61 protein-coding genes, 1 other RNA gene and 1 riboswitch (2 of these 63 cut by a window edge) are annotated in these 57671 nt (G+C 35.4%); of the genes, 25 read left to right on the top strand and 37 right to left on the bottom strand.

Annotated elements, in window-relative coordinates:
• Nucleotides 1-23, top strand: partial view of a pyridoxal phosphate-dependent aminotransferase gene (locus MMF97_RS11305; protein ID WP_243362437.1) — the final stretch only. The gene continues 1174 nt to the left of window position 1, outside the view; only the last 23 of its 1197 coding nucleotides appear in the window; its start codon lies off the left edge, out of view; its stop codon occupies nt 21-23.
• A 132-nt stretch (nt 24-155) separates the two neighbouring features.
• Here MMF97_RS11305 and MMF97_RS11300 read toward each other — a convergent pair whose 3' ends face one another.
• A complete protein-coding gene (locus MMF97_RS11300; RefSeq protein WP_113635034.1) occupies nt 156-335 on the bottom strand; it encodes a histone H1 in 180 nt (59 codons plus the stop codon).
• Nucleotides 336-552: 217 nt separating this feature from the next.
• On the opposite strand from MMF97_RS11300, the gene MMF97_RS11295 reads away from it, so the two are divergent.
• Entirely contained in the window at nt 553-1317 is a 765-nt protein-coding gene (locus MMF97_RS11295) for an MBL fold metallo-hydrolase (RefSeq protein ID WP_243362436.1), read from the top strand.
• Here the strand turns inward: MMF97_RS11295 and MMF97_RS11290 are convergent.
• A complete protein-coding gene (locus MMF97_RS11290) occupies nt 1314-2345 on the bottom strand; it encodes a S66 peptidase family protein (protein WP_243362434.1) in 1032 nt (343 codons plus the stop codon). The genes MMF97_RS11295 and MMF97_RS11290 overlap by 4 nt on opposite strands.
• A gap of 120 nt (nt 2346-2465) precedes the next feature.
• On the opposite strand from MMF97_RS11290, the gene purB reads away from it, so the two are divergent.
• Both purB and MMF97_RS11280 read left to right on the top strand, forming a co-directional pair.
• The gene (purB, locus tag MMF97_RS11285) at nt 2466-3812 is read left to right on the top strand and encodes an adenylosuccinate lyase (protein ID WP_243362433.1); all 1347 of its coding nucleotides are present in this window, start codon (nt 2466-2468) and stop codon (nt 3810-3812) included.
• A 78-nt stretch (nt 3813-3890) separates the two neighbouring features.
• A complete protein-coding gene (locus tag MMF97_RS11280; protein WP_243362430.1) occupies nt 3891-4439 on the top strand; it encodes a NifU family protein in 549 nt (182 codons plus the stop codon).
• A gap of 57 nt (nt 4440-4496) precedes the next feature.
• Here MMF97_RS11280 and MMF97_RS11275 read toward each other — a convergent pair whose 3' ends face one another.
• Nucleotides 4497-5291, bottom strand: a complete 795-nt coding sequence (locus tag MMF97_RS11275; RefSeq protein ID WP_243362429.1) for an inositol monophosphatase family protein — start codon at nt 5289-5291, stop codon at nt 4497-4499.
• A gap of 2 nt (nt 5292-5293) precedes the next feature.
• On the bottom strand, nt 5294-6448 hold the full coding sequence (locus MMF97_RS11270) for a prolipoprotein diacylglyceryl transferase (RefSeq protein WP_243362428.1): 1155 nt from the start codon (nt 6446-6448) through the stop codon (nt 5294-5296).
• 156 nt (nt 6449-6604) lie between these two features.
• Between MMF97_RS11270 and rnpB the strand changes: the two genes are divergently transcribed.
• Both rnpB and MMF97_RS11260 read left to right on the top strand, forming a co-directional pair.
• Nucleotides 6605-6978, top strand: an RNA gene (rnpB, locus tag MMF97_RS11265) — RNase P RNA component class A.
• A 106-nt stretch (nt 6979-7084) separates the two neighbouring features.
• The gene (locus MMF97_RS11260) at nt 7085-8488 is read left to right on the top strand and encodes a sigma-54-dependent transcriptional regulator (protein ID WP_243362427.1); all 1404 of its coding nucleotides are present in this window, start codon (nt 7085-7087) and stop codon (nt 8486-8488) included.
• A 64-nt stretch (nt 8489-8552) separates the two neighbouring features.
• Here MMF97_RS11260 and MMF97_RS11255 read toward each other — a convergent pair whose 3' ends face one another.
• The 13 genes from MMF97_RS11255 to MMF97_RS11195 all read right to left on the bottom strand — a co-directional run bounded on the left by MMF97_RS11255 (nt 8553) and on the right by MMF97_RS11195 (nt 19320).
• The gene (locus MMF97_RS11255) at nt 8553-10352 is read right to left on the bottom strand and encodes a chloride channel protein (protein WP_243362426.1); all 1800 of its coding nucleotides are present in this window, start codon (nt 10350-10352) and stop codon (nt 8553-8555) included.
• 25 nt (nt 10353-10377) lie between these two features.
• Nucleotides 10378-11103: an RluA family pseudouridine synthase gene (locus MMF97_RS11250; RefSeq protein ID WP_243362425.1), complete on the bottom strand. Its 726-nt coding sequence runs from the start codon at nt 11101-11103 to the stop codon at nt 10378-10380.
• 49 nt (nt 11104-11152) lie between these two features.
• On the bottom strand, nt 11153-11575 hold the full coding sequence (locus MMF97_RS11245; protein ID WP_243362424.1) for a c-type cytochrome: 423 nt from the start codon (nt 11573-11575) through the stop codon (nt 11153-11155).
• Between the two features lie 2 nt (nt 11576-11577).
• Nucleotides 11578-12219 carry an SCO family protein gene (locus MMF97_RS11240; RefSeq protein WP_243362423.1) on the bottom strand — a complete coding sequence of 214 codons (642 nt, stop codon included), beginning with the start codon at nt 12217-12219 and terminating at the stop codon, nt 11578-11580.
• A gap of 249 nt (nt 12220-12468) precedes the next feature.
• Nucleotides 12469-13182, bottom strand: a complete 714-nt coding sequence (locus MMF97_RS11235) for a DUF4377 domain-containing protein (protein WP_243362422.1) — start codon at nt 13180-13182, stop codon at nt 12469-12471.
• Between the two features lie 70 nt (nt 13183-13252).
• Nucleotides 13253-13915, bottom strand: coding sequence for a 3-oxoacid CoA-transferase subunit B (locus MMF97_RS11230; RefSeq protein ID WP_243362420.1), 663 nt, complete (start codon nt 13913-13915; stop codon nt 13253-13255).
• 2 nt (nt 13916-13917) lie between these two features.
• Nucleotides 13918-14274, bottom strand: coding sequence for a DUF4260 domain-containing protein (locus MMF97_RS11225; protein ID WP_243362418.1), 357 nt, complete (start codon nt 14272-14274; stop codon nt 13918-13920).
• Complete coding sequence (locus MMF97_RS11220) at nt 14274-14975, bottom strand: CoA transferase subunit A (RefSeq protein WP_243362417.1); 702 nt, start codon at nt 14973-14975, stop codon at nt 14274-14276. The genes MMF97_RS11225 and MMF97_RS11220 overlap by 1 nt, the downstream gene beginning before the upstream one ends.
• A gap of 168 nt (nt 14976-15143) precedes the next feature.
• On the bottom strand, nt 15144-16046 hold the full coding sequence (locus tag MMF97_RS11215; RefSeq protein WP_243362414.1) for a histone deacetylase family protein: 903 nt from the start codon (nt 16044-16046) through the stop codon (nt 15144-15146).
• Entirely contained in the window at nt 16043-16906 is an 864-nt protein-coding gene (locus MMF97_RS11210) for a bestrophin family protein (protein ID WP_243362413.1), read from the bottom strand. Before MMF97_RS11210 ends, MMF97_RS11215 begins: the two co-directional genes overlap by 4 nt.
• A 1-nt stretch (nt 16907) precedes the next feature.
• Nucleotides 16908-18191, bottom strand: a complete 1284-nt coding sequence (gene kynU / locus MMF97_RS11205) for a kynureninase (protein WP_243362411.1) — start codon at nt 18189-18191, stop codon at nt 16908-16910.
• 51 nt (nt 18192-18242) lie between these two features.
• The gene (locus MMF97_RS11200) at nt 18243-18851 is read right to left on the bottom strand and encodes a DNA-3-methyladenine glycosylase (protein ID WP_243362410.1); all 609 of its coding nucleotides are present in this window, start codon (nt 18849-18851) and stop codon (nt 18243-18245) included.
• Complete coding sequence (locus tag MMF97_RS11195; protein ID WP_243362409.1) at nt 18844-19320, bottom strand: GAF domain-containing protein; 477 nt, start codon at nt 19318-19320, stop codon at nt 18844-18846. Before MMF97_RS11195 ends, MMF97_RS11200 begins: the two co-directional genes overlap by 8 nt.
• A 142-nt stretch (nt 19321-19462) precedes the next feature.
• Here MMF97_RS11195 and MMF97_RS11190 point away from each other — a divergent pair, with 142 nt between their 5' ends.
• The gene (locus MMF97_RS11190) at nt 19463-21631 is read left to right on the top strand and encodes a S46 family peptidase (protein ID WP_243362408.1); all 2169 of its coding nucleotides are present in this window, start codon (nt 19463-19465) and stop codon (nt 21629-21631) included.
• Between the two features lie 54 nt (nt 21632-21685).
• Complete coding sequence (locus MMF97_RS11185) at nt 21686-21931, top strand: hypothetical protein (RefSeq protein WP_243362407.1); 246 nt, start codon at nt 21686-21688, stop codon at nt 21929-21931.
• Nucleotides 21932-22184: 253 nt separating this feature from the next.
• Here the strand turns inward: MMF97_RS11185 and MMF97_RS11180 are convergent, their stop codons facing one another.
• The 4 genes from MMF97_RS11180 to MMF97_RS11165 form a co-directional block, all read right to left on the bottom strand.
• Nucleotides 22185-22649: an RES family NAD+ phosphorylase gene (locus tag MMF97_RS11180; RefSeq protein WP_243362406.1), complete on the bottom strand. Its 465-nt coding sequence runs from the start codon at nt 22647-22649 to the stop codon at nt 22185-22187.
• Nucleotides 22646-23074 (bottom strand): hypothetical protein, encoded by a 429-nt coding sequence (locus MMF97_RS11175; RefSeq protein WP_243362405.1) that lies wholly within the window; start codon nt 23072-23074, stop codon nt 22646-22648. The genes MMF97_RS11180 and MMF97_RS11175 overlap by 4 nt, the downstream gene beginning before the upstream one ends.
• 71 nt (nt 23075-23145) lie before the next feature.
• On the bottom strand, nt 23146-23838 hold the full coding sequence (locus MMF97_RS11170) for an SIR2 family NAD-dependent protein deacylase (RefSeq protein WP_243362404.1): 693 nt from the start codon (nt 23836-23838) through the stop codon (nt 23146-23148).
• A 71-nt stretch (nt 23839-23909) separates the two neighbouring features.
• Entirely contained in the window at nt 23910-24494 is a 585-nt protein-coding gene (locus tag MMF97_RS11165) for a DUF6580 family putative transport protein (RefSeq protein WP_243362402.1), read from the bottom strand.
• A gap of 129 nt (nt 24495-24623) precedes the next feature.
• Between MMF97_RS11165 and MMF97_RS11160 the strand changes: the two genes are divergently transcribed.
• The gene (locus tag MMF97_RS11160; RefSeq protein WP_243362400.1) at nt 24624-25874 is read left to right on the top strand and encodes a serine hydrolase; all 1251 of its coding nucleotides are present in this window, start codon (nt 24624-24626) and stop codon (nt 25872-25874) included.
• Between the two features lie 58 nt (nt 25875-25932).
• Here the strand turns inward: MMF97_RS11160 and MMF97_RS11155 are convergent, their stop codons facing one another.
• The 5 genes from MMF97_RS11155 to MMF97_RS11135 form a co-directional block, all read right to left on the bottom strand.
• Nucleotides 25933-27804: a TonB-dependent receptor plug domain-containing protein gene (locus MMF97_RS11155; protein ID WP_243362399.1), complete on the bottom strand. Its 1872-nt coding sequence runs from the start codon at nt 27802-27804 to the stop codon at nt 25933-25935.
• Nucleotides 27805-27903: 99 nt separating this feature from the next.
• A riboswitch (cobalamin riboswitch) is annotated at nt 27904-28087 on the bottom strand.
• Nucleotides 28088-28130: 43 nt separating this feature from the next.
• Nucleotides 28131-29012 (bottom strand): polyphosphate kinase 2 family protein, encoded by an 882-nt coding sequence (locus tag MMF97_RS11150; protein WP_243362398.1) that lies wholly within the window; start codon nt 29010-29012, stop codon nt 28131-28133.
• A 53-nt stretch (nt 29013-29065) separates the two neighbouring features.
• Nucleotides 29066-29953: a Ppx/GppA phosphatase family protein gene (locus MMF97_RS11145; RefSeq protein ID WP_243362397.1), complete on the bottom strand. Its 888-nt coding sequence runs from the start codon at nt 29951-29953 to the stop codon at nt 29066-29068.
• Nucleotides 29953-32013 carry a polyphosphate kinase 1 gene (gene ppk1 / locus MMF97_RS11140; protein WP_243362396.1) on the bottom strand — a complete coding sequence of 687 codons (2061 nt, stop codon included), beginning with the start codon at nt 32011-32013 and terminating at the stop codon, nt 29953-29955. Before ppk1 ends, MMF97_RS11145 begins: the two co-directional genes overlap by 1 nt.
• 94 nt (nt 32014-32107) lie before the next feature.
• Nucleotides 32108-32791 (bottom strand): hypothetical protein, encoded by a 684-nt coding sequence (locus MMF97_RS11135; protein WP_243362395.1) that lies wholly within the window; start codon nt 32789-32791, stop codon nt 32108-32110.
• A 65-nt stretch (nt 32792-32856) separates the two neighbouring features.
• On the opposite strand from MMF97_RS11135, the gene MMF97_RS11130 reads away from it, so the two are divergent.
• On the top strand, nt 32857-33348 hold the full coding sequence (locus MMF97_RS11130) for a YajQ family cyclic di-GMP-binding protein (protein WP_243362394.1): 492 nt from the start codon (nt 32857-32859) through the stop codon (nt 33346-33348).
• A 35-nt stretch (nt 33349-33383) separates the two neighbouring features.
• Nucleotides 33384-33830 (top strand): GNAT family N-acetyltransferase, encoded by a 447-nt coding sequence (locus MMF97_RS11125; protein ID WP_243362393.1) that lies wholly within the window; start codon nt 33384-33386, stop codon nt 33828-33830.
• 46 nt (nt 33831-33876) lie between these two features.
• On the opposite strand, the gene MMF97_RS11120 is transcribed toward MMF97_RS11125, so the two are convergent.
• Nucleotides 33877-35190 carry a nicotinamide mononucleotide adenylyltransferase gene (locus MMF97_RS11120; RefSeq protein ID WP_243362392.1) on the bottom strand — a complete coding sequence of 438 codons (1314 nt, stop codon included), beginning with the start codon at nt 35188-35190 and terminating at the stop codon, nt 33877-33879.
• Nucleotides 35191-35324: 134 nt separating this feature from the next.
• Nucleotides 35325-35759 carry an Hsp20/alpha crystallin family protein gene (locus tag MMF97_RS11115; protein WP_243362390.1) on the bottom strand — a complete coding sequence of 145 codons (435 nt, stop codon included), beginning with the start codon at nt 35757-35759 and terminating at the stop codon, nt 35325-35327.
• 139 nt (nt 35760-35898) lie between these two features.
• Between MMF97_RS11115 and MMF97_RS11110 the strand changes: the two genes are divergently transcribed.
• The gene (locus MMF97_RS11110; RefSeq protein WP_243362389.1) at nt 35899-36318 is read left to right on the top strand and encodes an acyl-CoA thioesterase; all 420 of its coding nucleotides are present in this window, start codon (nt 35899-35901) and stop codon (nt 36316-36318) included.
• Here MMF97_RS11110 and folB read toward each other — a convergent pair.
• Nucleotides 36315-36701 (bottom strand): dihydroneopterin aldolase, encoded by a 387-nt coding sequence (gene folB, locus MMF97_RS11105; protein WP_243362388.1) that lies wholly within the window; start codon nt 36699-36701, stop codon nt 36315-36317. The genes MMF97_RS11110 and folB overlap by 4 nt on opposite strands.
• A 98-nt stretch (nt 36702-36799) precedes the next feature.
• Between folB and MMF97_RS11100 the strand changes: the two genes are divergently transcribed.
• From MMF97_RS11100 to MMF97_RS11090, 3 genes are read left to right on the top strand one after another with little or no spacing between them, the layout of a single operon-like run.
• Nucleotides 36800-37990, top strand: a complete 1191-nt coding sequence (locus MMF97_RS11100; protein WP_243362387.1) for an acyl-CoA dehydrogenase family protein — start codon at nt 36800-36802, stop codon at nt 37988-37990.
• A gap of 34 nt (nt 37991-38024) precedes the next feature.
• Nucleotides 38025-40700 carry a DUF3857 domain-containing protein gene (locus tag MMF97_RS11095; RefSeq protein WP_243362386.1) on the top strand — a complete coding sequence of 892 codons (2676 nt, stop codon included), beginning with the start codon at nt 38025-38027 and terminating at the stop codon, nt 40698-40700.
• Nucleotides 40687-41073, top strand: a complete 387-nt coding sequence (locus tag MMF97_RS11090; RefSeq protein WP_243362385.1) for an SRPBCC domain-containing protein — start codon at nt 40687-40689, stop codon at nt 41071-41073. Before MMF97_RS11095 ends, MMF97_RS11090 begins: the two co-directional genes overlap by 14 nt.
• A 212-nt stretch (nt 41074-41285) precedes the next feature.
• Here the strand turns inward: MMF97_RS11090 and MMF97_RS11085 are convergent, their stop codons facing one another.
• Together MMF97_RS11085 and MMF97_RS11080 are read right to left on the bottom strand one after the other, a co-directional pair.
• Nucleotides 41286-42623 (bottom strand): TldD/PmbA family protein, encoded by a 1338-nt coding sequence (locus tag MMF97_RS11085; RefSeq protein WP_243362384.1) that lies wholly within the window; start codon nt 42621-42623, stop codon nt 41286-41288.
• Between the two features lie 5 nt (nt 42624-42628).
• Entirely contained in the window at nt 42629-44269 is a 1641-nt protein-coding gene (locus tag MMF97_RS11080; protein WP_243362382.1) for a TldD/PmbA family protein, read from the bottom strand.
• A 222-nt stretch (nt 44270-44491) separates the two neighbouring features.
• Here MMF97_RS11080 and MMF97_RS11075 point away from each other — a divergent pair, with 222 nt between their 5' ends.
• A complete protein-coding gene (locus MMF97_RS11075; RefSeq protein ID WP_243362380.1) occupies nt 44492-44710 on the top strand; it encodes a DUF3185 family protein in 219 nt (72 codons plus the stop codon).
• A 58-nt stretch (nt 44711-44768) separates the two neighbouring features.
• Here MMF97_RS11075 and MMF97_RS11070 read toward each other — a convergent pair whose 3' ends face one another.
• Nucleotides 44769-45932 (bottom strand): redoxin family protein, encoded by a 1164-nt coding sequence (locus tag MMF97_RS11070; RefSeq protein ID WP_243362378.1) that lies wholly within the window; start codon nt 45930-45932, stop codon nt 44769-44771.
• Between the two features lie 120 nt (nt 45933-46052).
• On the opposite strand from MMF97_RS11070, the gene MMF97_RS11065 reads away from it, so the two are divergent.
• The gene (locus MMF97_RS11065) at nt 46053-47528 is read left to right on the top strand and encodes a sensor histidine kinase (protein ID WP_243362376.1); all 1476 of its coding nucleotides are present in this window, start codon (nt 46053-46055) and stop codon (nt 47526-47528) included.
• Complete coding sequence (locus MMF97_RS11060; RefSeq protein ID WP_243362375.1) at nt 47528-48214, top strand: response regulator transcription factor; 687 nt, start codon at nt 47528-47530, stop codon at nt 48212-48214. The genes MMF97_RS11065 and MMF97_RS11060 overlap by 1 nt, the downstream gene beginning before the upstream one ends.
• A gap of 2 nt (nt 48215-48216) precedes the next feature.
• On the opposite strand, the gene corA is transcribed toward MMF97_RS11060, so the two are convergent.
• Both corA and MMF97_RS11050 read right to left on the bottom strand, forming a co-directional pair.
• Nucleotides 48217-49335 (bottom strand): magnesium/cobalt transporter CorA, encoded by a 1119-nt coding sequence (corA, locus tag MMF97_RS11055; RefSeq protein WP_243362374.1) that lies wholly within the window; start codon nt 49333-49335, stop codon nt 48217-48219.
• Between the two features lie 9 nt (nt 49336-49344).
• A complete protein-coding gene (locus tag MMF97_RS11050; RefSeq protein WP_243362373.1) occupies nt 49345-49953 on the bottom strand; it encodes a WbqC family protein in 609 nt (202 codons plus the stop codon).
• Nucleotides 49954-49989: 36 nt separating this feature from the next.
• On the opposite strand from MMF97_RS11050, the gene MMF97_RS11045 reads away from it, so the two are divergent.
• Nucleotides 49990-50859, top strand: a complete 870-nt coding sequence (locus tag MMF97_RS11045) for a lysophospholipid acyltransferase family protein (protein ID WP_243362372.1) — start codon at nt 49990-49992, stop codon at nt 50857-50859.
• Nucleotide 50860: 1 nt separating this feature from the next.
• A complete protein-coding gene (locus MMF97_RS11040; protein ID WP_243362371.1) occupies nt 50861-51874 on the top strand; it encodes a glycosyltransferase family 2 protein in 1014 nt (337 codons plus the stop codon).
• A 2-nt stretch (nt 51875-51876) separates the two neighbouring features.
• Here MMF97_RS11040 and MMF97_RS11035 read toward each other — a convergent pair whose 3' ends face one another.
• Together MMF97_RS11035 and aroQ are read right to left on the bottom strand one after the other, a co-directional pair.
• The gene (locus tag MMF97_RS11035) at nt 51877-52608 is read right to left on the bottom strand and encodes a TlpA disulfide reductase family protein (RefSeq protein ID WP_243362370.1); all 732 of its coding nucleotides are present in this window, start codon (nt 52606-52608) and stop codon (nt 51877-51879) included.
• 4 nt (nt 52609-52612) lie between these two features.
• Entirely contained in the window at nt 52613-53035 is a 423-nt protein-coding gene (aroQ, locus tag MMF97_RS11030; RefSeq protein WP_243362369.1) for a type II 3-dehydroquinate dehydratase, read from the bottom strand.
• 80 nt (nt 53036-53115) lie between these two features.
• On the opposite strand from aroQ, the gene xerD reads away from it, so the two are divergent.
• Nucleotides 53116-54015, top strand: a complete 900-nt coding sequence (gene xerD / locus MMF97_RS11025) for a site-specific tyrosine recombinase XerD (protein WP_243362367.1) — start codon at nt 53116-53118, stop codon at nt 54013-54015.
• On the opposite strand, the gene prmC is transcribed toward xerD, so the two are convergent.
• A complete protein-coding gene (gene prmC, locus MMF97_RS11020) occupies nt 54012-54881 on the bottom strand; it encodes a peptide chain release factor N(5)-glutamine methyltransferase (protein ID WP_243362365.1) in 870 nt (289 codons plus the stop codon). The two genes, xerD and prmC, sit on opposite strands and share 4 nt — an antisense overlap.
• Nucleotides 54882-54983: 102 nt before the next feature.
• On the opposite strand from prmC, the gene ribD reads away from it, so the two are divergent.
• The 4 genes in view from ribD to MMF97_RS11000 are tightly spaced (at most 40 nt apart) and all read left to right on the top strand, a layout consistent with a single transcriptional unit that may run on beyond the window.
• Nucleotides 54984-56036, top strand: a complete 1053-nt coding sequence (ribD, locus tag MMF97_RS11015) for a bifunctional diaminohydroxyphosphoribosylaminopyrimidine deaminase/5-amino-6-(5-phosphoribosylamino)uracil reductase RibD (RefSeq protein ID WP_243362363.1) — start codon at nt 54984-54986, stop codon at nt 56034-56036.
• Nucleotides 56033-56899, top strand: coding sequence for an EamA family transporter (locus tag MMF97_RS11010; RefSeq protein ID WP_243362361.1), 867 nt, complete (start codon nt 56033-56035; stop codon nt 56897-56899). The genes ribD and MMF97_RS11010 overlap by 4 nt, the downstream gene beginning before the upstream one ends.
• Nucleotides 56889-57503 carry an IMPACT family protein gene (locus MMF97_RS11005; RefSeq protein ID WP_243362359.1) on the top strand — a complete coding sequence of 205 codons (615 nt, stop codon included), beginning with the start codon at nt 56889-56891 and terminating at the stop codon, nt 57501-57503. The genes MMF97_RS11010 and MMF97_RS11005 overlap by 11 nt, the downstream gene beginning before the upstream one ends.
• Before the next feature lie 40 nt (nt 57504-57543).
• On the top strand, nt 57544-57671 hold the 5' end (the start) of the coding sequence (locus MMF97_RS11000) for a nucleoside phosphorylase (RefSeq protein ID WP_243362358.1). The gene runs 736 nt beyond the window's last position; only the first 128 of its 864 coding nucleotides appear in the window; the start codon lies at nt 57544-57546; its stop codon lies beyond the right edge, outside the window.

Below are 57671 nucleotides of genomic sequence, written 5' to 3'. Positions count from 1 at the left end.
AAGCTTTATCCAAACTAAAATAATTAACCCTAAGAGGTACAAAATCCGGAAGTTTGAACTTCCGGATTTTTTTATTTATAAAATTTTCAACAATAAAAAACCCACTTTAACAAACATTAAAGTGGGTTTTTATTAAATTACTTTGAGCGTCTTTCTTATTTTGCGCTATTTTTCTTTTCTGTAACTTCAGTACGGATTTCTTGAGCTAAGCCTTTTAAATCTTGCATAGCTTTACGTACTCTTGTTCCTGCAGCTGAATTACCTGCGTTATAAAATTTCTCAACGTCTGCCTCAATTGCAGCTACTACTTCTTTAACTTTTGCAAATTTTTCCATTGTTTTAATTTTTTTGTTAGTCAAATATATCATTTAAACGGAAAAAACAAGCACTTCTTTCGATTAAATGCACTTTTTTTATTTTTTTTTTATCAACAATCAACATTTTATCAATTCTTAAAACAAAATATGCTCTTCAAAAACAGCAAAGAAAAGTATAGGTGTTTTTATGCACATTCATAAAAAAGAGATTTTAAATCAGCATTTTTGCATTAATATGGCTTTATACTTTGCATCTTTAAATACGGGCAGCAATGGCAATTGTTTTTACATTGGAAATGAAGAACATGCTGTATTAATTGATGCCGGATTAAGCTGTAAAGAAACGCTGATTAGGTTAAACAGATTGGGTCTGGCTATAGAAAAGGTTAGAGCCATATTTATAAGCCATGAACACAGCGACCACATAAAAGGACTGAGTGTAATCTCAAAAAAATACCAGATACCCGTATATATTACTTTAAAAACTCTGTTAAATAGTGGTTTAAACCTATCTGAACATTTGGTTAATTTCTTTGAGACCGATGAAGTTATCAGTATAGCAGACCTGAACGTAAAAGCCTTTGCCAAATTTCATGATGCTGCAGAACCCCATAGCTTTGTAATTGATAACGCACAAAAGAAAATTGGTGTTTTTACCGATATAGGAAATGTATGTGAAAACGTAAGCCTGCATTTTAAAGATTGTGATGCCGTATTTTTAGAAGCTAATTACGATGAAGAGATGCTTGAAAAAGGCAGATACCCTTATTACCTTAAACACAGGATCAGCAGCGGCAGAGGTCACTTATCCAATACAAAAGCATTGGAATTATTTAAAAACCATCAGTCTGAAAAATTACGCTACCTGTTTCTTTCTCATTTGAGCAAGGATAACAATTGCCCAGATTTGGTTTACAATCTTTTTAAAACACATGCTTTACAAACAGAAGTATTTGTAGCTTCAAGACATGAAGAAACTCCAGTTTTTAGCTTAGACTAGATTTCTTGCAAAACCGTGCCCGTTTCAGTGACTTCCAACGTATGCTTTACCCCACATTTTAATGCATAATTTGCTTTTTGATGGCCAACCGGAAAATCAAAACATACGGGATAATCATATCCGGCAACTTTTTCCATTACAATTTCTACAATCGTTTTGCCAAATTCGTCGCCCTCATCATCTTTCTTCAACTTAAATCCACCTATAATCAAGCCTTTTAGTTTATCTAATTTTCCACTTCTCTTTAAATTGTAGAACATCCTATCAATAGAATAAAGGTATTCTCCGGTATCTTCTACAAACAATATCTTGTTACGGGTTTCTATTTCAGATTTACTACCAGCCAAATTCTCTATACAACGTAAATTTCCACCAATCAATTCTCCTTTTGCCATACCTATTCTGTTATTCGCATTATATACAGCGGTATATTTCATTTTTTCGCCGGTTAAAGCCTGTCGTATAGAGTTAATGGTATCAACCTGTATAGGCTCTGCCAGATCCCAGTTAGAAGGAAAACTGTTGCACATTTTAGAATGTATAGAAGCCACGTGGTAATTACTGTTGATATGGCAATGCAAAACTGTTATATCGCTAAAACCTATCAGCCATTTGGGTTGTGCTTTAAAACGTGAAAAATCAAGCTGATCTACAATTCTGATGGCTCCATAACCTCCTCTTGCGCACATAATGGCATTCACGCTCGGATCATCAAGCATAGCCTGTAGATCTTCTAAACGTTCCTGATCTGTACCGCCAAAAGTAAAATCTCTTGCACCTACCGTCTTCCCAATTCTGATATTAAAACCCCAGCTTTCCATCTGCTTAACCGCTGGTTCAATTTCTTCTTTTGTAATATAACCTGCCGGACAGGTAATACCAATTGTATCGCCTTTTAACAAAGACGGAGGTACACGTGGTACAAAATGCTGAGCAGTATTTTCTGTACTTGAGGCATAACTCTTTAAGTTAAATGCACTTAAAAAAACACCTGCAGGAATAATAGATAAGAAATGTTTGCGGTTCATGGATTTGTACAAGGCTTAAAATTGTAGCCTCTAAAATATTGCAATTATGTTTTAAAACAAACCATTGCAAAAAGAAAAGATATGTTAACTTTGCGTTTTTGGTAAAAAAACAAATACAATATGTCATTATCTCCGCTTCAGGCTATTTCTCCTATTGATGGCCGTTACCGTAAAACAACCGAATCTTTAGCAAATTACTTTTCTGAATATGCTTTAATCAAATACCGCGTTTTTGTAGAAATAGAATATTTTATTGCATTGGTGGAGGCCAAAATTACAGGACTTGAAAATTTTGATAAACAGACATACGCTCAGTTAAGAGCCATTTACCAAAACTTTAACGATGCCGATGCGCAACAGGTAAAAGAAACCGAAAGTGTAACCAATCACGATGTAAAAGCTGTAGAATACTTTATAAAAGCCAAATTTGATGAGCTAAACCTGCAAGCCTATAAAGAATTTATCCACTTTGGTTTAACCTCGCAGGATATCAACAACACGGCTATACCTTATACCTTTAAATTAGCTTTAAATGAAAGTTATTTACCTGCTGTTACACAGCTGATTGATAAATTAACTGAACTGGCTAACGAGTGGAAAAATGTTCCTTTGCTTGCCCATACACACGGACAGCCTGCATCTCCAACCAAATTAGGTAAAGAGTTCATGGTTTTTGTAGAACGTTTAAGCATTCAGGTAAATCAATTGAAATCTATACCTAACGGCGCCAAATTTGGAGGTGCTACAGGTAATTTCAATGCACACCATATTGCTTACCCACAGGTAAACTGGGTAGATTTTTCAAACAACTTTGTAAACAATACTTTAGGCCTAAGCAGAGCACAGTACACCACACAAATTGAACATTACGATCAGTTTGCTGCGCAGTGCGATGCCTTAAAACGCATCAATAACATTATCATAGACTTAGATCGCGATATCTGGAGCTATATTTCTAAAAACTACTTTAAGCAAAGAATTAAAGCAGGCGAAGTAGGTTCATCTGCCATGCCACATAAAGTTAACCCCATCGATTTTGAAAATGCAGAAGGTAATGCAGGAATGGCCAATGCCGTATTCGAATTTTTAGCGGCTAAACTACCTATATCTCGTTTACAACGCGATTTAACTGATTCTACCGTATTGCGTAACATCGGTGTTCCATTTGCCCATACCCTAATTGCCATCAATTCTACCTTAAGAGGATTGAACAAGATTATTTTAAATGAAGAAGCCATTGAGGCTGATCTTGAAAACAATTGGGCGGTAGTTGCAGAAGCCATTCAAACTGTATTGCGCAGAGAAGCTTACCCAAATCCTTATGAAGCTTTGAAAGCGCTTACCCGTACCAATCAAAAAATAACTGCACAAACCATGGCCAGCTTTATTGATGAGCTTGATGTGAATGAAAACGTTAAAAATGAACTGAAACAAATCACGCCTTTTAATTATACGGGTATTTTTTAATTAATGACCTTATACAGACAAGATAACCTGCAATTTGCGTTATTAATACATAAATTTGTATCATTAATTTTTTAAGAAATGACTATAAACGTATATACAGAACAAACGCCTAACCCTGCAACCATGAAGTTTATGGTAAATAAACTTTTAATTAATGGAAGCGAGGATTTTGCTACAAAAGAAAGTGCAGAAAAATCACCTTTTGCTAAAGAGTTGTTCAAATTTAACTTTGTTAACGGTGTATTCTTTGCGAGCAATTTTGTAACCATTACTAAAACCGATGATGCAGATTGGAGCGATATAGAAGCAATTTTAAAGGAATTTGTTAAAGGTGCTGTAGAAAGCGAATTAAAGATCAAAGAAGTTTCTGAAGAAGCTCCTGCTTTTGAAGGAACAGAAACAGAAATTAAGATACAGCAAATCTTACACGATTATGTACGTCCGGCAGTTGAGCAGGACGGCGGAGCCATTACATATAAATCTTTTGACGAAGGTGTAGTTACTGTAGAACTGAGAGGTTCATGTAGCGGATGCCCGTCAAGTACAATTACCTTAAAATCGGGCATACAAAATCTTTTACAACGTATGATTCCTGAAGTTAAGGAAGTTGTTTCTGAAGCAATGTAATTTATTAGGTTAATTTTCAATAAGAAAGCTATTTGAATAAGTTTCAGGTAGCTTTTTTTATGACCCGAAATGTTTCTTTATGGTTTCTAATATTTCGGCGGTTACCAATCCGTTTGAAGCGAGAACTTCTCTGGCATTAAATATTTCATTTCCGCCCGAAAAATTGGTCACCACCCCGCCTGCCTGCTGCACAATAAAAGCACCTGCAGCCACATCATAAGCATTTAGATTATACTCAAAATAGCCGTCAAACCTACCACAAGCTACATAAACCAAATCAACTGCTGCAGAGCCAATTCGTCTTAATCCATGGCATTTCTGCATCATTTCTGTAAACAAACGAATGTATTCTGGCTGCTTATCAAACTGGTAATAAGGAAAACCGGTAGCCAGTAAAGATTGCGACAATAAGGCATTTTTAGAAACACTAATTTCCTTGTTATTTAGGTAAGCCGGAGCGCCTTTATAAGAGTAGAACATTTCTCCCCGGTTAATTTCATACACAACCCCTACTACAGGCCTGTCTTCTTCATACAAAGCAATACTGATAGAATAAGTAGGTATGCCATGTATAAAATTAGTGGTACCATCTAAAGGATCTATTATCCAGGTGTAACTTTTATTATATATGTTTTCTGTATCTTCTTCTGTAATAAAACCTGCGCCCGGTAAAATCTTTTTCAGGTTTTTAACCAGTTGCTTCTCAGCATTTTTATCTACATACGAAACCAGATCGTTTAAACCCTTATATTCTATAGCAGCCATATCAAAAGACATGGCTTCCTTTCTAATGAAATTTCCGGTTAAACGGGCTATAGCTATAACCTTATTGCAAATCAGTTCGTAATCCATGCTTAGTATTTAGCCAGTTTTTCTTTGTTTCTTACCGAGAAATAAACCATCAATAAACCGGCAATAAATAAAATAACCGAAATCAATTCTGCCTGTGTAAATGAAAGATCGCCTATTCTGTATTTAGAGTTTACCCTGATCAGTTCTATGAAAAAACGTTCTACTCCGGCAAACATCAGGTAAATACCAAACATGATACCCGGTATCTGAATACGTTTTCTTAATTTCCAAAGAATTAAAAAGATGATAAAAGCTGCAATAATCTCATATAAAGGTGTAGGGTAAACAGGATTAGGCAATACATTACAGTATCTGCCTATACAGCCCTCTATAGGAACACCCTCGCCAGCAACGTTATTTGGATAAGTATAAGCCCATGCCCAATCTGGTAACCACGAAAAAGGTTTAGGATGTAAATTGACAATACCCCAATCGCCATCACCAGATAAATGACAACCTATACGCCCTACGCTATAAGCCAACATCATTCCCGGTGCACCCACATCTAACATATGTAAAGGCTTTATACCATACTTATTGGCAATATATAATACGGCAGCACCCCCACAAATCAAACCTCCATAAAAGGTCAAACCGCTAAAAGAAAGTAATCCGCCTATAGGATCTTGTACAAAACTGTCCCAATGTTCCAGATTATCAAATACTTTAGCGCCTAAAAAACCAAAAACAGCAGCCCATACCACCATACTGCTCATTACTTCATAAGGATGTACGGTAACTTCTGTGGTTTTGGGTTTGGTTAATTTTGTTTTTTCCTTTTCTTTATAAGCCCAGTACACAAAAAGAGCTGCTAAAGCAATCCCGCCTAAAAGATTTCCCCTGCCCGATAAAATAAAGGATTGCGTATCTGCAACAAACAGTTTATAATTAAGCAGGGCATCAATAAGTTTATAACCTATAATAAAACCAAAGAAACCATTAGAAACCATTTCCATAGTTGAAACAGGTGTACCAATAGTTACTGTTTTTTTGAGTGGTTTTAATATACCCAGTGCTTCTTTACGTTTTAACTCTTGTGTAAAAGCCCAATAGGCAGCAACAAAAGCCAAAGCTACAAATACACCGAAAGTATTGAATGGCAAAGGAATATTTATACCAAACAGATAGGAAATAAAGTGCGATACGGTTGGAAACATGCTTAATTAAGTTTTAGCGAATATAGGAAACTCTATGCAGTTTTTATCACTTATTTGCCTGTTTTTATTAACAGAGGGAGGCTTTCAGAATGATAAATTATGAGCATGATCAATTCAAAATCGTAGGGTTTTAAATTATAAACCTTAACTTTGTACAATGCAAGCCGTTCTATCGCTGTTCCGTTTTTACGGAAAAGAGGAAAGTCCGGGCAATACAGAGCATCTCGCTTCCTAACGGGAAGAGGTTCAGGAATGAAAACCTGGATTATGGAAAGTGCCACAGAAATGATACCGCCACGGTTTACCGAGGTAAGGGTGAAAACGTGAGGTAAGAGCTCACGATCTCGTTAAGTGATTAACGTTTTGGTAAACCCCGGGAATTGAAAGACCAAATAGGCTAACGCATGTAGGGCTGCTCGTTCGATGTTAGTGGGTAGGTCGTTTGATGTAAATGGCAACATTTATACTAGATTAATGATAGAAATTTCAATACTGAAATACAGAACCCGGCTTACAGGCTTGCATTTTTCTTTTGATTATCCCAACCCTTCTCTTGAAGCAAGTTAAAATTGTATAAAAAAATATACATTTTAACAAAAAGTAATATATTCGCAATAGAACTAAAGTTTAATACATATGGCGAAACTGCTTATAATTGACGATGAAAGAGCTATTAGAAGCACGCTGAGAGAGATCTTAGAATACGAAGACTACGAGGTAGATGACATCGATAACGGCATAGACGGCCTGGAAATGATTAAAAAGAATGACTATGACCTCGTTCTTTGCGACATCAAAATGAACAAAATGGATGGTATTGAGGTACTGGAAACAGCCTTGGCCATTAAACCTGATCTGCCGTTTATTATGATCTCCGGACATGGAACGGTTGAAACTGCTGTTGAAGCCAGTAAAAAAGGTGCATTTGATTTCATTTCTAAACCGCCTGATCTTAACCGTCTTTTAATTACAGTTAGAAATGGTTTAGACAGAGGCTCTTTAGTTACAGAAACCAAAGTTTTAAAGCGTAAGGTTAGCAAAACCAGAGAAATTTTGGGTGGTTCTGATGCCATAAGCCGTATCAAAGAAACCATTGAACGCGTAGCCCCTACTGATGCCCGTGTTTTAATTACAGGTGCTAATGGTAGCGGAAAAGAACTGGTAGCTCGCTGGTTGCATGAAAAATCAAACCGGGCCGATGGACAGTTGATTGAAGTGAATTGTGCGGCCATCCCTTCTGAACTAATTGAAAGTGAATTGTTTGGACATGAAAAAGGTTCATTTACTTCTGCGGTTAAACAACGTATCGGTAAGTTTGAACTGGCTAACGGTGGTACGCTCTTTTTAGATGAAATTGGCGACATGAGCTTATCTGCCCAAGCTAAGGTATTAAGAGCATTACAGGAAAATAAAATTACCCGTGTAGGTGGCGAAAAAGAGATAGAAGTTAAAGTGAGAGTATTGGCAGCTACCAATAAAGATTTGCTTAAAGAAATAGAAGCTGGCAATTTTAGGATGGATCTTTACCATCGCTTAAACGTAATTAATATCCATGTACCTAATTTAACCGAACGTGTAGATGATATTCCTGTAATTGCACAAAGTTTCTTGGACGAAATCTGTGCAGATTACGGCATGCCGGTTAAGAAAATTAGCGAAGGCGGTATGAATGCCTTAAAAGCATTACCATGGACAGGTAACATCAGAGAATTGCATAACATGATCGAAAGACTGATCATTTTAAGCGATAAAGTAATTACCGAACATGACGTAGTTGCTTTTGCCAACCCATCTTCTACAACATATTCTAGTAATTCTGATGCTTCGGCTACATCAAGCAACAATACTGCAACGGTTGGTTTAAACTATGATAGTTTTGCCAATTTTCAGGACTATAAAGACCATGCAGAAAAAGAGTTCATCAAATTTAAGTTGGAAAAGAACAACTGGAATGTATCTAAAACAGCTGATGAGATTGATATTCAAAGAAGTCACCTTTACAGTAAAATAGAAAAATTTGGACTGAAAAGAAACGATTAATCAATTAATGAAAAAAGCCTTACTAAGTCGATTCTATCTTAAGGATTGTAAAAGTAGGGCTTTTTTAACTCATATAATCGGCCATACGAGCAAGTAAAGCTCTGTATTTATTGAAAATCTGCGATTTAGCTACAAAGCCCATAAATTTATTGCCTTCGTCCACCACAGGCAGGTTATTGTAACCTGAGATGTCCATTTGATTTAACACCTTTTTCAAATCGGTTTCTGCATTCAATACTACTTCGGGCTTATTCAGTAATTTTTTAACACTGATCTGTTTTTCATTTTCTTTTCCGTCTGCACTGAACATGGCATTGAGCGCATCATTTAAAAAAACCAGTCCCATTAATTCATCTTCGGCATTTAGTACAGCAAACACACTTTGTTTAGCAGCAACCATATCCGAGATTTTATCGGTTATAGACTCATCAATATTTAAAGTAAGACCTTCTCTTTGCACCAGATACTTAAGTTTGATCATATTGAGCACTGTAGTATCTTTATCTTCATAGTGAGATAATTCGCCTTTCTCTGCAAGAGGTTTGGTGTAAATTGAATATTTGTTTACACTACGATTAATAAGGTAAGCCAAAGCAGTGGTGATCATTAAGGGCACCATTAATATATAACCGCCGGTTATTTCAGCTATCAGGAATATACCTGTTAAAGGCGCATGCATTATAGATCCTAAAGCAGCAGCCATACCTGCTACGATAAAGTTGGCAGTATTCACTTGGGCCAAACCAGACAGATTAATTGTATAAGCCATTATAAAGCCTATTAAACCTCCTATAATTAAACTAGGGGCAAATATTCCACCATTTCCTCCTGCGCCAAGCGTAAACAGGGTAGCAAAAGATTTAGCAAAAATGGTAGCTACTGTAAAAAGGATAATCACAATAGGAAAATTGCCATAATCAGCAAAAATACTGTTAGATACCACTGTATTGTAATTACCCATTAATAGTTCTTTAATGGTTAGGTAGCCTTCGCCATATAAAGTAGGAAACAAAAATACCAGAACACCTAAACCAATACCCCCTACCATAACTTTCCGGTAAGGGTTTTTAATCTTATAAAAAAGACCTTTAACCAGATGATTGGCCTTACCAAAATAAATAGAGTACAAACCTATAAGCACTGCAAGTAAGACATAGAAAAGCAGCGCTTTCATTTCCCAACCCTGTGTTACCAGATAAAACAATTGTTCTTTATAAAAAACCTGGGCTACTACAGATGCTGTAGCTGCCGAAAGCAATAAAGGAATAAAGGCCGGAATAGTAAACTCAGGTAAAAGGATTTCTATGGCAAAAACTATTCCTGCTACAGGGCTGTTAAATGCTCCGGCAATACCGGCAGCGGCACCGCAGGCCAGTAACATGGTAATTTCACGGTAACTTAAGCCCAGATAACGGCCAAGAGTTGAGCCAATAGAAGCACCGCTGGTAACAATAGGAGCTTCCAATCCGGTTGAGCCACCAAAACCCACGGTTAATGCAGCCGTTATAATCTGCGAATAACTATTATGCGGTTCTACATTACTTGATTTCTTTGAAATCGTATATAACAAAGGCGTTAGGCCTGTTTCAAATTTTCCTTTGCGTATAAATTTACGCACGTACAATACCGATAAGAAAATACCAATACCGGGAAACAGGAAGTATAAATAGTATTTATATTGCCAATGCAAATCGTTCTGCAGAAAATGTTCTATATGATGGGTAAGGGTTTTGAGCAATGCAGCCGCCAAACCCGCCATAATACCAACCAGAATAGAGACAACGACAAGAAAATTGCGGTTAGAGATCTTTGATTTCCTATAATTATTTAAATGATCTAAAAAAGTTACTAACCTGGTCTGCATATGTTCTCCTTTTTATTTCAGCCGATTACGCATCGAATTTGTCTAACAATTTTAAGAGCGTGGCAAAGTCTTTAGGGTAAGGTGCTTCTATTTCAATATCGTTTCCATCCAAGCCTTTAAAGACTATTCTTCTTGCATGTAAAGCAAATCTCTTCATAATAGGTTGTTCTTCCTCATCTGTAAGCTTATAACCTCTTTTGATGTTAGATAAATATACAGGTTTACCTCTATACATGCTATCGCCACAAATGGCAGCTCTTTGTGTAGCGAGGTGGATACGGATCTGGTGCATACGACCCGTTATAGGTTTGCACTCAACCAATGTATAGTGTTTATAGTATTTAAGCGAATTGAAATAAGTTTCGGCTCGTTTACCTTCCGCCCTGTCAATGGTTACATTTTTATTACCTTCATTTAAAATAGGCAGATCTACCAGCAGATTATCAAATTGGAACTGACCATCTACAATAGCGTGATAGGTCTTATTTACCCTACGTTTTTCAAATTGTATAGATAAAGAGCGATAAGCCTCAGGATTTTTGGCGATGACCATAGCGCCCGAAGTTTCTTTATCTAAACGGTGACAGATCTGTGCATCTGCTATATATTGCTTGGCTAAACGTAAAATATTTACTTCTCCAGCTCCCGAAGCCCCTCTTTCATCTAAAGAAGCTACAAAAGGTGGTTTATTTACAACAATATAATCTTGATTTTCAAATAAAATTAAGTCTTTAAAATGCGGATATTTCAATGTTTAAGAAAATTAGAATGCAAAAATATTAATTTTTAGCCGGTAATCATCATTTGCAGTTCTGTAGATCGGCTGCTACCTGCTCATATTTGTACATGCCCTGCTTATGGCCAAATGAATTGGTAATATAAACAATGAGCTTAGCTATATCTATATCATTCAATTGTTTAAACCCGGGCATTTTGCCATCATACTTTACGTCATTAACAGTTATGGTGTCACTTAAGCCGTTTTTAATATAGCAGGCCAGTTTTTGTTTATGTTCAGCCAGAAAAACGCTATCGGTAAGTGGCGGAGCAAGCTCTCCTAAACCTTCCCCGTTTTCGCCATGACAATTCTGGCAATGCAGCTTGTAAAGGTCCTTTCCCCCCGTTAAATACTTGGCTTGTTCAATCTGTCCTTCATCCTGACAGGATAAAATAATGCTGCCTATCAGTAAGGAAAAAACAATTGCTAAAATGTATTTACGCATTTTTATTCTTTTTCTGCCAATAAGATAGCGATATCTTTCTCTAATTTAGCTACTTCTTCGCTTTTTGTTCCGTCGTAGGCACCTCTTAAACGTCTATGTTTATCCACCAGAACCAACCAACCTTGATGTATATAGCCATCAGTTGCAGAACTATCTTCTTTTACGGCAACCAGATAATCTTTTTCTGCCAGCGTGTAAACGCTTTCTTTATCGCCATAAACAAATTCCCATTTCTTGGTATCTACACCTAGCTTTTGAGCATATTTTTTCAGTACCGAAGGTTTATCGTATTTAAAATCAATTGTATGTGATAAGAACATAACCTCTGGATTGCTTTTAAATTTTTCATAAACCTCTTTCAAGTTACGGTGCATTACTGGGCAAATAGTTGAACATGAAGTAAAAAAGAAATCAGTTACATAGATCTTCCCTTTAAAATCATCCTGTGTAATGTAAACACTGTCTTGGTTAAGAAATTTAAAATCAGGAACGGTCTTGTAAACCGTATCTATCCTATCAATTCCATCAGTTCCTTTTACAATTTTAACACTGCGCTCGCCAAAGATTGGCAGTTTTTTTTCATTACTGCACGAAAAAAGGAACAAAAAGCACAAAGCCCATAATGAGATTACAGTTCTTTTCATATGAATTTCTTTTGATAGAGCAAAGCTACGAGAAATACTGTGCTTTAATCTATTTAATGCTACAAAATTACCCTAAAATGTAATTCTTTGAGATTTATATTCGAGCCTCTAATCATAAAATAAGAAGCATAAAAAAACTGCCTATATAGGCAGTATTCTATCTCAAGCAAAGCCTATCGAAACTCTTTTTATAATTTATGCCTATTTCGATGAGCTCAATTAACATTACTACCTTTAGGCAGCTTGGGTTTATTTCTTTTGCTTTTCTGTCTTTGCAAACATCATCACCAATTTATTATCCTTATAAAAATTGAGTGTCTGGTCTGCAACATCAAACTTGTATGGTCCTTTTTCCAGTGAATGTAAAAACTCGCCTTCAACTTTACTTTTCTCACCTTCACAGTACATTAACGTGCTTCCTATCCTGCTAAAAGTCAGTTCATCTTTTTTAAGTTCAAGGCTACCAAAAAATCCGTTACAACCCCCATGCCCTGAAATTCCTTTTTTATCAAAATCGAAATTAATAGTGGGTTGTACTTCTTTAAGATCACGTCCATCCAGTCTAATCAATTTCCAGGTGTGATCAGTTATATAGGTAAGCATGCTGTTTCCTTTGGCAGGATTAGCATTCATTTTTACTTTTTTAACAACTCTTACCAATTTGTAATTATAAGAAGAAGCATCGGCAGGAACATTTTGCAAACGTGTTTTTCTTACTTTTAACGTATAACGATACCCCTCCTCATATTTAAAACCTGAAATCTGGCTATAAAATGCTTCCCAATCTTTACTGTTACTATATTTTACCTGATAGCATTTTTGAGGCGCTACACCTACACAATCCATCAGATCTTCTTTAACGATCAGGTTAAAAACATTAGATTGAGCGTTTAGATTAGTAATAGCAAACAGAGCGAATAATGCTCCTAATAACAGGCTTCTTTTAATTAAATTTTTTCTCATTTAGTATGTATTTTTTTCATTACAAGATGCCTTATAAACGTAAATCCATAAAAAATTGTTTGAAAAATATTTAATCAATCACCATTTCAGGCACATTATCATCTGCGTATAACTTACCTGCTGTAGCATTTCTAATAAAATCTACACTTACTCCAGGTGCACGCTCCACAAGCTTAAATCCACCCTCAGGCAGAACCTCTAAAACAGCCAGTTCAGTTACAATTTTTTTGATGCATTTTACGCCCGTTAAAGGCAAGCTACATTCTGGTAATAGTTTACTTTCGCCTGCTTTATTTACATGCTGCATGGCAACGATAATGTTTTTTGCAGATGCTACCAGATCCATAGCCCCGCCCATGCCTTTCACCATTTTGCCCGGAATTTTCCAATTGGCAATATCACCGTTTTCAGAAACCTCCATAGCACCTAAAATGGTCAGGTCTATTTTCTGTGCTCTGATCATACCAAAGCTCATAGCCGAATCAAAGATTACCGAGCCCGGTAAAGTTGTAATGGTCTGTTTTCCGGCATTGATCAGATCTGCATCTTCCTCTCCTTCATATGGAAAAGGCCCCATGCCCAATAAACCATTTTCTGATTGCAATACTACGTTAATACCACTAGGGATATAATTGGCTACCAGCGTAGGAATACCTATTCCTAAGTTTACATAATAACCGTCTTTTATTTCTTTGGCAATGCGTTGTGCAATGCCTTCTTTTGATAATGCCATAATTAATTTCTTTTACCAATTTTACCCAAATGGGTATCATTAAAGCCTGTAAAATATTTCAATCCGTAACCCAATGCCCTATCCATACTGGAATGGGCAAACAATATAATACCTGTAAGCTGAACCATTGGCCATGAAAAATAAAGACCAAGGATAAACAATAGCACTGCCAATGCCTTATGATGAAAAATATTATACAATATTGCTCCAATTTTAGCATTAAATGCGTAACCCAACATACTTAAATCGGGTAATAGTAACAGTGCCGGAAAAACCCACCAGCTATAATTTAAATAAGAAAAAGCAAAAACAGCAAGCAGAAACATTGCCACTTCTTCTAAACTTATCAACTGTTTCATCAGGCTTTGCTTCTTACAGTTCGTTGTTCAATACGTTTTTCGTAATCTTTACCCTGAAAAATACGATGTACGTAAATTCCGGGAGTATGAATATGATCTGGGTCTAACTCACCAACCTCAACCAATTCTTCAACTTCGGCAATGGTAATCTTTCCTGCCATAGCCATTATCGGATTGAAGTTTCTGCTGGTTGAACGAAAGATCAGGTTTCCTGCTGTATCGCCTTTCCAGGCTTTTACAATAGCGAAATCTGCATCAAAAGCATATTCCATCAAATAATCTTTTCCCTTAAAGTTACGTACTTCTTTGCCTTCGGCTACTTCTGTACCCACACCTGCCGGCGTGAAAATAGCAGGCATGCCATAGCCTGCGGCTAAACAACGGGTAGCAAGCGTTCCTTGCGGTATCAACTCCACTTCTAGCTCTCCGCTTAACAATTGTCTTTCAAATTCTGCATTTTCGCCTACATAAGAAGCAACCATTTTTTTAACCTGTTTACCTTGCAGCATCAGGCCAATGCCAAAATCATCAACTCCGGCATTATTAGATATACATGTAAGCTCTTTAACTCCTTTTTTTACGAGCGATTTGATACAATTTTCAGGGATTCCACAAAGGCCAAATCCGCCTAACATTAAGGTTTTACCATCTGTAATATCGGCAATGGCTACATCTGCATCTGCAACAACTTTATTTATCATTATTGTATGTTTTGCGCCTAAATTACCAAAAAAAAAAGCGCCATACAAGCTCCAAAACGCTTATAGAAATTGTATAAAATACACTATATAGGCACCATTTCAGCCGAAAATCATTTATAAACAGAGCAGATACGAAACTATTAGTGGAAGATTTGCAGCAGGTAATTTTTAAGTAAACAAATCAAAGGCCGTTCTGAAAGTATTGCAATGTGCATTTACAATTACTTTAATATCTTCAGAGTAGCCTCCTCCCATACTTACCTGTACCGGAAGATGGTGTTTTTGACAATTTTCAAATACAACCCGGTCACGTTCTTTACAAGCATCAATACTCAAGGCCAGCTTACCCAGTTTATCACTCGCTAAAACATCTACACCAGAAAGGTAAAAGACAAAATCAGGCTGATGTGCCTGAATAAGTTCAGGCAGGGTTTTCTTCAAGATTTGAAGGTATTCTTGATCGCTTACACCATCGGCCAAAGCAATATCTAAGCTTGATTTTTCTTTTCTGAAAGGAAAATTCTTTTCTCCGTGCATAGAAAATGTAAACACACGGTCTTCATTTTCAAATATCTGTGCAGTACCGTTACCTTGATGCACATCCAGATCAACAATAAGAATACGTTTTGCTATGCCATGATCGAGTAAATATTGAGCCGCAATTGCCTGATCGTTCAACAAACAAAAGCCTTCGCCCCAATAGCTGCCTGCATGGTGTGTACCTCCTGCAACATTAAAAGCTATTTTATGTTTTTTAGCCCACAAAGCACCTGCTATAGTACCCTGTGCTATCCTAATTTCGCGTTCAACAAGACGGGCGTTCAATGGAAAACCTATACGACGTTGCTCTTTAGCTGGTAATTGGAGATCTTTGAGCTGTAACCAATATGCAGCATCGTGTACAGCTAGTATATTTTCTTTAGATGTAGGTTCAGGTTCAAATAAATTCTCTTTTGTAATGGTTCCTTCATGCAAAAGCTGTTGCGGAATCAATTCATATTTAAGCATTGGAAAACGATGGCCTTCTGGCAGAGGATGCGCATAAATAGGATGATAAGCAATCTTTATCATGAGCTGATAATTTCTTCTACATGTTTTTCTATGTTATTGCAGATTTCGTCAACAGGAAGATCATTGGCATCGGTACCAAATGGATTTTCAATTTCCTCTGCAATCAGTTCCAAACTTGCCAATACATACAAAATAAAGGGCACCACCAGTACCACAAAATATCCTAGGCTAAATACCCAGCCTACCGGTAGTGTAAGTACATAAATAAAGATGAATTTTTTAATGAAAGCGCTGTAAGAATAAGGTATGGGTGTATTTTTAATTCTTTCGCATGCTCCACAAACCTCTGTAAACTGCGAAGCATCATTGTTCAGTGTAATCAATTGCTCTCCTGTTATTTTTCCCTCACGTTGTAATGCATAAAGCCTTGACACCATACTTGCCGCAACCTGATTGGGGATATGTTTGCCTTCATCAATCTTAATCAGTATGGCATCTTTTCCAAAATATTGTTTTTCGCGCAAATGTTCTTTTAAAGCAAAAGCATATTTAGGTATAGCATAAACAAAGAACTTCTTATCTTCTTCATCTAAATTTAAGGCATTAATGCGCAATGCAAAATTTCTGGACACATTAACGAGTGTACCCAAATTACGTCGACCTTCCCACCACCTGTCATAAGAAGTATTGGTTCTGAAAACCAGCAAAAGAGAAATGACAAAACCTAATAGGTTATGCATCATTCCCATATTTTTGATATACGTAGTTTCTGCTAGTTTTAAATGATTAAGCTCCAGATATGCAATCAGGGTCGAAAAAATAGCCACGCTGATCATCAGTTTCCATAATTTATGAAATGTATCTGCCTTATGGATATGAAAAATAAAACTGATCCAGTCTTTAGGATTGTAATTGATCATTTTAAATACTTCTGGCTACAGCTAACAACAGTTCTCCTGTACGGTAAATATCTTCAAAGCTGTTGTACATCGGCACCGGACTTAATCGGATCACATTAGGTTCACGCCAGTCGCCTAATACATGATTAGCTACCAAATGATCAAAAATTACTTTACCATTTGCTTTTGCAATAATGGATACCTGGGCACCTCTGTCCTCTTCATTTTGAGGAGTAATGATTTTATATTGTTCTTCTCCTAATTCTTTATTAGCCTCATTTATAATATAAAATAAATAAGAAGTTAAAGTTTTACTTTTATTTCTGAGTGCATCCATAAAACCTGCTTTTTCAAACAGAGTTAGAGATTCATGATACAATGCCATAGGCATAACTTGCGTACAGCTGATCTGCCATCCGTCTGCTCCTGCTTCGGGAATAAATCCCTTTTCCATTTTAAAACGCTTTGATTCATTGTAGCCCCACCAGCCTGCAAAACGATGTAAATTTGTATCTGAAAAATGCTTTTCATGAACAAAGATTCCACTAATCCCTCCCGGACCTGAATTCTGGTATTTATATGAACACCAGCAAGCAAAATCCACATCCCAATCATGAAGCTTCAATGGTACATTTCCTGCCGCATGGGCTAGGTCAAAACCCACTTTTGCACCTATACTATGTCCTGCTACAGTTATAGCTTGCATATCAAACCATTGTCCAGTAAAGTAATTAATGCCACCAAAAAGAACCAAAGCAATCTCATTACCATGCTCTTTAATAGTCTTAACAATATCTTCGGTTCTTAAAATATATTCTCCTTCACGGGGTTTTACTTCTATAATGGCATCATCGGCATTGAAGCCATGAAACCTAACTTGACTTTCAATGGCATATTGGTCAGAAGGAAATGCTCCTGCCTCCATTATAATTTTATATTTTTTTCCTTTTGGCTGGTAAAAACTCACCATTAACAAATGCAGGTTAACGGTTAATGTGTTCATCGGACAAACTTCAGCAGGTGATGCACCTACAATGGGAGCCATTAGCTTTTTAAGTTCTTTATGATAGAACATCCAGGGTTCTTGCCCATCAAACCAACCTTCAACAGCAAGGTTTTTCCAGTTGTCAAGCTGTCGCTGTAATACTTCTTTAGCTACTTTAGGTTGTAAACCTAAAGAGTTACCACACAGATATATAAATGGTTTATTGTTTTGTTCAGGAAAAAGAAACTCGCTGCGCATTTCTGCAAGCGAATCCTGAGCATCCAGGCTTCGGGCAAAAGCAATATTGTTCTCAAAAATCATGTTTCAATATTAATGAAAAAGCCCGAGCAATGGTAAAAATGTTAAAAATTCTTAACCTTTGTTGGGTTTGCTCACAAAACGATTTCCTCTGATATAAAATCGCCAGGGTAATTCTGCATGTTCCTGCGCATAAGCTACACCTATTCTTTCTGAAGCTACAATCTGTTGATCGGGAATTACGATATCGCTATCTTCAATCCATATTTCATTTCCGGTAAGCGCTTTGCCATTTAACGTTCTATCTACAGCTAATGCTTGGCTTAAAGCTCCTGGTCCTGCAGTTAACTGAGGTTGTAGCTTAATTTTATTCCGGCGGTGCAGCATGATATCTATACCTACCTGCGGTTCTATTCCTCTTATCAAAACTGCGTGAGGTGTTCCTTCGCCAGCTGTAACTACATTCAGCAAATGATGAATACCATAACACAAGTAAACGTAACTGATACCACCTTCCTTATACATTACCTCCGTACGGGCTGTAAATCTACCTCCATATGCATGACTGGCCTTATCGCCCACGCCTCTGTAAGCTTCTGTTTCTGTAATGATGCCGCCCGTGAGTTCTCCATCTACCAATGTAAACAGTTGCTTTCCTAATAATTGCTTAGCTAAAGAAAGTACATCAGGGTCTTGATAAAAAGAAACTGGAAGTTTAGCCATGTATAAATTCTAATATTTTATTGAGATAAAGGGCATCAATATCATCAAAATGAGCGAGATATTCACTATCAACATCCAAAACTCCCCATACCTCATTATTTTTAATCAAGGGCAATACAATCTCTGATTTTGAAGCCGATGCACAAGCTATATGCCCTGGAAATTCATCTACATTGGGCACTACAAGCGTTTCTTTTTTCTGCCATGAAGTACCGCACACACCTTTACCTTTTCTAATTCTTGTGCACGCCACCGGGCCTTGAAAAGGTCCTAAAACCAGTTCATCATTTTTAACTAGATAAAAGCCTACCCAAAACCAGTTAAACTGCTCTTTTAAAGCTGCACACACATTAGCCATATTGGCAATACCATCAGTCTCTCCAGTTACTAGAGCTTCAATTTGCGGAATAATAGATTTGTACTTCTCTTCTTTAGAAGCATCTTTAATGATCAATAAATCTTCGGCCATAACACAAATGTAAGCATCTTTGGTTTAAACTACTTTACAAATCCCGTTTAAAATCATAGCATACCTAAAACTAATCAACAATAAACCTTTGGTAACAACAATTTAGTTAGCTTTGCATGATTTAATACTTAAATACAGGAGAATGAATAAGAAGTTTTTAGCTGTAGGAGCTTTAATTGTAGCCGGATTATTTCAATTCAGCTATAAATTACGTGAAGAGGGCATGTTTCCACTGAGCGAGATACACAAAGTAGACCTAAAAAAAGCAGGTCTTAAAATAGACCCGAATGAGGTTTACAATCCTAACGGAATAAGTTTGGTAGATGCTTTGGTAAATGTAGGTGGTTGCACCGGTTCTTTTATTTCTAATGAAGGATTGATCATTACCAACCACCATTGCGCATTTAGCGCAGTACAATTGGCCAGCACACCTGAAAATGACTACCTTAATAAGGGTTTTGTTGCCCGTACCCGTGAACAGGAAATTGAAGCCAAAGGTCTTACTTGCCGTATTACAGATAGTTATGAAGATGTTTCAGACAAAGTTCTTGGCGCTGTTGCACAGGTTACGGATCCCGCTTCGCGTTTACAGATCATCAACAATATGATGAAAAACCTGGCTTTAGAGGCTGAAAAAAAAGATCCAACCATTAAAGCAGAAGTGTCTGAAATGTTTATCGGTAAAAGCTATGTACTGTTTAGGTATAAAACCATACATGACGTAAGATTGGTTTACGTCCCTAACCGCCAGATAGGCGAATTTGGAGGTGAAACAGATAACTGGGTATGGCCAAGACATACAGGCGATTACTCTTTTATGAGAGCTTATGTTAGCAAAGATGGCAAACCAGCAAAATACTCAAAAGACAATGTACCTTATACACCTAAAAAATTCTTAAAAGTTAATGCACATGGCACAAACGAAGAAGATTTTGTATTTATTTTAGGTTACCCCGGAAAAACATATCGTCACCGTCCGGCACAATTTATAGAATACCAGGCTAAGTATGTTCTTCCTTATACTTCAGATTTATACGATTTCCAGAATACAACCATGGAAAACGTTGGCAAAAAAGATAAGGCTACAGAAATTAAACTGGCAACCAGGATTAAGCGAAATGCCAACGTAATGAAAAATTATAGGGGTAAAATTGCAGGTATCAAGGGTATTGACCTTATAGAACAGAAAAAACAGGAAGACGCAGCCTTAGCTACTTTTATCAATAACAACACAGATATGAAAAACCAATATGGCAATCTTTTATCTGATATTGATAATCTTTATAAACTGATCAATAGCGATGCCAGTAGAGATCTGTGGTTTGGACAAATTTACACTTCAACCAGCCTACTGAACGTCGCCAGAAATATCAATATTTTCAGAAATGAGTTAAACAAGCAACCTAATACACAAAAAGAGACTTTTTTCAATAACAATATAGCACGCTTAAAACAAGCTCTTAATACAATCTACGAAGCTTATGATATCGATGTAGACAGACGTATCTTCAAAAAAATGCTTACAGATGCATCAGCATTTACAGCAAATCAAAAAGTAAGCGCAGTAGATAAGATTACCGGAAGAACAACCAATAACGAAGCAGGTATCAACGAATACATCAACGATACTTTTGGTTTAACCAAATTAAAAGATCAGGAATATGTGTACAATACGCTTCTAAAATCTGTTAAAAACCTTTCTGGATACAATGATGCTTTGTTAAATTTTGAAAATGATATTGCTAAACAAATTGCCGAGTTAAAACCTGAAAAAGACCGAAGAGATGGACTTTTAAACAAATTAATGGGTGATTATGTAAATGTTAAAGAAAAGTTCCTGAATAAGAATTTTATACCGGATGCCAATAGCACTCTAAGATTAACCTATGGTTATGTAAGAGGCTACTCTCCTGCCGATGCCACTTACATGTCTCCTTACACCAGCATCAAAGGTATTTTAGAAAAAGGAGCTACGGGTAACCCTGATTTTTATTATCCTAATATTATCAAGGAACTGTGGAATAAAAAAGACTTTGGCCCTTTTGTGAAAAAAGAATTAAATGATGTTCCTGTAGCATTTTTATATGACATGGATACCACAGGTGGTAATTCAGGCTCTCCTATTATGAATGCTTATGGTGAACTTATTGGTGTTAATTTCGATAGAGCATATGGGGCAACAATTAATGATTATGCATGGAATGAAAGTTATAGCCGTTCTATAGGCGTAGATATAAGATACGTACTTTGGGCTGCTTCAAAAATTGACCATGCCGATTTCCTTCTAAAAGAGATTGGTGTTAACCTTTAATAAATAATATCATCCCGGGTATTGAGTACCCGGGATTTTTTTTGAAACACAAATATGAGAGTAGTAGCAGAATTACCACATCCCGAATGTAAGATTACCATTTTTCAAATGGGGCAAAAGTATATCATCAAATTTGAGCAGGGCCAACTGGAGCAAAGCTTTAAAATATCTGAATTAGATTTGAGCGGAGGAGGAGTAAATGAAATTTTCCAGATTATAGATGAAGAGTTTATGCTAAGTGTTGCAGAGCGATTTAAAACCATGCGAAGTGATTTTAAAGCCGCATACCAACGGCATTAATCCCAAGTAAATAAAACCCATAACTAACTGAAAATAAGAACACTAAAATATTAAACAGAATATTATTTTGAATTTTTAAAGAAAAGTAGACTTTAAAAACAATTAAAAATAAAGTAAAAATTCATATAAAAATAATTAAAACATCTGATTTTCAATTATATAAAATATAAAACAAAATATTATTTCGGCTTATATTTATACCAAATAAATGCAAAGTAAGGTGTAAATAAGATAAAATCAGTCGATAAAAAATTTAAAGTAATTTGCTCAGGAACCTGAGGTCGGTAGTGAGGTTAAATGTTCTTTTAAATTTAATTTCTTTGAAAAAAGAAGAACGGGTATTGATTACATAATTCCTTTCAAAAGGAACAAGAACTGAAGGTACAGAAAATGCAAGAATAGACAGATCTTCTAAAAACTGGCTTCCTATCCATTGGGTATAATGGATATCATCCTCCCAATTCTTAGTAAGTTTTTTATCATCAACATTTAAGATAATTTCACTTTCATCAGGAAGCTCTATTTCTAATAAAGCTATATCTGTCATTTGCTCCTTTGCCCTGGCATGAACAAGCTTCTCCAAAAAAGCTAAGGATACCTGTTGACTAGTATAGATGCAAGGGCTATTTACTTCATTCCATCTTCCACCAAATAACTTCGCACCCATTCCCTCTCTATCATCAATATACTTTATATGGGCTATCCTATATACAATCATATATAAACACCATAAAGAATACGCCCTAGTTCATTGCTAATTAATTTCACTCCCCAAAATGATTGTAAAGCAGAAAAATCAAGTATCTTACCCAATACATTTTTAGGTTCATGTAACCACAATTTAACTGCATCTGTATGGCCAAATACCTCAAGAGCCAGATCTGCCATGTTATCTAACTGATATAAATGCTCTGCAAACAAACCTTCAAAAGGTTTATGTTCTTTTAGATAACGTTGTAAGGTTCTATCACTTATATGAAGAATGTCCGCCCACTCTGCCTGACTAAAAAGCAGCTTTTTATTAAGAGCATTAAATTTTGTGATGGAATATTCATCTAATTTTTTACCTGATGTATATAAGATTTCAGGCTCTGAAGCAATTTGTACGGGTAAGTCCTGTATTTTATATTTTATGTTTTTCATAAAAAAAAGAAATTTGTCACACCAATATATGACTTTTTTCTTGTTTTAAAAAATTTCCCCCCACAATTAATTCAAACATTCGCATTAAGCATAGATAGAAACTCTGCCATACCTTCTGTTGCTTTTTTGTGTATCGGTATAATGTTTTTATAGTGCTTAACATTAGGAATATCCGGATCGATAACATATTTAAGCGTATGATCAGGAACGTAATCTACTAATCCAGCAGCAGGATAAACAGCTAAAGAAGTACCTATTAGCAAGAAAATATCTGCTGTTTGGCAAATTTCTGAAGCTTCTTCTATTTTAGGTACGGCTTCTCCAAACCAAACCACATGAGGTCTCAACTGCGAACCTAACTCGCAATGATCTCCCATTTTAAGCTCATCTCCTTCTATAGGATAAATAAGATCTGAATCTATGCTCGATTGCGCATAAGTAATGAGACCATGTAAGTGTGTAACGTTCTGCGACCCGGCTCTTTCATGCAGATCATCAATATTCTGAGTAATAATATGAACATCAAATTGATTTTCAAGTAATGCTAAAGCTTCATGTGCAAAATTGGGTTTGGCATTTAATATCTGTTGACGCCGTTCATTATAAAACCGCTGAACCAGTTCAGGATTACGCCTCCATGCTTCAGGTGTAGCCACATCCATTACCTGATAACCTTCCCACAAACCATCTGTACCTCTAAATGTTTTTAAACCACTTTCTGCACTTATACCTGCTCCTGTTAATACAACCAATCTCTTTTTCATCTTATAAATTTAAAAAAAATACCCTTTTACATTTAAGTAAAAGGGTATTTTAAAAAAGTTCTTCTAAGCTCTTAGTTACTTGCTTTATTGGTTAGAGCTAACCAAGGATATTTAGCTTTTAGTAATTCAAAAGTAGTAAACATTAAGGCCGAATAAATTAATGTACCATATAAAAATCTTAGTTCAAAAGGTATAGCAGCAACTAAACAAGTCCAAAAACCGGCTAAGGTTTGTGAATAAAATGTTGAACCGTACCAAACACCAAAATCAGAAATAATCCAATGCAAAAATACAGCTACTAAAGTAGCTCCTGTTGCATTTACAATATTTACCTTTTTAAGCATTACATGTCCGGTCATTATCATAGCAAATAAAGCTAAGTAAGTATAATACCAACCTTGATAAAAACCATAATCAAATCCTTTAACAAAGGCAAGTAATAAGTCACTTACCAAAAGTGTAGATAGAGCTATTAATACAGCTAACCAGCTTTTTTTATAATATGCCCCACTAAAAAGCGCTACTGCTCCGATACCAGAAAGATTAGCCAAAAACTCTGTTCCGGGCATTATCGGTGCTATTACTCTTAAAACAACAACTAAAGCTATAAAAGCCCATATAATTGCTGTTCTTAAATTAGATTTATTTTCCATCATTAATCTTATCTTATTACTTAACAAAAATAGCTAAATATGTTATAAAAATATATTTTTTAAACTAATAAAGCATTTTTATCTCTACATATGGGTTTTTGCCTATCTTTAAAATTAAACAAATTGCTGATCATGCTTAAACGATATTACTTATTTACACTATTTCTCTTATCAAACGCTGCCATGGCACAAAAAACAGATACCGTTTTCTTAAAGAAGTTAATGGAAAGTAAACCGGAGTTGTTTTCAGGCATACTTAATCATCCTACCAAAAATGAGGTTCAGATTATGTATACCCAGGTAAACCGCGATAAAAATAATAAGCCGAGTTTCACCACATATAGCTATAATTTTAACCCTGTACATTATTTTTATCCTGCAAGTACAGTTAAGCTTGCTGCTGTAATTTTTGCCCTTGAGAAAATCAATGAGTTAAAGGTACCTGGTTTAACAGCCAATAGCATTATGATTACTGATACGGCTTTTAAGGGACAAACCAAAGTAACAGAAGACCTCAGTGCTGCAAACGGAAAGCCATCCATTGCTCATTATATTAAAAAAGTTTTATTAACCAGCGATAACGATGCTTATAACCGCTTATTTGAATTTATTGGAAGAGCTGAGATCAATGCCAAACTTAAAAAATATGGAATGACCGAAAGCCGTATTCTAAACAGGTTAGCTATAGGCGATGGTGGAGAACGCGAAAAGAATACCAATCCCATCCGTTTTTACAATGGTGATCAGTTAATATATAGCCAGGCGCCGCAATATGACCCTAAAGATTATCCTTTAAAATTAACCAATCTTATTGTAGGTATAGGTTATATGGATTCTAACGAGCAGTTGGTAAATAAGCCTTATAGTTTTGAGAACAAAAATGTTTTTACAGTTAAGGATCAGCAATCGTTAATGAAACGTTTAATGATGCCTGAAGCTTATTCAAGAAAAGAACAGTTTAACCTCACCACTGATGATTACAAACTCATTTATACTTATATGAGTAAACTTCCCACAGAAAGTGATTACCCTAAATATGACCCTAAAGAGTTTTGGCCTACTTATGCTAAAATGCTTTTTTATGGAAGAGAAAAAAATGCTGTGATTGAACCCAACATAAGGATATTTGATAAATACGGCGATAGTTATGGTTTCATTATAGACAACTCCTATTTCGTTGACTTTAAAAACAAAGTTGAATTTTTTCTTACAGCTGTAGTACAAAGCAATGAAGATGGCATTTATAACGATGGAAAATACGAATATGAAACAGTATGCTATCCTTTCATGAAAAATCTGGGCCGTAGTATTTATGAGTATGAACTAAGCAGAAAGAAGGAACATTTACCTGATTTAAGTCGTTATATTATGAACTACAAATAATGTTACAAAAAAAGCACCGATTAATCGGTGCTTTTTTATTGCTTGGTACTGATGATAATTAAAAATTAAAACTCATACCTGCATTGAAATTAAAGCCCATTGTATTATAGCCTATAATCTCGGTATATTTTTCATTAGTAATGTTTTTCAGATCGGCAAATAGTTTAATGTGTTTTTTAACTAATGCATATTCCGCATAGAAATCAACCAGCTGATAAGACTTTAAAGCAACGTTTGTTGAAGGCCATGTGCTAAAGTCGCTGTCAATTCTTGAACCGGTATATTTGTAATTTACACTGAAGAATAAGTTATCAGTAGCTTGAACACCTAAATTTGCTCCATAAATATCTTTAGGACGACGTAATAAAATCTCACTACTTGTATTTCCTGAAACCTGCTTTCCTTTAAAATATGTATAGTATCCACTAAATGTAAGTTTTCCAAATTTAAAATTAGGCTCAATTTCAAATCCTTTATCATCTTGTTTATCCTGATTAATATAGCCTGTAGTATAAACAATGGCATCTGTTAATTTACGTTTAAAACCTACAACACGTAAACCAATTCTATTACTCAATAAGCTCAGATTAAAACCTGCTTCGTAATTGGTAGCTTTTTCAGGCTTCAAGTCTAGATTTGCGCCCCATCTGCCAAATAACATATCTAATGTAGGTGCTCTGAAAGCAGATGAAATTGTACCGAACAAACGTACTTGTTCTATAACATTTATACTTGGTGTAATTGCATAAGTATAATTTTCTCCATATTTACTGTGTTTATTATAACGCCCACCTACTTCTAAATTAAATACACTTAGGTCATGCAAAAACAATGATCCGTAAGCACTAAACAGATTAATTGAAGGTTTTGAGGTACCAGAAGCATTATAATAAGTTACATCGGTAGCTCTATTGTCAATTCCTAATAACAAATTTAATTTTTTACCGATTTTCTGATTATAGTAAAAATCTACCAGATCAATAGTTCCCTGATATTTACCAGCATATGAGCCAAAGTATTCTCTGAATGCATTCTGATGGCTGTAATTTAATGTAAACTTGGTTTCACCTAAATCATAAACAGCATTGGTGCCTACATTTAAAAAACGGTATAAAGAAGTATTCTTTGAATCAGCAAAAGCCCCATCATCATAATCAAATGTACTTTGGTTATAACGAATAAAAGGATTTATATTAAATTTAGGATCTAACTGAATACCAAAATTAGCGTTCACAGCATCCTGTTTTGCTCCATCTTTATCAAAAATAGCAGTGCTGCCCTCGGGTAAAGCTGCTTCAGAAATACCATCGGTTTTTAAATGAGAATAGCTCACATTATAAGTAAAATTATCAACTCTGCTATTCAAACCAATTGTACCTTTATAAGTATTGTAACTTCCACCTGTTGCCACGCCATAAACATTATTACCCTTAGTTGCTTTTTTCTTGGTTATAATATTGATAACACCAGCAACGGCATCTGAACCATGAAATGTAGATTGCCCGCCTCTAATGATCTCTATTCGCTCTACTTGATCAACAGGAAACAATCTTAAATCAAAAGTGGTAATTGCCCCCGAAGCATCGTTTACAGGCACACCATCTATCATTATTAATGTATAAGCTGCTGCCGCTCCTCTAAAAAACACACCTTTGTCCTTACCAATATTGCTTCCGGCGCCCACAACATTAATAGCAGCTTGTTGATTTAGTAATTCAGAAAGATTACGTCCCGCACTACGAGATAACTCTACACTGTCAATAACAGTAACCACTTTACCTGTTTGCGATTGTTTCTGATCATTTTTTGTGGTAGTAACCACTACTTCATTTAAAGATTTGGCTTCTTGAGCAATAGCCTGATTTCCCCATAACAGGGTTAGCTGTACAAGTCCTAGACCTGCTGCACCTAATTTAATTTTTTTGTTCATTGAATGTGAGTTTTTCACACACAGCAACAGCAAAAAGAAAAGAAATGAGTAATACGTTTGATGTAAGGCTCATTCCTAGCTTCAATCCCCGAAAGCTATGAATAATAAAACCTTTAGGCAGGTCTTCTGACTTACTCCCGATTTCTGGTCTTCCCTTAACAAAGTTAAAGTGACGTTGAATCAAAAATCGTTACAGAGCTTACAGCTGCGGGACAGTTATGGATTTACACCATATTCCCTTTTAATTCCGGTATTACCGGAAACCCAAAAGCGGCAGCAAATCTAAGATAAACTACATTAACATCAAAAGAAAGCGATAAGAATGTTTATTTCTCATCTAACAGCTGTTTTTTCAGGCTTTTTAACTGTTCCTTTTCCTCTTCGGGCAATTGAGGATACTGGAGATTCAAACTTTTCAAGGTATCTTTCAGAATCTGACTTACTGCTAATCGGCTATACCATTTTTCATCTGCAGGAATAACGTACCAAGGTGCATTTTCAGTAGAAGTTTCTTTTATCGCTTCTTCATAGGCATCCATATATTTATCCCATAAAGCGCGTTCTTTTAAATCACCTGCAGAAAATTTCCAGTTTTTCGTTTCATCATCTATGCGCTCTAAGAAACGTTTCTTTTGTTCGTCTTTAGAAACATAAAGAAAGAATTTAAGTACAATAGTTCCATTATCTGTAAGATGCTTTTCAAAAGAACGGATACTTTCATAACGGTTTTTCCAAAAATCCTGGTCTATTTGCTTAACATTACTGACTCCGCCAATATTTTCACTTAAAATATACTCAGGATGTACTTTACATACCAAAACATTTTCATAATGTGAACGGTTATGAATGCCTATCTTTCCTCTTTCAGGTAAAGATTTGTAATGTCTCCATAAAAAATCATGTCTGTATTCTTCACTGCTCGGAGTTTTAAAACTATAAACCTGACATCCTTGCGGATTTACGCCCGACATTACATGTTCAATGGCACTGTCTTTACCTGCAGCGTCCATAGCCTGTAAAATAACCAGAATTGAATAGGTACCCGATGCATACAGCACTTCCTGTAATTTGGATAATTCAGCTTTAACCTCTGCGAGATCTTCCTTGACAGTATTTTTATCTAAATGTCCTTTATAATCGGTATCAAAATTTTTAAGTTTAAACTTGCCGTTGGTTGGTGCAAGATATTTAGTAGTATTTGTACTCATAAATTTTAATTTATATTGGTATAACTCAAAACAGGTTTCTTGTTTTGTACAGTTTATTTTTCTAGATTTTCTTCTATCAGTAAGTTAATAATGCCATCTACCATACCTACTCTAGGCACGAATATTTGCTTAACCCCTGTCCATTTCATAATGGTAAGGTAAATTTCACATGCTGGAACAATTACATCAGCTCTATCAGGGTTAAGCTTAAGAACAGAGATCCGTTCTTTTAAAGAATAACCTATCAACTCATTGTAAATTGCTTTGAGCTTTAAGAAAGAAAGTGGCATATCATCTTTCTCTCCTGAAATACGAAAAAGCTTGTTGATATTTCCTCCTGTACCAATACCTGCCAAATTTTTAAGGTCTTTAGTATAAGATTTTACCCAGTTTTTCATCTCTGTCCAGATTTCTTCTTTATCCTGATTATCTAATATACGTATGGTACCTATATTAAATGATTTTGATGCATACAACTGCTTATTAACAAATATTGACAATTCTGTACTTCCTCCACCAACATCTATATAAAGATAATTCTTTTTGGTATCTAAATTTTGCTCTATATGATTGGCGTAAATAATATTTGCTTCTCGCTGTCCCTCAATGATTTCAAGATCTATATCTGCTTCTTTTTTTACCTTCTTTATAATCTGGCTTCCATTTTGAGCTTCACGCATGGCCGATGTGGCACATGCCAGATACGCCGATACGTGATAAACATCCATTAGATTCTTAAAGGCAACCAATGTTTTTACCAGTTCTTCTGTTTTTTTCGCTGAGATTTTTTGATCCAGAAATGCATCATCTCCCAAGCGTAAAGGTACTCTTACCAATGTGTTTTTACGATAAGTGTACACCCCTTTTTCGTTTTTTGAAATATCTGCAATTAATAATCTTACTGCATTAGAACCAATATCTATAGCTGCGTATCTTAGCATTATATCTGGTGTTTTGTTTTTAAATAATTATAGGCTTGCACCTGTGCCCTGATTTTTGTAGCCAGCCTGTTTTTATGGTACCTGTTATCATTTTTCTGGTTAATATCTCGGGCTTTGACATTATCCTGTAGCTGAAATTCTATAATATCTCTTATCTCTTGTTTCACATCTGGGTCTAATACCGGAAACCCTACTTCTACCCTATGTTCAAAATTTCTGGTCATCAAATCTGCAGATGAGAGATACATCTCTTCTTTTCCATTATTTCCATAAATAAACACACGGGCATGTTCTAAAAATTTATCAATAATACTAATTACGGTAATATTTTCACTAAATCCTTTTACTCCGGGTACAAGACAGCAAATCCCTCTTACAATTAGTTTAATTAATACGCCTGCATTACTGGCCTCATAAAGCTTGGCCACTATCCCTTCATCTGCTAGGCTATTAACCTTAAAGACCAGATAAGCATTTTTTCCTGCTTTAGCGTATTTAATTTCCCGATCAATTAATGAATATATCTTATTTCTCGATTCTAAGGGTGATACAATTAAATGTTTAAAATCTTTGGTTACCACTCGCTTATTTAAAGCGGTAAATAGTTTAACCAGATCGGCAGTGATCTCTTTTTTAGAAGTAAAAACACTATGATCACAATAAATTCTTGCTGTTTTCTCGTTAAAATTTCCAGTTGCCAGATTAGCGTAATAATTAACTTTTCCTTTTTCTATGCGCTTTACAAGACATATTTTTGAGTGCACCTTATAATCTGTTAAGCCATAATTTACATTTACGCCTTCTTCTAAAAGCTTGTTGGTCCAGAATATATTTGCATTCTCATCAAAACGGGCCTTGAGCTCTACCAGGCAATTCACCTTTTTACCATTTTTAGCTGCATTGATTAGGGCATTAATCACTTTAGAATTTTCTGCCAAACGGTAAAGCGTAATGTTAATCTCAGTAACTTTAGGATCTATGGCTGCTTCGCGAAGAAATAAGATAATGTAATCGTAAGATTCATAAGGTAAATGCACCACATAATCACGTTCAGTAATTTTCTTAAAAATACTTTCTGTGCGGTGCAATCCATTAATCTTTAGAGGTTCTGTAGGAGGATATTCCAATGCTTTACCACCTACATTAGGAAAGTTGATAAAATCTCCAAAACGATGGTATTTGTTACCTGGTATCAATCCCTCTGATTCTATCTTGAGTTTGCTTACTAGCACGCTCAGCATTTCAAAAGGCATTTCGCTATCATATAGCAAACGCATGGGCTTTCCTTTTTTACGCTTATCTAAACTGGCTTTTAGCTCATCAATAAATTTATCGCTTACATTTTTATCAAAATCCAGTTCAGCATCGCGGGTAAGCTGTATAGAAAATGCTTCTAATTGATCGTAATTAAACACATAGAAAATATCATCAAGGCAATACTTGATAATATCTTCTAACAAAATAAGAAATTTCAATTCATTGGTTTCTGGCAGCACTAAAAAACGGGGTAAACTATCAGGAAGTTCAATCAATGCAAATTTTTCATGCTTTTTCTGGTAATCTTTGCCTAAACGCACAAAAAAGTACAAACTTCTGTCTTTGAGTTCTGGCAATGGTTTATTTAGATCGAGCATTAATGGTACCAGATTAGATAATATCTTATCCCTGAAATGACTACGAACAAATTCGCCTCTTGTAACATTCAACTGGGTATTATTCAGTATAAATATTTTATTCTGGGCAAGCTCAGTCATTAAAGTAGCTTGAAAAAGATGCTCAAATTTACGCTCATGCTTAACAACAATATTTTTAATTTCATTAAGCACTTTTTTGGGATTAAAACCTAAAAGTGCTTTAGCCTTATCATTTAAATTTACCAAACGGCTTAATGTAGCTACTCTTACCCGATAAAATTCTTCGAGATTGGAAGAAAAAATAGCCAAAAACCTAATCCGCTCAATCAATGGAACGGTTTCATCGGCAGCTTCCTGCAATACACGTTCATTAAAATAAAGCCAGCTAATTTCTCTGTTTAAAAACGGAAGCTTCTGTTTTGCCATAATTTAACAAAAAATCCCCAAATGGGGACTTTTTCAAATCTCTGTAAATTAATGTTAAGTTATTATTAATTGTTAAGATAGCTCATTAAATAGATCAGGCATTTATAATATTTTTAGCATCTGATGCTGCTTTAGATACCGCTTTGTTAGTAGTATCTACTTTATTTTCAGCTGTTACCGGCGTTTTTGGAGCTATTGATTTTGCTGTTTTAGGTGCAACTTTAGCCGGAGCGGGCTTAGTAGTGCTTTTAGCTTTAACTGTTGCCGGGCTTTTAGTAGGTGTTGCTGCTTTTTTTACTTCAGTTTTTGCAGGTCTGGTATTACTCTTTATTTCGTTCTTTACAGCTGTTACTTTTTTATCTGTTTGAGCAGCAACTTTTTTAATGGCATTAGCTACCTTTTCTTCTGTATTTACTGCGGCAACTTTTACACTACTTACTACCGGCTTTGTGGCTCTGCTTATTTTTTTATCTATCTGTTTCACCAGCTTTTTCGCATCTTTTTTAGCTGTTTCTACCCTTTTCTCTATTTCAGGTTCTTTAGCTTTAATCGCTTCTATTTTATGAGCTACTTTACCTTTTACTTTTTTAACCTTTTTAGAAAGCTTTTTTGCCATGGCTTTGCTGGCTGCTGCTATTTCATTACCCAAACTCTCAGCATTATGCCCAAGGTCTTTTAACGCTTCCATAAATTTTTGGCTCAACGTTTTTTCTATATTTTTTTTGGCAGCTTTCTTTGCCGAGGTCTTTTTTGAAGACTTGCTTTTAGCGGTTTTCATATTTTTTTGTTTTATTTGTAGGTAATTAAATTTAACATTTTCTTTTTTAATTTAAGCAAGAACACATGCCAAGTTTTGATATTGTTAGCAAGATTGATGGTCAGCTATTAGATAATGCTATTAATAACGCTAAAAAAGAAATCCTGAACAGATACGATTTTCATACCTCTAAGAGCTCTATTGAGTTAGATAAAAAAACAAACTCGATTGAAATCCTTACAGAAGATGATATGCGTTTAAAAGCCATAACAGATTCTATCATTTCTCGAATGATGAAACAACACTTAGATCCTAAAAGTTTGGATTTTGGCAAAGAAACCATTGCTTCTGGAAACATGATCAGAAAACAGGTTAAGGTTAAAGAGGGTATTGATAAAGAAACTGCTAAAAAAATCGTTGCAAAAATTAAAGATAGCAAGTTGAAAGTACAGGCTTCTATGATGGACGATCAGGTTCGGGTACAAGGCAAAAATATAGACGATCTGCAAAAGGTAATTGCTTTATGCCGCGGCGAAGATTTTGGTCAGCCTTTACAGTTTATCAACATGAGAAACTAAGTTCATTGCTCAATGGATTAACTGTTTAATTATTTATGGAAATTATAGAAAATGGCTTTATTTTTTCGGATGACCGTAATTTAGTTGATGTTAAAGCTGTGCATCATTACTTAAGCACACAATCTTATTGGGCAAAAAATATCCCGTTTGATATTGTAAAAAGATCTATAGAAAACTCCCTCTGTTTTGGTATTTATAAAGATCAGCAACAGGTAGGTTTTGCCCGTTGGATTACTGATAAGGCCACTTTTGCTTATTTATGCGATGTTTATGTAGAAGAAACTTATAGAGGCCTAGGCTTATCAAAAAAGCTCATGTCACTCATGCTGTTTCATCCAGATTTGCAAGGGTTACGTCGCTATCATTTGGCTACCTTAGATGCCCATGGCTTATATGAACAGTTTGGTTTTAAGCCCATAGAAAACCCTGAGAGGCATATGGGTATTGTCTTTAAAGATTTGTACAGCCAACCAAACGATTAACTAGCTTCTAATTTTAATAACAGAATTTACCTGAAATTCTTTTGTTCTATACCGTTTTCACCTCTCCTTCGTTGTAATCTTTGATATCGGTAATATATCCGTTCAGCAATAAGAAATCAAACAAAGGTTTAGCTTCTGGTGATACAGGCATATTCTGCGTAGTAATTACCGTATTGGTTTTCTTATCTAAGAAAGGATAAGCAAACAGTCTGATATTTCTGCTAAACATATCATTTACATAGCTCAGCAAATGACCAGTATAATTCTCACCAAAATTGGTAGAATTAAATACAAATTTAAGGTTGTTAATATTGGTTGACATGCCCACGCTATTTGGTTTACATCTATCTAAATATTTAGCCAGACGGTTTTTACGAGCAAAGTTAGATACAATTACATAATTACCTGTTTTACACATTTCTTCGGCACGTTTTGCCACTGCTTCCAGATCAACATCATCCTGTGCTTCGGTACCATCGGTTAATACATTGGTAATCAAAACCTCAATCAACACTCGCAGATTTTCATCTGCCACGTGGTTAACCCGTTTAAACTGATCAATTGCTTTATTAAATAAGCTAAAGTTAGGATTAGATTTTTGCCCATATTTGGTACGCAAAATCATTACATCTTTTTTATAAAGCAAATCTTTTGCCTGACGTGGTTGTGCTTCAGGATCAAAAATTGAAGCGGCCGAAAAATCTTTAACAACGAGATATAGGTTCAGCAGTAAATTGTTTACATTTTTAAATGCCGGCCCATTAACCGAAATCAGATCTATTTCTACCGAACCTACATTTAAATTATCTACCAATGATTCTATCATGGTTTTAGGATCGTTGATGTAATAAAAAGCAGCGTAAATAAGGTTCACACCTATAACACCTAAAGACCATTGTTGGTTCAATACATCGGTATCCAATAAGCGAACGTGAAAATAGATCTCGCTCGCCTCTCCTCCCGGCTCGGTTTGAAAACGTAAGCCAATCCATCCGTGAGGATCATTTGTTTTTGTATAGTTTAAGGTTGTAACTGTATTGGCAAAAGCGAAAAAGGTTTTATTCTGGTATTTCTCTCCGTGCAAACGCTCAACCAATAGCGAATATTCATGATCCAGCATTTTGGTTAAACGGTTCTGGCTCACATACCTCCCCGAATCTTCGGCGCCATAAATAGAATCGCTAAAGGTCATATCATAGGCCGACATGGTTTTGGCAACTGTTCCAGAAGCAGCGCCAGCATTGAAAAACGCCCTGGATACTTCCTGTCCTGCACCTATTTCGGCAAAAGTACCATAAATCTTTGGGTCTAAATTTATATTTAAAGCTTTACGCTTGGTATCGAGTATTTCACGTTGCATAGCACAAAATTATACAAATTGAGCGGGTTTTAAAACTGCATCCGTAATTTGGAACATTTCTGAAAAGAGAAGATTAATAAATGAAAAAGGGCCGCTTTTGGCAGACCCTTTTAAACAAACAAACTAACTATGAATTATGAAATTTTTATTTCCCTATGTTGCAGTTTAGGTTCATCTTGTTTAGCAATGCTAATGGTTAAAACACCATTCACATATTCGGCATTGATTTTATCCTGATTTACATGATCAGGCAACAAGAAAGATCTGTTAAACGAAGTATATCCAAACTCTTTACGGGTATAACCTTGTTGCTCGTCATTCACCTCTGTTTTCTTCTCAACCTGAATGGTTAAATCATTTTCTTTTAAATCTATTTTAAAATCTTCTTTAACCAAACCCGGAGCAGCTAGCTCAATTTTATACTCGTTTTCTTTTTCAATAATATTTACTGCAGGCATTTTATGCATACCATAATTTTTGTTGAATGCCTCGTTAAACAAACTATCAAATACATTGTTAAAATAAGGCGTGTTATTTCTCGTTCTGTTGTTAAATTTTACTAAGTTCATTTTATATTACCTCCAATAATTATTTTTATTTTCTGTTATCCCATATGAACAAAGCTTGTTCCAAGTCTAAATTCAATTAAAAACAAGACAAAAAGTCATAATAAAAACTCAAAATAAGACAAAAAGTCACTTTTAAATTATGTATGACAATTATAAATACAAAACAACAGTAGAAATTAGGTTTGCAGACTTAGATGCTTTCGGGCATGTAAACAACGCTACTTACTTAACTTATGTAGAGGTTGCAAGAACCAAATACTGGAAACAGGTCATTAAATGGAACTGGAAGAAAACCGGTATAGTAATCAGAGAAGTTAATATCAGTTACATAAAGCCTATAGTGTGGGGCGATAAGATTTTTATTTACGTTCGCACCTCTAAAATTGGCAACAGCAGTTTTGATATTGAATACAAAATTGTAAAGAGAGAAAAAGAAGGAGAAATATTATGTTCTATAGCCAAAACAACTTGTGTTGCCATAGATTTGAAATCTAAGACTTCTACACCTATCCCCGAAACTGAACGCCGCAGAATGATTGAATTTGAGCAATTACATTAATTACGCTGGTATTTCAATTGAACAAAAGAATGCCCAATCTGACCAGGCATAGGTGGATTTATTTTCCTGATGCCTATAGTTATGGTATCAACAAATGCATAAGCAGACGAGATCTTATCTATTATATTTTTCACTACTGTTTCCAGCAGTTTTTGCGTATTGCGCATTTCTTCTATTAGTATCTGATTTAATACCTCGTAGTTTACTGTACGCTCCAAATCTTCTGTATCTCCTTTAGGTTCAAAAGTCACTTCTGCATCCACTATAAAATAGTTTCCGGTTAACTGCTCCTCAGGATAAAAGCCATGAAATGCGTAAAATTTAACATCTTTTAGGGCTACGGTTTGTGTAAACATAAATGATTTGTAATTATTCTGTGCCACAATATTAATTAAAATAAAAATTAGGTCGCGTTTTTATCTGCCCTTGCTTTAAATTATTAACTTTGGTTCCAACCAACAATTTTAAATCTAATACAAACATGAGCAAATCAGCAAAAAAAGACTTATACGAAGCACCTGATTATTACTTAATTGACGAATTATTATCTGAAGAACACCTTTTAATACGCGCAACAGTTAGAGACTGGGTTAAAAAAGAAGTAAGTCCTATTATTGAAGATTACGCACAAAGAGCCGAATTTCCTAAACATTTGCTTAAAGGCCTTGGCGAGATTGGTGCCTTTGGCCCTACTATTCCTGTTGAATATGGCGGAGCTGGTTTAGATTATACCGCTTACGGAATTATTATGCAGGAAATTGAGCGTGGCGATTCAGGCATCCGCTCTACTGCATCGGTACAAGGCTCTTTAGTTATGTATCCTATTTATGCTTATGGTAGCGAAGAAATGAGAAAAAAATATCTTCCTAAATTAGCTACCGGCGAGTTAATGGGCTGTTTTGGTTTAACTGAACCTGATTTTGGCTCTAACCCCGGAGGCATGGTAACCAATATTAAAGATAAAGGCGATCATTTCCTATTAAATGGTGCTAAAATGTGGATCTCGAATGCACCTTTTGCTGATATTGCTGTAGTTTGGGCAAAAGATGAAGAAGGCAAAATCAGAGGTATGGTTGTAGAACGTGGCTGGGAAGGTTTCAGCACACCTGAAACACATAACAAATGGAGCTTAAGAGCTTCTGCTACCGGTGAACTTGTTTTTGATAATGTTAAAGTTCCTAAAGAAAATGTATTTCCTGATATAAGAGGTTTAAAAGGTCCATTGGGATGCTTAAACCAGGCTCGTTATGGTATAGCATGGGGAGCTTTAGGTGCTGCAATGGATTGTTATGATACTGCTTTAAGATACAGCAAAGAGCGTGAGCAATTTGGCAGACCAATTGGCGGTTTCCAGTTACAACAAAAAAAACTGGCCGAAATGATCACTGAAATTACCAAAGGACAACTTTTAGTTTGGCGCTTAGGTAAATTAAAAAGTGAAAACAGAGCTACTCCTGAACAAATATCTATGGCTAAACGAAACAGTGTTGAGATTGCATTAGATATTGCCCGTAATGCACGCCAAATGTTAGGCGGAATGGGAATTACCGGAGAATACCCTATTATGCGCCATATGATGAACCTGGAATCTGTAGTTACTTATGAAGGTACACATGATGTTCATCTATTAATCACCGGTATGGACGTAACCGGCTTAAATGCATTTAAATAATCAAAAACTTCTCAAATATTTAAATATCATTTTAATGCTCACAGCAAAAAACGAGAAGTTTATCTTAATCATTTTATTCTTATGCTGCTTTTTACCTGTTAAAGGACAGCATAAGAATTTTTCAATATCAGCCTCTGAACCCAACTGGCTTCAGAAACAAATTGTAAAAGATATTAAACCGGCAGAGAAGGATATCCAAGACGGATATTATCTTTCTGCTTACGAAAATCAACAAAATTTAGAAACTCAGGAACAATATCAAAGAACAATAAGGAATATTGTTTCTGATAATGGTGTGCAAAACGCATCCGAAATTTCGGTAACATTTGATCCTTCTTATCAAGAATTAGTTTTTCATAAAATTATAGTCTGGCGTAATAACAAGCCTATAAATAAGCTGGTTCACAACAACTTTAAGGTAGTAAAGAACGAAAAAGAATTAGCCAAATTTATTTATAGCGGAACTTTTGATGCATATATCATCTTAGATGATATAAGAAAGAATGACAAGATAGAATATTCATATACCATAAAAGGACATAACCCTGTTTTTGGCAAAGCTTTTTCAACAGTTATTTATTTTGAAGGCAATAGCCAGCTTTCCAATCTCTATTATAACGTCATCTTTAACAAACAAAGAAAAATTAACCTCAAGAATTTTAATAAAGTACCCAATCTCATAACAAGAGAAGCCAATAATTTAAAGATATATGAATGGAAACAGGATCTAACGCAAACCATTAAAGCAAATGATTTTGAACCATCCTGGTATAATCCATATGGGAGAACACAAATCAGTGAATTTAATACCTGGAAAGAGGTAGTAGATTGGGCCTTAAAACTACATGAGTACAATATTTCCAAATCTCCCATACTAAATACAAAAATTGCTGATCTTAAGAAGAAAGCAAACGGAGACCTCATACAATACCTCACCTTAGCCACCAGATTTGTGCAGGATGAAATCAGGTATATGGGGGTAGAAATCGGCGAATATTCACACAGACCAAATTCACCAGAACGAGTTTTAAAGCAGCGTTATGGAGATTGCAAGGATAAATCATTGCTACTCGTAGCGCTATTAAAGGCTAATGGGATAACCGCTTACCCCGTTTTTATAAATACTTATAATGGTATTAAATTAAATGAGCTTCTTCCTTCGCCAAGTGTATTTAACCATCAAATAACCTTGGTTGAACTATCAGGTAAAAAAATATGGATAGATGCCACCGTTACCGATCAGGGAGGCTCTATACTTGAAAATTATTTCCCTTACAGTGCAAATGTATTGGTAATTAAACCAGGTAATGATAAATTAGATTTGGTTACAGAAAACCCAAAAGGTCAATTAAAGATAGAATCTGTTTTCCATGTAGCAGACACTATAGCTGGCAGTAAAACAAAATTAATCATTAAATCTGTTTATTCTGATAATTATGCCGAATCTTTAAGAAACGAAATTAATAGCACAGGAATAAGTAAGTTATCTAAAGCTTATTTAGATTATTATGCCAAAACATATCCGGGAATTACCATAAGCAAAGATCTAGAAATTACAGACAACAGGCAGAATAATATCATTTCTTTAACAGAATACTACGAAATAGAAGATATTTGGCAGACCGACTCCCTAAAAAACAGAATAGCTGTAAAGTTTTATGCAGATATGATAGAGGGCGAGCTTAGAGAACTCAATAAAGCCAGAAACGTTCCTTTTGCACTTAAATATCCATCAAACATTCATCAAATCTTTAAAATTGTATTGCCAGAATGGACAATTAAAGATGAAAAAGAAAGTTATAAGCGAAATGCCTATCAGTTTGATTATAGTATTAAATACGCTTCAGACACGTTAACTCTCGACTATAAGTATCAAAATTTTAAACCTGAATTAACAGCCGGAGAAACCAATCAGTATGTTAAAGATAAAAATGCGATACTTGAAAACGTTAGTTATGAGATATTCTGGAATAAAAAAATTGAAAAACAAGTTACATCCGGAATTAATAGTTGGGCGGTAGTAATCTTTTTATTTTCGCTTTTAATAGGGGGATTTATCTCCTACTATTTATATACAAGAAAAGGAGATCATGATATAGAAAAAATAAAATTCGCAAGATCAATTAATGGCTGGTTAATATTGGCTGCAATTATAGTTGTAATAAGCCCATTCACATTAATGTTCTCTTTTTTTAAAATGGGGCATTTTGAGAATAGTACCTGGTCAAATTTCTCAAGATTTGATGATATTACACAGTTTCTATTTAAACTAATGCTTTCGGGAGAGATTTTATTTAATTCTTTATTAATTGTTTACAGCGTATTCCTGATATTTTTATTCTTTAATCGTAGAGATATACTACCTAAGCACTTCATCATTTTCAGAATTGCTGTTATAATTGCACCTATTTTGGATGTATTTTTTATCTATCTGATTTATGAACAAGCAAAATTGGAGTTTAAACTGATAGATTTTACAGGTGATATTTCAGCAATAATCCGTAGTACTATTTTTTCTTGTATATGGATTATCTATTTCATAAAGTCGTCTAGAGTAAAAGAGACATTTGTATTCACTTATCCCAAAAGTAATTGGGCTTATGAATTGGCCGAAATTAATTTAAAGGAAAATTTAATTAGGTTTGAAAGTGAAAATCAGTCTCACATTATGCCTGATAAAACTAATACAGAAAACAATGAAAACATTTAAAAAATATATAACCCTTCCCGCTCCTCCCGATGAAGTTTATCTGGCGCTAACCAAAGCTCAGAGCATTCAACTTTGGACAGGATCAGAAGTAGATTTTGTTGCCGAAGCGGATCAGGAATTCTCTTTATGGGATGGTGATATTGTAGGCAAGAACCTATTGTTTGAAGAAAATAAGAAAATAGTGCAGCAATGGTATTTTGGCGAAGATAATGAAGTTTCTATCGTAACTATCAAATTGCATCCCGATAAAAAAGGCACCTCTCTTGAGTTTGTTCAAACCAATATTCCTGATGAAGATTATAATGATTTTACAGAAGGCATACAAGAATATTATTTAGGAGGTTTAGTAGACTTTTTTGAAGAGGAGTTTTAGATATATCCTATAAAGAGGGTGTTTAGTTTTAGGTCACGTCATTCTAAACCGTACATTGAACGTCACTCTGAATTTATTTCAGAGTCCATATTTCTTTAGATAAGATGCTGAAGCAAGTTCAGCATGACGAACAGAAATCAGGTAAAATAAATACTACATAAAACCCGCTTTGATTTATAAATCAAAGCGGGTTTTCTTATAAGAGAATTATCTCAAATCGCATCTGATAGAGAGGTAAACGTAAAGTCTCTTATTTTTAATGGAGGTAACAGGTAATTGGCATTACTTTCTCCACTAACTGTTCTTTCTGTTTTACCCAACTCGTCTAGATTGTTTAACATGATAATAGGACTTTCATTGAAACGGAAGTTTTTAACCGGAAATTTGATTTCTCCATTTTCAATGTAAAAAGTACCATCTCGTGTTAATCCCGTTAACAATAACGTTTGAGGATCAACCGAACGGATATACCACAAACGAGTAACCAATATCCCTTTTTCGGTGCCTTTGATCAATTCTTCTAAGGTTTTAGAGCCACCCTGCATAATCATACCATCTGGCGAAGGAATTGCTTTAATCCCTGTTTTCTGTGCCCAATATCTAGAACTATATAGATTTTTAACCACTCCCTTTTCAATCCAGTTTACTTTTTCCTGAGGTCTGCCATCACCCGACCAATTTGAGGTTGGCAATTCCGTGTTCCATGGATCTGAATAGATATTAACACGTTCATCTACCAACTGTTCCCCTACTTTTGTTTTGCCTCCCGGTTTGCTCATAAAACTACGGCCTTCATCGGCTTGTCTGGCATCTAAGCCAGAAAACAAATTTTCGAGCATTACTGCAACAGCAGTCGGTTCCAGAATAACGGTATATTTTCCCGGTTCTATTGCTTTAGCGGCTACAGATGATAATGCTTTCTTGGCTGCAATGGCGGTATCTGCTTTAGCATTCAATTTTGTAAAGTCATTATAACCTTTGGTGGCATAGCCAGAACCTTTACCATCTTCTGTTCTTACCGTAATGTTAAATGCTACATCCGTAGATTTGTTATAGGCAAATAAACCTTTGCTGTTCATCATTGCCGAGTAGCCCATGCTATTTGATAGAAAACCAGCAGCAGTCAATTTATTTTCTTTGGCTTGGGTTAAACTTGCCTGTACAGCATCTGCTCTTTCTTTTGGCGATACAGCAGCTGTAGATTCAGAAAATGTAGGCGTTTCAGGGCCATATTGTTGCGGACCAAGAAAAGGCATAAATTCTGGATTTTCAGGTGCAAGTTGGGCCAATTCCTCAGAACGACGCACTACTTTTTCTAAAGAAGCATCATCAAACTCATTAATGGTAGCTGTTCCTGATTTTTTTCCAAATGCAGAAGTGACCACCATTCCGTTAGAACTGATCCCGCCACTTGTAGATACGGAATTTTTGGCATACCTGATATTACCACTATCAGACCCATATAGATTTATTTCGCATTGTTCTGCTTTTGAGTAACTAAGCGCTTTAGTCAAAAGAGCTTTAGCTTGTTCTTTCGTTAATATTGGCATGATTTCTATCCGATTTTTCTAGCTGTATTAATTACGTTAACTTTATTGAAACGTGCAGTTGCCGATCCGTGAGATACAGCACTTGACTGCATAGGTTGTCCCTTTCCATCAAAAAAAGATCCTCCTAAACGATAATCGCTCTGATCACAAATGGCCACGCACGAGTTCCAAAATTCTTGTGTATTGGCTTGGTAGGCTACGTCTTTGAGCATCCCTGCAATTTTACCGTTTTTGATTTCATAATAGAGCTGTCCACCAAATTGAAAATTATAGCGTTGCTGATCAATAGAGAAAGAGCCATCGCCAACGATATAAATACCTTTTTCTACATTCTTAATCTGATCTGCAATAGTTAATGGCTTTTTACCGGGTTGCAAAGAAATGTTAGCCATACGCTGAAATTGAACACTGCTCCAGTTATCGGCATAACAGCAACCTTGAGAATGATCCAGCCCTACAATATGTGCTTGATCCCGGATAGCCTGATAATTTACCAATATGCCATCTTTAATAATATCCCATTTTCCGCATTTTACACCTTCATCGTCATAACCGACTGCACCTAAAGAGCCTACTTCTGTTTTATCAGCTGTAATGTTTACTTCTTTACTACCGTAGTTAAATTTCTTAGATTCCCATTTATCCAAAGTAAGGAAACTGGTTCCGGCAAAATTAGCTTCGTAACCTAATACCCGGTCAAGCTCTGTAGGGTGTCCGCACGATTCATGAATAGTTAACCATAAGTGCGATGGGTCTAATACCAGATCATATTTACCAGGATCTACTGATTTTGCGGTCATTTTTTCACCTACTTGTACGGCAGCCTGTTTGGCATCCTCAAGCATATCGTAACGGCCTTTATAAAGTGTGCCGATTGGGCTGTGTATTTTATCTTCTGGTCTGGCATTCAGATATTCATAACCTTTACCCGTAGGTGCACTTAATGCATTTCGGGTTTCAAATTTACCTGTTACTTTATCAATTTTTGTGATGAAGAACGTAGGCCAAATCCGATGAATGTCCTGATCAATATAAGAACCGTCTGAAGAAGCAAAATATTTCTGTTCGTTCACCATAAATAAAATAGAATTAACATAATCTGCACCACCTTTCATGGCGGCATCATTTACAGATAAAAGCAGATCTACCTTTTCTTTAATGGGAACTTCAAAAGCATTTTTTTCTATAGGGGCCTTCCAGCTCACTTCTCCATACCCTTTTTGAGGCGCCAATTGTACAGGTTCAGTTAACAAACGTGAGTTTTCTTTAGCAATGGCTACAGCCAGTTCTGCTGCTTGAGCAATGCTGTCTTTATCCAATTTATCTGTTGCCGCAAAGCCCCAGCTTCCATTAGCAATTACACGAATACCAATGCCATACGATTCGGTATTTACTATATTCTGTACTTTATCCTCTCTTGTTACTACATATTGATTGAGATATCGTCCTACACGTACATCTGTGTAGGTTGCTCCTTTTGAGCGAGCAGCATTTAAAGCCACATCCGACATTATTTTTTTGGCAGCAGGGTCAATATATTCTAATGCCCGCTCTGGAGAAATTTCTCTCCCAAATACAGGAATTGCAGGAAGCATTGCCGCAGCAGCCCCAATCCCTGTTAAATAAATAAAATTTCTGCGTTTCACGTTTAAGAATGGTTTAGGTTACTTAAATGTAATTATAAAGTACATAGTATTCGTAAAAAATTGATAAATAATTCAATATTATACTTGTTTTAAGAATCTGAAACACGCAGGATGAAAGACAATACTTCTGGTTCTTTCTTTCTCTCCATTTTAGAATTATACAAACCTTAATAATAATCTGATGTTATATTCAATAACATTTAAGGTAGAAAGGAGAAATTTATGGGCAGATCATTAGGTATACTTCTTATTGTAATTGGTTTAATCCTTTTTATATGGACCGGATTTACTTATACCCAAAAGGAAAAAGTAATAGATGCGGGTTCAATAGAAGTTACAACCGACAGGCAGAAAAATGTAAGCTGGCCACCTTATGTTGGTGGCGTAGTCTTATTAGTAGGTTTAATCGTTTTTATTTCAAGTAAGAAACAAAAGGATTAAATCATTTAAGGTCTGTATGCTGCCTGAATTTCTAGCCAATCAGGCAGCATAAGCAATGCTATTCTATAGTAAGCATATCTATTTTTCTATGTGCTTTTTCTAAACGCAAGCCCATATTACTGAGTATTTTGGTTAAGCTCTGCGGATCTTCGGGTGCGAAACTGAATTTGATGTCAAATTTTTCCTGATTTCCCGTTTCATCCAGAACAAACTTACCATAGCCAAATATTTCTAAAAAATCTGCGAAATCGTTCATAGTTATACCTTGCTGATCTATTTCACCATGTCGGGCAAAGTAAGTTCTTTTACCACTGCTGTTCCGGGTAACTTTATTAAACAGGTTTTGATCTTCAATTTTTAAAAGCAGAACTTCTTTATCATAAGGTGTGATGTTTGCATGTAAATTAAATTTAGAAGCAAGCTCTGCCTTTAAAGCAGGTATGAGCTCCTGAGGTTTTTCTACAATAATATCTAAGCAATACCTGTTCTTATCTTTGACCTTATCTATAGTTCTTCCGTAAGGAAAATCTCCGAAAGCACGCATATACATATTATTTAGGCCTACATTGATAAAAGTTAACCTTCTGCCTTTAAAATTACTGTCTAATGCAAACGTATGGAGCATTCCCGGTCCGCCCTTGATCTCGGGCTGCCATAACACCCTTTCCTTGACTGTATCAGGCACTTTAAAATAGGTTTGTATATAATCTGTGGTAAGATTATCTGTTTTTACATTAATTTTAGGTTTTTGCTTGGCCCACAAACTATCGATTATTTTTTCGGTAATTTCTTCGGGAGCAGCGGTTGCGAATAAGTTTCCTTCTGTATCTATTAAAATGCTATGCGGTATAACTGCAAAAGGAAAGTATTTTCTTAACTGTTCTGCCCCATCAATAGCAAACCATAATTTAAAAGGTTTATTTTTAAGAAACTGTCGAATACGTTCTTCTTTTTCGTTGGTTACGGTAATTACCTGTAATTTATCTTTATATTTTGCCTGCATCTGCTCTAAATGTGGCATTGCCGATATGCAAGGTCCGCACCAGGTAGCCCAAAACTCAATCCAGATAATTTTGTCTTTAAAATCTGCCGATTTGAACGACTTTGAAGATGCATTTAAAACAGTATCTAACGTAAAATCAGGTACTTTCTCTCCTATTTTTATTTGTTGGGCATAGCTTAAGCCTGTCATCAGCAACAGACATAGAATAATTCTTCTCATATCATTGTGTTTTAGGCAAAAGTGCTGCTAAATGAACGTAAGTGAGGTTAACAAAAGTTAAGCTAAGTTAATTAGTGTTAACTCATCAGTTTTTACACCTCAATAAACTTATGTTTGTGCATGCAAAAAAATATGCGCTTTGTTGTGGTACTTATGAGCTGCTGTGTATTGGGCATTGTCTGCCTGCAGTTGTACTGGAATTACCGCAGCTATAAAACCGTTACAAAAAATTTTAAGGCCGAGGTAAATCAGGCTTTGAACAATGCGGTTAACAGCGAAATGGAATGGTGGCGTAACCAAATGGTTAAACAGGTTAAAATCTGGCTTGCCGACACCTCTTTATTTACCATTGATTGTGATATCAAGAACCGCGACAGCAATACGGTATTTACTTTACAGGATACGCATCCTCGGTTTCTGGAAGATACCAGCAGGCGTACTAAATTCTTCAAAATCGGTTTAGCCAAATTCACTAAAAAACTTAGAAAAATCACTCCTGAAGCTAAAGAAATCTTCATCAATCATTTTGCCGAAATAGTATTTAAAGAGGATATTAAAAAAGGGATTGTATACTATTACACCCAGGGTTTGGGTGACAGTATAAATGTAATGATGAATGCCAGTAAAGTAAACCTACAACAGTTAGACAAGTACCTTAAACAAGAATTAAAAACAAAGGAGATCAATTCGTCTTTCACCATCAATGCTCAGGCAATTAAAGATGCTAAAAACTACTTTGTAAGTGAAAAAGTAAACGCTTCTTTAAGGAGACCCTTTGAAAAAGAATGGGTACAGCTTACGCTTGAAAATCCTAACCGGTTTTATTTCAGAGAAATGAAATGGATCATCATCACTTCTTTATTATTGATCGGGATTACCATCTTTTCTTTTATCTACACTATAAAAACTTTGCTCAGGCAGCAAAAACTGGTACTGATCAAAGATCAGTTCATTAGCAATATGACACATGAATTTCACACCCCTCTTTCATCCATACAAGTTACAACAGAAGCACTTGAAAGATTTTCATTTGACATTGAAACGCAAAAACAATACCTAGAAATCATTAAACAACAAGCCGGGAAATTAAATAATTTAACCGCTCAAATCTTACAAAATGCCAAACTGGAAACTTTGGGCATTACCATACAAGAGGACATTGACCTGATAAGTCTTCTTAACGAGTTAACAGAAGAGTTTGGACAAAGAACAGCCATAGACTTATCTTTTAGTCATCAAAACCTTAAAGCTGCTATTATTAAAGGCAGCAGAAACGATCTAAAGAATGCTTTAAGTAATTTATTGGATAATGCATACAAGTATAATTTCAGTCCTCTGAAAGAAATACGGATTGTGTTAAGCCATAAAAATAACCATTATCAGATCCGAATATCAGATAATGGCATAGGTATTCCTTCCGAATTCAGAACGAAGATATTTGAACCTTTTTTTAGAATAAATGCTACTGATAACCATGATGTAAAAGGTTATGGTTTAGGTTTAAGCTATGTTAAAAAAATCATGGATCTACATAAAGCAAGTCTTACCGTAACCAACAACGGCTCTAAAGGCAGTATATTTACCATTGAGTTTTAATGATGAGCAAAATACATATCCTCCTTATTGAAGATGAACCCGCATTAGCCCGAGTAATCAGTGATAGTCTTGCACAGCAGAATTATAATGTTACAATTGCAACAGACGGTAAAAAAGCTTACAATACTTTTCTTAACGGGTATTTTGACTTATTGATCTTAGATGTAATGCTACCTCATACCGACGGCTTTACACTTGCACAGCAAATCAGGTTAATCAATAAACAGACACCGCTGCTATTTTTAACTGCAAAAACGGAGACCAAAGATGTAATTAAAGGCTATGAAAGTGGTGGTAATGATTATTTACGCAAACCATTTAGCTTAGATGAGCTTTTTTTAAGAGTTGCCGAATTACTTAACCGGCATAAAAATGTTCCTGATAAAATGCCCGAACAGATCAATATTGGCAAGTATCTCTTTAAGTATGAAAAACAGGAGCTTTGGTATGATCAGGAACTCATCAGATTGTCTAATCGTGAAACTGAACTCTTATTCCTGCTTTATAAACATAAGAATGCCATTACCGAACGAAAAACAGCACTTACCTTAATCTGGGGTGATGACAGCTTTTTCAATACCCGTACTATGGATGTTTTTATTACCCGATTACGTAAACATCTGCAAAAAGATAAGAGTATAGAAATTCTCAATATAAGAGGAATGGGCTATAAACTGGTGTGTTAAGCTTATTTAAACCAACCTTTACGCCAGAAATATATAATCTGTAAAATTGCGATAGCTCCCATAATAATCAGCGTATATAAATAACCATGCTCCTGATAAAGCTCAGGCATATTTTGTGGCATGATTTTACCCGTAACAGGATCTTGTTTTGAAAAATTCATTCCATAAATACCCGCAATAAAAGTAAGCGGAATAAAAATGGAAGAAATAATGGTAAGCACCTTCATGATCTCATTCATTCTGTTACTTATAATAGACAAATACATATCAATATTGGTAGCGGCAATCTCTTTTATAGATTCTACCATATCAATAATCTGCACACAATGATCATAAGCATCTTTAATAAACAGTTTTGTTTGCTCGGTAATGAGGTTGCTATCGCTACGTAAAATATCATTCATTTTATCACGCTCAGGCCACACAACCCTTCTCATTGCAATCAAATCTCTTTTGATCATCTGCGTTTCAAACATCACGCTTTTATCAGGTTTATCCAGCAAACGATCTTCTATCATATCTAGGCGTTCATTCCATACATTCAAGATAGAAAAATAAGAATCTACCACCATGTCCATTAAGGCATAGAGTAAATAACCAGAGCCTGCAATCCTGATATTTCCCTTACCTACACTCAGTCTTTTTCGTACAGCTCCTAAACAATCATCGTAATTTTCCTGCAAGGTAATCAGTGTATTTTTGGTAAGGATAAATGAAAGTTGTTCGTTCCAAAGGCTTTCATCAGGATCTAAGCGCAACATCCGGCTAATCGCAAAGGCATAGCCGTCATATTCCTCAAATTTTGGACGATGATAGCTCCTCGTAATATCTTCTAAAACCAGCCTGTGTACATTAAAATCATTATTCAGTACCTCAAACATTCTGGCCGATTTAAATCCTTTGATATCTATCCAGTAAGTGTATTTCTTATCCGAAATCTTCTCTTTGATCCCATCCAGGTTATCAAGTATTATTTCTTCATAAGTATCCTGATTATAAATATGCAGGGTAATTTTTGGAGTTAATGATTTCTCGTCAATATACACATAGCCTGGCGTGGTTCCCGGTTCAGGTATGGCATATTGCTTCCTTTTACGTGAATGATATTTGGATTTAGCCATGCAATTTGATTAAAGGTATGATTTAGCCTGTGGTCCTTTGTTAAATAACAAATCTACAATACTAAGGTTCGATATAAATTCATTTCTATCACTAAATACCTGAAAATAAGGTTTCACCTCTATCAGAGGTACGTTCTTTTTTGTAAAAGTCATTCGGTAATCATCAGCTGCATCTATATCTTGCTGGTAAGTATCTGTAAACGTAAAGTTATGATCTGTCTTGAGCTGTTTTAAAACCCAGTTCAATAGTTCCTGATTGTAATCGAAAAGAAAAGTATATTGCTTTTCATAAAATGGGGCCAGGCTGTCTTCATAAAATTCAAAATAGGCCGAACTACGGTAACAAGCCTGTAAACTCAACCATTGCAAACGCTGCCATTTTACATCGTAACTAATCTTAACATCTTTAAAAGGAGTGTGTATCTTAGAGCCTTTTGCAACAGGAACCGTTAAATCTAAACCACCATTTGGTGATGCTATAGTTGCCCTGTTTCTGTAAGTCTGCTTAGGAAAATGCTCAAATTTCTCCAGTATAACATTATAGTCATGAGCCTTTAGCAAAGTAAAGTAGTTTATAGGTGGAAGGTAAAAAAGTGGAAATATGGCTGTTTTTTGCATCTGATATTTTATGTTTGCATTACAGTTGCCAAATTAATGATTAAAAAAGGTTTTTCTTACATCGGTATTTACTTTTTGCACTTATTGTCATTTCTTCCTTTTTGGTTTTTATATGCGCTATCAGACCTTTTATATTATCCAGTATATTACCTGATAAGATACAGACGACAAGTAGTGCGTAAAAATCTGGTGAATGCTTTTCCGGATAAAGAACTTGCCGAGATCATACAGATTGAAAAAAAGCATTACCGCTATCTTACAGACCTGATGTTCGAGATTGTAAAGCTGAGCTCAATAAGCAAAGCGGAGCTCTTACGCAGAGTTAAAATGAAAGATCACGAACAAGTTCAAACCTATTTAAAACGTGGCGAAAGTACCCTATCTTGTACGGGACATTATGGTAACTGGGAAATGTGCATGGTTGTTGCCGGTATTGAGTTTTATGCCGATTGCAATGTAATTTATAAACCTATCAATAACAAAGTCTTTGAAGGTTGGTTTAACCGGTTACGCAGCCGTTTTGGCAATACCTTAGTAGCTATGAGACAAACGCCAAGACAAGTTATAACTACTAAAAACGAAACCACCATGTTTTGTTTTGCCAGCGACCAAAGCCCAGTACGTAGCGAAGTGCAATACACTTTAAACTTCTTAAATCAACCTACGGCTGTGCTGATGGGTTTAGAAAAAATAGCTAAACAAACCAACAGGCCTGTTTTTTATTTTGAGTTTGACCGGGTAAAACGAGGTTATTATGATATTATAACTATGCCTTTATGTCTTGATCCAAAGCAAACCGAAATGCATGAAATTACAGATCTGTTTTTTAAACATCTGGAGCAAACCATTAACAAACAACCCGAATATTGGTTATGGAGCCATAATCGGTGGAAATTAAATCATTAATATGAAACCAAGCGTAGCAGTTGTGATCTTAAACTGGAACGGTAAGCTTTTATTAGAGCAGTTTTTACCTTCTGTGGTAAAAACCAGCTACGAAAACTTGCAGCTCATTGTAGCAGACAATGCTTCTACAGATAACTCTGTTGCTTTTGTAAAAGAAAATTACCAACAAATAAGGCTTATTATCAATACTCAGAATTATGGTTTTGCTCAAGGCTATAATGAAGCACTTAAGCAGGTTGAAGCAGATTATTTTGTATTACTGAACTCTGATGTTGAGGTTAGCGAAAACTGGGTAAGCCCGGTAATTGAATTAATGGAAAGCAATAAGCAGATAGCTGTTGCGCAACCCAAAATCAAATGGTTAAAGCAAAAGGAACTGTTTGAATATGCTGGTGCTGCTGGCGGTTATCTAGACAATTACGCTTTTCCGTTTTGTAAAGGCCGTATTTTTGACGAAGTAGAGAAAGATCATAACCAATACAATAACAATGAAGAGGTCTTTTGGGCAAGTGGTGCCGCTTTCTTTATCCGAAGTGCAGACTGGAAACTTGCTAATGGCTTAGATCCTGATCTGTTTGCCCATATGGAAGAAATTGATTTATGCTGGCGTTTAAAGAACATGGGCAAGAAAATTTATTATTGTGCCGATGCAGAAGTTTATCACTTAGGTGGCGGAACGCTAAATACTTCAAGTCCTTTTAAAAATTATCTTAATTTCAGGAACAATCTCATTATCATGCAAAAAAACCTCCCTTTTGGAGAGGCATTTACTAAAATTTTCATACGCCTTTGGATAGATTTGGCCGCCTGGTTTCAGTTTTTATTAAAGGGCAATTTCAAATTTGCCTTTTCTATCAATAAAGCACATTTACATTTCTTTACGGTTTTTTTTAGAACTTCTGCTAAACGCAGCAACCAAACCAGTTTTAAAAAGCATGCGGGAACTTATCCTAAAAGTATTGTATGGGCGTACTTTGTCAATAAAAAGAAGAAGTTCAGTGATTTGATTTTTTAAATCTATTTAGCTTCTGTTTCTATTTGCTCTTTTATGGTTTTATCTACCCAATAAATAGTATTTGAAGCCAAACCATAAGTACTGAATTTGATTAAACCATCTTTTCCTATAATTACATGCGTAGGGTAACTTCTAACACCGTATTTCTCTGAATAATAACGACCATCGTCTATAATGTTGTATTTAAAAGGATTTTGCTTTAAAAAGCTTTTAAGGCTTGTGGCATCATCTAATGCAATAGCCAAAAATACTACATCTTTGTTTTCTTTATATTTATCTACAAGCTCATTCAAATCAGGGATTTCTGCCTTACATGGCGGGCAATTGATAAACCAGAAATTTAACACGTAAACTTTTCCGGTTTCTTTCTTCATATCAAATCTAGTCCCATTCAGGTCTCTAAATTTTTCAGTACTGAATTTGCTTCCTTCTTTAAAAATCTCTGCTGTTCTTGGTTTAGGTAAAGTAGCCGCTCTTTCATCCGAACGTTTTTTACGAGCCAGCTTTTCTTCATCTGTAGTTTTATAAATAAAAAATTCAAACTGGTCGCTTTCTTTATTTTTAAGGCCTTTAAGGGAATATTCTCCCTTTTCCGTCATCTTTTTCCAGATCACATAAGGATAAATCATCCCTGTGCTGTCTTTTACAACTGTATTCTGGTCTAATTTAGGAATAGTTTGACCGTATGATTTCAATACTACAAAGAGTATAAGAACGATAATTAGTTTTTTCATATTTTTAGTTTTGGTTTAAAAAGCTCTCTATAGCCAGACGATATCCATCTAAGCCAAATCCTGTTAATACGCCTTTACAATTTTTTCCGGTTAAAGAAACATGTCTATATTCTTCACGGGCGTAAATATTTGATATATGCACTTCTACAACAGGTGTTTGAATACCTGCAATTGCATCTGCAATAGCTACTGATGTATGTGTATAAGCTCCTCCGTTTAAAATAATTCCATCATAGCTAAAACCTGTTTCATGTATCTTGTTAATCAGCTCTCCTTCTACATTACTTTGAAAATAATCAATTTCTATGATACTGTAGAGTGTTCTTAGTTTCTCCAGATATGCATCAAAACTTTCAGCTCCATATATAGTAGGCTCACGTAAACCTAATAAATTTAAGTTTGGGCCGTTTATAATCTGTATTCTCATAATTTATTTCTGCTGAGGGGTTAATAGTGTCCTATATTTTTATTTCGTATTATTGCAATGTTATAAAAAAATCGCAAAAAATGAACACCCAATCTTATTTAAAAGGATTTGGCATCTATTTAAAATTAGAGCGTTCATTATCTAAACACAGTATTGAAGCGTATCTAAATGATGTAAATAAGTTGTTTCAATACTTAGAAATCAGTGGTTTTGATGGAAACATTAATCAGATCACTTTAAAAACCCTTCGCGATTTTATTGCCTGGCTGCATAATTTGGGTATTCAGGCCAGCAGTCAGGCCAGAATTATTTCAGGTATCAAATCATTCTTCGCTTATCTTTTGCAGGAAGAAACCATCCGCAAAGATCCAAGTGCTTTATTAGAAACTCCTAAAATTATCCGTAAACTCCCTGATACACTCAGCATACATGAAATTAACCAGATTATTGAAGTGATAGATGCATCGAAACCTGAAGGTATGCGAAATAAAGCTATTATAGAAGTATTGTACGGTTGTGGCTTAAGAGTTAGTGAGTTAACTGATTTAAAAATATCCAATATTTATCCGGAAACAGAATTTATAAAAGTAACTGGTAAAGGAAACAAAGAGCGGATAGTTCCTATTGGCAGTACTGCACTTAAGTTATTGAATATCTATATTAATGAGATAAGAGTGCATTTAAATATCAAAAAAAATCACGAAGATTATATTTTCCTCAATAAATTCGGAGCTAAAATATCAAGGATTTCCATATTTAACATCATCAAAGAATTGGTTGTCAGTGCCGGTATCCGAAAAAATATCAGCCCACACACATTCAGACATTCGTTCGCTACGCACCTCATAGAAGGCGGAGCCGATTTAAGAGCAGTACAGGAAATGTTAGGTCATGCCAGTATTACCACTACAGAAATTTATACGCATTTAGACCGTAATTATCTTCATAGCGTAATTACTCAATTTCACCCAAGATCTTAATAAGGTTTATTGCACTTGATCATTCTGTCTTTACCTTGAATATCTTTTCTTAATTCTATGTTAACAAACATTTTGTCTTTTAATAATTGAATGGTTTCTTCACTTAAAAACTCATTAATTTCAAAAAAAAGATAACCACCTTCTTTCAGGTTTTGGATTGCAAAATCAGCGATAGCCTCATAAAACACCAAAGGTTTTTCGTTGCTCACAAATAATGCTCTGTGAGGCTCATGTGCCAATACATTTGTATGCATATCTTCTTTCTCCTTAAAAGTGATATAAGGAGGATTGCTTACAATAACATCAAGCTGAAGATTTTTTATCGATGCTGGGTTTAGTATATCATCCTGTATAAAATCAATTTCAACCTGATTAAGCTCAGCGTTAATTTCAGCAGTTGCCAAACTGTCTTCGGCAATATCTATTGCCATAACATGAGAACCTGGTTTATTCTTTTTCAGGGCTATAGCTATACAACCACTTCCTGTGCCAATATCTAATATATTAAGGCTATCATGTGTTAACTTTTGATCTGTATTGCAAACCGATAATATCCAATCTACCAGCTCTTCGGTTTCAGGGCGTGGTATTAAAACAGAAGGATCAACTTTAAAGTATAATCCATAAAAGTAAGCCTCTTCCAATATATACTGAATAGGTTCCTGTTTTGCCAACCGATCAAGTATAAGATCAAATCTGTTTAATATGCTATGATCAATAGCTGTATCTTTTTTGAGCAAATAAGCAGATCGGTTAAGATTCATTACATGCGCTAGGGCAATATAAAACAAGGCTTCTGCTTCACTTTCATCGTAAATATGGCTTAAATGCTCGCTGAAACGTAGCGCAACAGACTTTAATTTCATGTATTCAAAATTAGCGATAATATTACAAAGCCTTTATACAGGAAACAACAAATAAAAATAACATCCCCTATCTTTTAACATATTTTGGCTTATTTTTGTGCAATGAGCCACGAAAAATATATGCAGCGATGCCTGGATTTAGCGGTTTTGGGCATAAACTCAGTAAGTCCAAATCCAATGGTGGGCTGTGTTATTGTTCATCATGATAAAATCATTGGCGAAGGCTATCACCAAAAGTTCGGAGAAGCACATGCCGAGGTCAATGCTATTAAAAGTGTGTTCGATGCTTATGGAGATAAAGCCCCTGCCTTGTTAAAAGAAGCTACGGTATATGTAAGTTTAGAACCTTGTGCCCATTACGGAAAAACACCTCCCTGTGCAGACCTATTAGTTAGACATGAGGTTAAACAGGTAGTTATTGGCAATACAGATCCTTTTACGGGTGTAAATGGCAAAGGTATAGAGAAGTTAAAAAATGCAGGCATAGAAGTTATTACCGGAGTATTAGCAGAAAAATGCACCTTTATCAATAGACGGTTCTTTACCCGCGTTACACAAAATAGACCTTATATCATTTTAAAATGGGCACAAACCCAGAATGGTTTCTTTGCACCACTTAACAAAAGCAAAAAATGGATTACCGGTGCTTTAGCTAAACAGCTTAATTACAAGTGGCGTAACGAAGAAGATGCGATTTTAATAGGGAAAAATACTGCGTTGATTGATAACCCACAATTAACCAGCAGAATTAAAGGATACAAAAATCCTATGCGCATAGTAATAGACCGAAATCTTGAAATTCCTACTAAATATCACATCTATAATACAGAGGCTAAAACAATAGTTTTTAATGAGCTCAAAACCGAAATAAAGGATAACATTCATTATATACAAATGGAAGATATGCACTTTTACCTTCCTCAAAAACTAGCTTACCAATTGTATTTGATGGATATACAATCTGTAATTGTGGAAGGAGGTGTTAACTTATTGAACCAGTTTATTACAGCCGGATTATGGGATGAGGCTCGTATTTTTACAGGAAACCAGATTTGGCATGAAGGAATTGAAGCACCACAGATCAAAGGTGCTTTGCTTGAAAGACTACAATTAGAACATGATGAACTTACTATCTTAAGACCCAACCGTATATGATCTATCTCTTTACCAGTATAACATGCAGCGTAATTGTAGGAGTTTTGCTAAAACTGGCAAAACGATATGAAATCAGTATCACCCAGGCGGTAACCTGGAATTATCTGTTTGCCATTTTCTTAAGCCTTTTCTTTTTTAAACCAGATGTAAGTAGTTTTAACATTGCCCAGATTAGCCCTGTTTACATTGTTTTGGGCTTTTTACTACCTGGTATCTTCATTATTTTAGGCTTATCTGTAAAAACAGCCGGACTGGCCCGTACAGATATTGCACAACGTTTATCCTTGATCATTTCGCTATCTGCAGCTTATTTCTTATTTAATGAAAAGTTCGATTCTTTTAAGGAAATAGGGTTAGTCTTTGGTTTTATCGCTATTTTTTTGATTTTATACCGTAAAAGCGAACATACAGCCCATATAAAAAGCTGGCTCTATTTGTTATTGGTTTTTGGTGGTTTTGGTATAATAGATATATTGTTTAAAATGGTAAGTCAAATAACCGATATACCTTATACCACCTCCCTGTTTTACATCTATAGTTTAGCTTTTGTTCTATCGCTCATTTATACTTTGTACTTAGCCAGCAGAAAGCGGGAAAAGTTGCAATTAATTAATTTTATTTGTGGTTGTATTTTGGGTTTCTTCAATTTTGGCAATATCCTCTTCTATCTAAAAGCGCACAAAGCTATGGCTGATAACCCTTCTACTGTTTTTGCTGCCATGAACTTTGGGGTAATCATTGCCGGAACTCTTGTAGGCATTATCATTTTTAAAGAAAAATTAAGCAAGATCAATTACTTAGGTCTTATTGCTGCACTTATCGCTATTTTGCTGATCACTTTATCTAAAATTTATGCTGTTTAACGATACCTATCAAACTATTAGTCATACAAGTGAAGGCATTTTCAGAGATAAAGGCAGTAAGTTTATAGGTTACGCCTACCCTATTAAAAGCGAGAGCGAAATCAAGGAAATAATCAGCAAATTAAAAGCTGAACATCCTAAAGCCCGACATCATTGCTGGGCAATCAGATTAACGCCAGATCGTAGTGTTTTTAAGCTAAATGACGATGGTGAACCTTCAGGAACAGCCGGCCGACCGATATTAAACACTTTGCTATCTGCAGATGTAACCAATGTTCTGATAGTAGTGGTAAGGTATTTTGGCGGTACTCTATTGGGCGTACCAGGCTTGATTAATGCTTATAAGAATGCCACTCAAGAAGCACTTAATAATAATGAAATCGTAACACGTACCGTAAATGATGTTTACAGGATTGAATTTGATTATTTGGCTATGAATGCCGTGATGCGTGTTGTTAAAGAAGAGGATTTAATTGTTTTAAGTCAGCATTTTGATACACAATGTGCTTTAGAGTTTGAAGTAAGGAAAACCAATTTGAATAGCGTTCTTGGTAAACTTGAAAAGATAGATCAGGCTAAAATCTCTTATCTCAGAACGGTTTAGTCCTGTTTTTTTGATAAGTTTGTTTTCTAATTTTAAATCTATGCAAAAATTATCAGAAGCCGACTTGGTTATTAATCCAGATGGAAGCGTTTATCATTTGAATCTCTTGCCTGAAGATATAGCCGATACTATTATCACTGTGGGCGATTTGGATCGTGTACCAGAGGT

It is taken from the genome of Pedobacter montanisoli (assembly GCF_022809115.1).
Lineage (GTDB): Bacteria > Bacteroidota > Bacteroidia > Sphingobacteriales > Sphingobacteriaceae > Pedobacter > Pedobacter montanisoli.
This window is presented reverse-complemented; position numbering and strand designations above follow the sequence as displayed.

Coding starts and splice junctions, on each gene's coding strand:
- MMF97_RS11300 (WP_113635034.1), bottom strand. CDS start 335: ATGGAAAAATTTGCAAAAGTTAAAGAAGTAGTAGCTGCAATTGAGGCA.
- MMF97_RS11295 (WP_243362436.1), top strand. CDS start 553: ATGGCTTTATACTTTGCATCTTTAAATACGGGCAGCAATGGCAATTGT.
- MMF97_RS11290 (WP_243362434.1), bottom strand. CDS start 2,345: ATGAACCGCAAACATTTCTTATCTATTATTCCTGCAGGTGTTTTTTTA.
- purB (WP_243362433.1), top strand. CDS start 2,466: ATGTCATTATCTCCGCTTCAGGCTATTTCTCCTATTGATGGCCGTTAC.
- MMF97_RS11280 (WP_243362430.1), top strand. CDS start 3,891: ATGACTATAAACGTATATACAGAACAAACGCCTAACCCTGCAACCATG.
- MMF97_RS11275 (WP_243362429.1), bottom strand. CDS start 5,291: ATGGATTACGAACTGATTTGCAATAAGGTTATAGCTATAGCCCGTTTA.
- MMF97_RS11270 (WP_243362428.1), bottom strand. CDS start 6,448: ATGTTTCCAACCGTATCGCACTTTATTTCCTATCTGTTTGGTATAAAT.
- MMF97_RS11260 (WP_243362427.1), top strand. CDS start 7,085: ATGGCGAAACTGCTTATAATTGACGATGAAAGAGCTATTAGAAGCACG.
- MMF97_RS11255 (WP_243362426.1), bottom strand. CDS start 10,352: ATGCAGACCAGGTTAGTAACTTTTTTAGATCATTTAAATAATTATAGG.
- MMF97_RS11245 (WP_243362424.1), bottom strand. CDS start 11,575: ATGCGTAAATACATTTTAGCAATTGTTTTTTCCTTACTGATAGGCAGC.
- MMF97_RS11240 (WP_243362423.1), bottom strand. CDS start 12,219: ATGAAAAGAACTGTAATCTCATTATGGGCTTTGTGCTTTTTGTTCCTT.
- MMF97_RS11235 (WP_243362422.1), bottom strand. CDS start 13,182: ATGAGAAAAAATTTAATTAAAAGAAGCCTGTTATTAGGAGCATTATTC.
- MMF97_RS11230 (WP_243362420.1), bottom strand. CDS start 13,915: ATGGCATTATCAAAAGAAGGCATTGCACAACGCATTGCCAAAGAAATA.
- MMF97_RS11225 (WP_243362418.1), bottom strand. CDS start 14,274: ATGAAACAGTTGATAAGTTTAGAAGAAGTGGCAATGTTTCTGCTTGCT.
- MMF97_RS11220 (WP_243362417.1), bottom strand. CDS start 14,975: ATGATAAATAAAGTTGTTGCAGATGCAGATGTAGCCATTGCCGATATT.
- MMF97_RS11215 (WP_243362414.1), bottom strand. CDS start 16,046: ATGATAAAGATTGCTTATCATCCTATTTATGCGCATCCTCTGCCAGAA.
- MMF97_RS11210 (WP_243362413.1), bottom strand. CDS start 16,906: ATGATCAATTACAATCCTAAAGACTGGATCAGTTTTATTTTTCATATC.
- kynU (WP_243362411.1), bottom strand. CDS start 18,191: ATGATTTTTGAGAACAATATTGCTTTTGCCCGAAGCCTGGATGCTCAG.
- MMF97_RS11200 (WP_243362410.1), bottom strand. CDS start 18,851: ATGGCTAAACTTCCAGTTTCTTTTTATCAAGACCCTGATGTACTTTCT.
- MMF97_RS11195 (WP_243362409.1), bottom strand. CDS start 19,320: ATGGCCGAAGATTTATTGATCATTAAAGATGCTTCTAAAGAAGAGAAG.
- MMF97_RS11190 (WP_243362408.1), top strand. CDS start 19,463: ATGAATAAGAAGTTTTTAGCTGTAGGAGCTTTAATTGTAGCCGGATTA.
- MMF97_RS11185 (WP_243362407.1), top strand. CDS start 21,686: ATGAGAGTAGTAGCAGAATTACCACATCCCGAATGTAAGATTACCATT.
- MMF97_RS11180 (WP_243362406.1), bottom strand. CDS start 22,649: ATGATTGTATATAGGATAGCCCATATAAAGTATATTGATGATAGAGAG.
- MMF97_RS11175 (WP_243362405.1), bottom strand. CDS start 23,074: ATGAAAAACATAAAATATAAAATACAGGACTTACCCGTACAAATTGCT.
- MMF97_RS11170 (WP_243362404.1), bottom strand. CDS start 23,838: ATGAAAAAGAGATTGGTTGTATTAACAGGAGCAGGTATAAGTGCAGAA.
- MMF97_RS11165 (WP_243362402.1), bottom strand. CDS start 24,494: ATGATGGAAAATAAATCTAATTTAAGAACAGCAATTATATGGGCTTTT.
- MMF97_RS11160 (WP_243362400.1), top strand. CDS start 24,624: ATGCTTAAACGATATTACTTATTTACACTATTTCTCTTATCAAACGCT.
- MMF97_RS11155 (WP_243362399.1), bottom strand. CDS start 27,804: ATGAACAAAAAAATTAAATTAGGTGCAGCAGGTCTAGGACTTGTACAG.
- MMF97_RS11150 (WP_243362398.1), bottom strand. CDS start 29,012: ATGAGTACAAATACTACTAAATATCTTGCACCAACCAACGGCAAGTTT.
- MMF97_RS11145 (WP_243362397.1), bottom strand. CDS start 29,953: ATGCTAAGATACGCAGCTATAGATATTGGTTCTAATGCAGTAAGATTA.
- ppk1 (WP_243362396.1), bottom strand. CDS start 32,013: ATGGCAAAACAGAAGCTTCCGTTTTTAAACAGAGAAATTAGCTGGCTT.
- MMF97_RS11135 (WP_243362395.1), bottom strand. CDS start 32,791: ATGAAAACCGCTAAAAGCAAGTCTTCAAAAAAGACCTCGGCAAAGAAA.
- MMF97_RS11130 (WP_243362394.1), top strand. CDS start 32,857: ATGCCAAGTTTTGATATTGTTAGCAAGATTGATGGTCAGCTATTAGAT.
- MMF97_RS11125 (WP_243362393.1), top strand. CDS start 33,384: ATGGAAATTATAGAAAATGGCTTTATTTTTTCGGATGACCGTAATTTA.
- MMF97_RS11120 (WP_243362392.1), bottom strand. CDS start 35,190: ATGCAACGTGAAATACTCGATACCAAGCGTAAAGCTTTAAATATAAAT.
- MMF97_RS11115 (WP_243362390.1), bottom strand. CDS start 35,759: ATGAACTTAGTAAAATTTAACAACAGAACGAGAAATAACACGCCTTAT.
- MMF97_RS11110 (WP_243362389.1), top strand. CDS start 35,899: ATGTATGACAATTATAAATACAAAACAACAGTAGAAATTAGGTTTGCA.
- MMF97_RS11100 (WP_243362387.1), top strand. CDS start 36,800: ATGAGCAAATCAGCAAAAAAAGACTTATACGAAGCACCTGATTATTAC.
- MMF97_RS11095 (WP_243362386.1), top strand. CDS start 38,025: ATGCTCACAGCAAAAAACGAGAAGTTTATCTTAATCATTTTATTCTTA.
- MMF97_RS11090 (WP_243362385.1), top strand. CDS start 40,687: ATGAAAACATTTAAAAAATATATAACCCTTCCCGCTCCTCCCGATGAA.
- MMF97_RS11085 (WP_243362384.1), bottom strand. CDS start 42,623: ATGCCAATATTAACGAAAGAACAAGCTAAAGCTCTTTTGACTAAAGCG.
- MMF97_RS11075 (WP_243362380.1), top strand. CDS start 44,492: ATGGGCAGATCATTAGGTATACTTCTTATTGTAATTGGTTTAATCCTT.
- MMF97_RS11070 (WP_243362378.1), bottom strand. CDS start 45,932: ATGAGAAGAATTATTCTATGTCTGTTGCTGATGACAGGCTTAAGCTAT.
- MMF97_RS11065 (WP_243362376.1), top strand. CDS start 46,053: ATGCAAAAAAATATGCGCTTTGTTGTGGTACTTATGAGCTGCTGTGTA.
- MMF97_RS11060 (WP_243362375.1), top strand. CDS start 47,528: ATGATGAGCAAAATACATATCCTCCTTATTGAAGATGAACCCGCATTA.
- corA (WP_243362374.1), bottom strand. CDS start 49,335: ATGGCTAAATCCAAATATCATTCACGTAAAAGGAAGCAATATGCCATA.
- MMF97_RS11050 (WP_243362373.1), bottom strand. CDS start 49,953: ATGCAAAAAACAGCCATATTTCCACTTTTTTACCTTCCACCTATAAAC.
- MMF97_RS11045 (WP_243362372.1), top strand. CDS start 49,990: ATGATTAAAAAAGGTTTTTCTTACATCGGTATTTACTTTTTGCACTTA.
- MMF97_RS11040 (WP_243362371.1), top strand. CDS start 50,861: ATGAAACCAAGCGTAGCAGTTGTGATCTTAAACTGGAACGGTAAGCTT.
- MMF97_RS11035 (WP_243362370.1), bottom strand. CDS start 52,608: ATGAAAAAACTAATTATCGTTCTTATACTCTTTGTAGTATTGAAATCA.
- aroQ (WP_243362369.1), bottom strand. CDS start 53,035: ATGAGAATACAGATTATAAACGGCCCAAACTTAAATTTATTAGGTTTA.
- xerD (WP_243362367.1), top strand. CDS start 53,116: ATGAACACCCAATCTTATTTAAAAGGATTTGGCATCTATTTAAAATTA.
- prmC (WP_243362365.1), bottom strand. CDS start 54,881: ATGAAATTAAAGTCTGTTGCGCTACGTTTCAGCGAGCATTTAAGCCAT.
- ribD (WP_243362363.1), top strand. CDS start 54,984: ATGAGCCACGAAAAATATATGCAGCGATGCCTGGATTTAGCGGTTTTG.
- MMF97_RS11010 (WP_243362361.1), top strand. CDS start 56,033: ATGATCTATCTCTTTACCAGTATAACATGCAGCGTAATTGTAGGAGTT.
- MMF97_RS11005 (WP_243362359.1), top strand. CDS start 56,889: ATGCTGTTTAACGATACCTATCAAACTATTAGTCATACAAGTGAAGGC.